The 57,671-nt window shown below is 61.0% G+C and carries 52 protein-coding genes and 1 tRNA gene (2 of these 53 cut by a window edge); 28 read left to right on the top strand and 25 right to left on the bottom strand.

Annotated features, from left to right (window positions below):
* The 4 genes from L5849_RS08125 to L5849_RS08110 form a co-directional block, all read right to left on the bottom strand.
* On the bottom strand, positions 1-122 hold the start of the coding sequence (locus L5849_RS08125; protein WP_236925172.1) for an aspartyl/asparaginyl beta-hydroxylase domain-containing protein. 694 nt of this gene lie to the left of the window's left edge; 122 of the gene's 816 nt are visible here — the first part of the coding sequence; it begins with the start codon at positions 120-122; the stop codon falls past the left edge of the window.
* A 189-nt stretch (positions 123-311) separates the two neighbouring features.
* Positions 312-1,961, bottom strand: coding sequence for a chaperonin GroEL (groL, locus tag L5849_RS08120; RefSeq protein WP_236925171.1), 1,650 nt, complete (start codon positions 1,959-1,961; stop codon positions 312-314).
* A gap of 54 nt (positions 1,962-2,015) precedes the next feature.
* Positions 2,016-2,303 (bottom strand): co-chaperone GroES, encoded by a 288-nt coding sequence (groES, locus tag L5849_RS08115; RefSeq protein ID WP_115415267.1) that lies wholly within the window; start codon positions 2,301-2,303, stop codon positions 2,016-2,018.
* 150 nt (positions 2,304-2,453) lie between these two features.
* Complete coding sequence (locus tag L5849_RS08110) at positions 2,454-3,881, bottom strand: MATE family efflux transporter (protein ID WP_236925170.1); 1,428 nt, start codon at positions 3,879-3,881, stop codon at positions 2,454-2,456.
* 305 nt (positions 3,882-4,186) lie between these two features.
* Between L5849_RS08110 and L5849_RS08105 the strand changes: the two genes are divergently transcribed.
* Positions 4,187-4,903: a hypothetical protein gene (locus L5849_RS08105; RefSeq protein ID WP_162814804.1), complete on the top strand. Its 717-nt coding sequence runs from the start codon at positions 4,187-4,189 to the stop codon at positions 4,901-4,903.
* A 131-nt stretch (positions 4,904-5,034) separates the two neighbouring features.
* On the opposite strand, the gene rplL is transcribed toward L5849_RS08105, so the two are convergent.
* From rplL to L5849_RS08075, 6 genes are all read right to left on the bottom strand, one after another.
* The gene (gene rplL / locus L5849_RS08100) at positions 5,035-5,412 is read right to left on the bottom strand and encodes a 50S ribosomal protein L7/L12 (protein WP_115415265.1); all 378 of its coding nucleotides are present in this window, start codon (positions 5,410-5,412) and stop codon (positions 5,035-5,037) included.
* An 81-nt stretch (positions 5,413-5,493) separates the two neighbouring features.
* The gene (gene rplJ / locus L5849_RS08095; RefSeq protein ID WP_236925169.1) at positions 5,494-6,009 is read right to left on the bottom strand and encodes a 50S ribosomal protein L10; all 516 of its coding nucleotides are present in this window, start codon (positions 6,007-6,009) and stop codon (positions 5,494-5,496) included.
* A gap of 305 nt (positions 6,010-6,314) precedes the next feature.
* The gene (locus L5849_RS08090; protein WP_236925168.1) at positions 6,315-6,590 is read right to left on the bottom strand and encodes a hypothetical protein; all 276 of its coding nucleotides are present in this window, start codon (positions 6,588-6,590) and stop codon (positions 6,315-6,317) included.
* 152 nt (positions 6,591-6,742) lie between these two features.
* Positions 6,743-7,513, bottom strand: a complete 771-nt coding sequence (locus L5849_RS08085; protein WP_236925167.1) for a hypothetical protein — start codon at positions 7,511-7,513, stop codon at positions 6,743-6,745.
* A gap of 5 nt (positions 7,514-7,518) precedes the next feature.
* Positions 7,519-7,740 carry a helix-turn-helix transcriptional regulator gene (locus L5849_RS08080; protein WP_236925166.1) on the bottom strand — a complete coding sequence of 74 codons (222 nt, stop codon included), beginning with the start codon at positions 7,738-7,740 and terminating at the stop codon, positions 7,519-7,521.
* Positions 7,740-8,243, bottom strand: coding sequence for a DUF2975 domain-containing protein (locus L5849_RS08075; protein ID WP_236925165.1), 504 nt, complete (start codon positions 8,241-8,243; stop codon positions 7,740-7,742). The genes L5849_RS08080 and L5849_RS08075 overlap by 1 nt, the downstream gene beginning before the upstream one ends.
* 186 nt (positions 8,244-8,429) lie before the next feature.
* Between L5849_RS08075 and L5849_RS08070 the strand changes: the two genes are divergently transcribed.
* The 6 genes from L5849_RS08070 (at position 8,430) to L5849_RS08045 (ending at position 23,230) form a co-directional block, all read left to right on the top strand.
* Positions 8,430-8,942, top strand: coding sequence for a DUF4440 domain-containing protein (locus L5849_RS08070; protein ID WP_236925164.1), 513 nt, complete (start codon positions 8,430-8,432; stop codon positions 8,940-8,942).
* A gap of 438 nt (positions 8,943-9,380) precedes the next feature.
* Positions 9,381-13,586, top strand: coding sequence for a DNA-directed RNA polymerase subunit beta (rpoB, locus tag L5849_RS08065; protein WP_236925163.1), 4,206 nt, complete (start codon positions 9,381-9,383; stop codon positions 13,584-13,586).
* 54 nt (positions 13,587-13,640) lie between these two features.
* Positions 13,641-17,969, top strand: a complete 4,329-nt coding sequence (rpoC, locus tag L5849_RS08060; RefSeq protein WP_236925162.1) for a DNA-directed RNA polymerase subunit beta' — start codon at positions 13,641-13,643, stop codon at positions 17,967-17,969.
* Between the two features lie 217 nt (positions 17,970-18,186).
* Positions 18,187-20,535: a bifunctional diguanylate cyclase/phosphodiesterase gene (locus tag L5849_RS08055; RefSeq protein WP_236925161.1), complete on the top strand. Its 2,349-nt coding sequence runs from the start codon at positions 18,187-18,189 to the stop codon at positions 20,533-20,535.
* 40 nt (positions 20,536-20,575) lie between these two features.
* Entirely contained in the window at positions 20,576-21,925 is a 1,350-nt protein-coding gene (gene gltX, locus L5849_RS08050; RefSeq protein ID WP_236925160.1) for a glutamate--tRNA ligase, read from the top strand.
* A gap of 12 nt (positions 21,926-21,937) precedes the next feature.
* Positions 21,938-23,230 carry an NADH:flavin oxidoreductase/NADH oxidase family protein gene (locus tag L5849_RS08045; protein ID WP_236925159.1) on the top strand — a complete coding sequence of 431 codons (1,293 nt, stop codon included), beginning with the start codon at positions 21,938-21,940 and terminating at the stop codon, positions 23,228-23,230.
* On the opposite strand, the gene pyk is transcribed toward L5849_RS08045, so the two are convergent.
* Complete coding sequence (gene pyk / locus L5849_RS08040; RefSeq protein ID WP_236925158.1) at positions 23,227-24,693, bottom strand: pyruvate kinase; 1,467 nt, start codon at positions 24,691-24,693, stop codon at positions 23,227-23,229. The genes L5849_RS08045 and pyk overlap by 4 nt on opposite strands.
* 49 nt (positions 24,694-24,742) lie before the next feature.
* Here pyk and L5849_RS08035 point away from each other — a divergent pair, with 49 nt between their 5' ends.
* Together L5849_RS08035 and L5849_RS08030 are read left to right on the top strand one after the other, a co-directional pair.
* Complete coding sequence (locus L5849_RS08035) at positions 24,743-25,063, top strand: DUF1244 domain-containing protein (RefSeq protein WP_236925157.1); 321 nt, start codon at positions 24,743-24,745, stop codon at positions 25,061-25,063.
* Between the two features lie 101 nt (positions 25,064-25,164).
* The gene (locus tag L5849_RS08030; RefSeq protein WP_236925156.1) at positions 25,165-25,401 is read left to right on the top strand and encodes a DUF2312 domain-containing protein; all 237 of its coding nucleotides are present in this window, start codon (positions 25,165-25,167) and stop codon (positions 25,399-25,401) included.
* A gap of 6 nt (positions 25,402-25,407) precedes the next feature.
* Here the strand turns inward: L5849_RS08030 and L5849_RS08025 are convergent, their stop codons facing one another.
* Positions 25,408-26,103, bottom strand: a complete 696-nt coding sequence (locus L5849_RS08025; protein WP_236925155.1) for a hypothetical protein — start codon at positions 26,101-26,103, stop codon at positions 25,408-25,410.
* Between the two features lie 41 nt (positions 26,104-26,144).
* On the opposite strand from L5849_RS08025, the gene L5849_RS08020 reads away from it, so the two are divergent.
* Complete coding sequence (locus tag L5849_RS08020) at positions 26,145-26,462, top strand: heavy metal-binding domain-containing protein (RefSeq protein WP_115417702.1); 318 nt, start codon at positions 26,145-26,147, stop codon at positions 26,460-26,462.
* Between the two features lies 1 nt (position 26,463).
* Here L5849_RS08020 and L5849_RS08015 read toward each other — a convergent pair whose 3' ends face one another.
* Positions 26,464-27,246 carry a type II CAAX prenyl endopeptidase Rce1 family protein gene (locus L5849_RS08015; protein ID WP_115415252.1) on the bottom strand — a complete coding sequence of 261 codons (783 nt, stop codon included), beginning with the start codon at positions 27,244-27,246 and terminating at the stop codon, positions 26,464-26,466.
* A gap of 71 nt (positions 27,247-27,317) precedes the next feature.
* Here L5849_RS08015 and L5849_RS08010 point away from each other — a divergent pair, with 71 nt between their 5' ends.
* Together L5849_RS08010 and ruvC are read left to right on the top strand one after the other, a co-directional pair.
* The gene (locus L5849_RS08010) at positions 27,318-28,064 is read left to right on the top strand and encodes a YebC/PmpR family DNA-binding transcriptional regulator (RefSeq protein WP_115415251.1); all 747 of its coding nucleotides are present in this window, start codon (positions 27,318-27,320) and stop codon (positions 28,062-28,064) included.
* Between the two features lie 123 nt (positions 28,065-28,187).
* Positions 28,188-28,661: a crossover junction endodeoxyribonuclease RuvC gene (gene ruvC, locus L5849_RS08005; RefSeq protein WP_236925154.1), complete on the top strand. Its 474-nt coding sequence runs from the start codon at positions 28,188-28,190 to the stop codon at positions 28,659-28,661.
* A gap of 57 nt (positions 28,662-28,718) precedes the next feature.
* Here ruvC and L5849_RS08000 read toward each other — a convergent pair whose 3' ends face one another.
* Together L5849_RS08000 and L5849_RS07995 are read right to left on the bottom strand one after the other, a co-directional pair.
* Positions 28,719-28,829 (bottom strand): recombination protein F, encoded by a 111-nt coding sequence (locus L5849_RS08000; protein WP_236925153.1) that lies wholly within the window; start codon positions 28,827-28,829, stop codon positions 28,719-28,721.
* A 59-nt stretch (positions 28,830-28,888) separates the two neighbouring features.
* A complete protein-coding gene (locus tag L5849_RS07995) occupies positions 28,889-28,999 on the bottom strand; it encodes an enoyl-CoA hydratase (RefSeq protein ID WP_236925152.1) in 111 nt (36 codons plus the stop codon).
* A 374-nt stretch (positions 29,000-29,373) separates the two neighbouring features.
* On the opposite strand from L5849_RS07995, the gene L5849_RS07990 reads away from it, so the two are divergent.
* A complete protein-coding gene (locus L5849_RS07990) occupies positions 29,374-29,721 on the top strand; it encodes an ArsC family reductase (protein WP_236925151.1) in 348 nt (115 codons plus the stop codon).
* Entirely contained in the window at positions 29,700-30,734 is a 1,035-nt protein-coding gene (locus L5849_RS07985; RefSeq protein ID WP_236925150.1) for a glycerophosphodiester phosphodiesterase family protein, read from the top strand. The genes L5849_RS07990 and L5849_RS07985 overlap by 22 nt, the downstream gene beginning before the upstream one ends.
* On the opposite strand, the gene ubiG is transcribed toward L5849_RS07985, so the two are convergent.
* Positions 30,715-31,485 (bottom strand): bifunctional 2-polyprenyl-6-hydroxyphenol methylase/3-demethylubiquinol 3-O-methyltransferase UbiG, encoded by a 771-nt coding sequence (ubiG, locus tag L5849_RS07980; protein WP_236925149.1) that lies wholly within the window; start codon positions 31,483-31,485, stop codon positions 30,715-30,717. The two genes, L5849_RS07985 and ubiG, sit on opposite strands and share 20 nt — an antisense overlap.
* A 53-nt stretch (positions 31,486-31,538) precedes the next feature.
* Here ubiG and L5849_RS07975 point away from each other — a divergent pair, with 53 nt between their 5' ends.
* The 4 genes from L5849_RS07975 (at position 31,539) to purU (ending at position 36,000) form a co-directional block, all read left to right on the top strand.
* The gene (locus L5849_RS07975; RefSeq protein WP_236925148.1) at positions 31,539-32,819 is read left to right on the top strand and encodes an aspartate kinase; all 1,281 of its coding nucleotides are present in this window, start codon (positions 31,539-31,541) and stop codon (positions 32,817-32,819) included.
* The gene (gene purT / locus L5849_RS07970) at positions 32,816-33,976 is read left to right on the top strand and encodes a formate-dependent phosphoribosylglycinamide formyltransferase (protein WP_236925147.1); all 1,161 of its coding nucleotides are present in this window, start codon (positions 32,816-32,818) and stop codon (positions 33,974-33,976) included. The genes L5849_RS07975 and purT overlap by 4 nt, the downstream gene beginning before the upstream one ends.
* 48 nt (positions 33,977-34,024) lie before the next feature.
* Positions 34,025-35,041: a nitronate monooxygenase family protein gene (locus L5849_RS07965; protein ID WP_236925146.1), complete on the top strand. Its 1,017-nt coding sequence runs from the start codon at positions 34,025-34,027 to the stop codon at positions 35,039-35,041.
* A gap of 104 nt (positions 35,042-35,145) precedes the next feature.
* The gene (gene purU / locus L5849_RS07960) at positions 35,146-36,000 is read left to right on the top strand and encodes a formyltetrahydrofolate deformylase (RefSeq protein ID WP_236925145.1); all 855 of its coding nucleotides are present in this window, start codon (positions 35,146-35,148) and stop codon (positions 35,998-36,000) included.
* On the opposite strand, the gene L5849_RS07955 is transcribed toward purU, so the two are convergent.
* Entirely contained in the window at positions 36,001-38,172 is a 2,172-nt protein-coding gene (locus L5849_RS07955; RefSeq protein WP_370459184.1) for a PQQ-dependent dehydrogenase, methanol/ethanol family, read from the bottom strand.
* A gap of 164 nt (positions 38,173-38,336) precedes the next feature.
* On the opposite strand from L5849_RS07955, the gene L5849_RS07950 reads away from it, so the two are divergent.
* Together L5849_RS07950 and L5849_RS07945 are read left to right on the top strand one after the other, a co-directional pair.
* On the top strand, positions 38,337-39,344 hold the full coding sequence (locus L5849_RS07950; RefSeq protein ID WP_115415241.1) for an SPFH domain-containing protein: 1,008 nt from the start codon (positions 38,337-38,339) through the stop codon (positions 39,342-39,344).
* Positions 39,345-39,355: 11 nt separating this feature from the next.
* Positions 39,356-39,823, top strand: a complete 468-nt coding sequence (locus tag L5849_RS07945; protein ID WP_255704151.1) for an NfeD family protein — start codon at positions 39,356-39,358, stop codon at positions 39,821-39,823.
* Position 39,824: 1 nt separating this feature from the next.
* On the opposite strand, the gene L5849_RS07940 is transcribed toward L5849_RS07945, so the two are convergent.
* The gene (locus L5849_RS07940) at positions 39,825-40,775 is read right to left on the bottom strand and encodes a complex I NDUFA9 subunit family protein (protein WP_236925143.1); all 951 of its coding nucleotides are present in this window, start codon (positions 40,773-40,775) and stop codon (positions 39,825-39,827) included.
* Positions 40,776-40,948: 173 nt separating this feature from the next.
* On the opposite strand from L5849_RS07940, the gene L5849_RS07935 reads away from it, so the two are divergent.
* The 7 genes from L5849_RS07935 (at position 40,949) to L5849_RS16145 (ending at position 48,400) form a co-directional block, all read left to right on the top strand.
* Positions 40,949-41,035, top strand: a tRNA-Leu gene (locus tag L5849_RS07935).
* Between the two features lie 664 nt (positions 41,036-41,699).
* On the top strand, positions 41,700-42,191 hold the full coding sequence (locus L5849_RS07930; protein ID WP_115415223.1) for an Lrp/AsnC family transcriptional regulator: 492 nt from the start codon (positions 41,700-41,702) through the stop codon (positions 42,189-42,191).
* A gap of 655 nt (positions 42,192-42,846) precedes the next feature.
* Positions 42,847-44,037 carry a PLP-dependent aspartate aminotransferase family protein gene (locus tag L5849_RS07925; protein ID WP_236925142.1) on the top strand — a complete coding sequence of 397 codons (1,191 nt, stop codon included), beginning with the start codon at positions 42,847-42,849 and terminating at the stop codon, positions 44,035-44,037.
* A gap of 134 nt (positions 44,038-44,171) precedes the next feature.
* A complete protein-coding gene (locus L5849_RS07920) occupies positions 44,172-44,594 on the top strand; it encodes an OsmC family protein (RefSeq protein WP_236925141.1) in 423 nt (140 codons plus the stop codon).
* Between the two features lie 52 nt (positions 44,595-44,646).
* Positions 44,647-47,739 (top strand): TonB-dependent receptor domain-containing protein, encoded by a 3,093-nt coding sequence (locus L5849_RS07915; protein WP_236925140.1) that lies wholly within the window; start codon positions 44,647-44,649, stop codon positions 47,737-47,739.
* A 111-nt stretch (positions 47,740-47,850) separates the two neighbouring features.
* Positions 47,851-48,165, top strand: coding sequence for a carboxymuconolactone decarboxylase family protein (locus L5849_RS07910; RefSeq protein WP_236925139.1), 315 nt, complete (start codon positions 47,851-47,853; stop codon positions 48,163-48,165).
* A gap of 127 nt (positions 48,166-48,292) precedes the next feature.
* Positions 48,293-48,400: a hypothetical protein gene (locus tag L5849_RS16145; RefSeq protein WP_368735731.1), complete on the top strand. Its 108-nt coding sequence runs from the start codon at positions 48,293-48,295 to the stop codon at positions 48,398-48,400.
* Positions 48,401-48,606: 206 nt separating this feature from the next.
* Here L5849_RS16145 and L5849_RS07905 read toward each other — a convergent pair whose 3' ends face one another.
* The 6 genes from L5849_RS07905 to L5849_RS07880 form a co-directional block, all read right to left on the bottom strand.
* Positions 48,607-49,554 (bottom strand): fumarylacetoacetate hydrolase family protein, encoded by a 948-nt coding sequence (locus tag L5849_RS07905; protein ID WP_236925138.1) that lies wholly within the window; start codon positions 49,552-49,554, stop codon positions 48,607-48,609.
* 173 nt (positions 49,555-49,727) lie between these two features.
* Positions 49,728-50,399 carry a TetR/AcrR family transcriptional regulator gene (locus L5849_RS07900; protein ID WP_236925137.1) on the bottom strand — a complete coding sequence of 224 codons (672 nt, stop codon included), beginning with the start codon at positions 50,397-50,399 and terminating at the stop codon, positions 49,728-49,730.
* Between the two features lie 77 nt (positions 50,400-50,476).
* Positions 50,477-52,300: an FAD-dependent oxidoreductase gene (locus L5849_RS07895; protein WP_236925136.1), complete on the bottom strand. Its 1,824-nt coding sequence runs from the start codon at positions 52,298-52,300 to the stop codon at positions 50,477-50,479.
* 3 nt (positions 52,301-52,303) lie between these two features.
* Positions 52,304-52,957, bottom strand: a complete 654-nt coding sequence (locus L5849_RS07890) for a VOC family protein (protein WP_236925135.1) — start codon at positions 52,955-52,957, stop codon at positions 52,304-52,306.
* 233 nt (positions 52,958-53,190) lie between these two features.
* Positions 53,191-53,586, bottom strand: a complete 396-nt coding sequence (locus tag L5849_RS07885) for a hypothetical protein (protein WP_236925134.1) — start codon at positions 53,584-53,586, stop codon at positions 53,191-53,193.
* Positions 53,587-53,610: 24 nt separating this feature from the next.
* Complete coding sequence (locus tag L5849_RS07880) at positions 53,611-54,873, bottom strand: aminotransferase class V-fold PLP-dependent enzyme (protein WP_236925133.1); 1,263 nt, start codon at positions 54,871-54,873, stop codon at positions 53,611-53,613.
* A 146-nt stretch (positions 54,874-55,019) separates the two neighbouring features.
* On the opposite strand from L5849_RS07880, the gene L5849_RS07875 reads away from it, so the two are divergent.
* Entirely contained in the window at positions 55,020-55,646 is a 627-nt protein-coding gene (locus tag L5849_RS07875) for a TetR/AcrR family transcriptional regulator (RefSeq protein WP_236925132.1), read from the top strand.
* Between the two features lie 90 nt (positions 55,647-55,736).
* Here L5849_RS07875 and L5849_RS07870 read toward each other — a convergent pair whose 3' ends face one another.
* Positions 55,737-57,671: the 3' portion of a TonB-dependent receptor gene (locus L5849_RS07870; protein WP_236925131.1), read on the bottom strand. Its footprint extends 393 nt past the window's final position; 1,935 of the gene's 2,328 nt are visible here — the last part of the coding sequence; its start codon lies beyond the right edge, outside the window; its stop codon occupies positions 55,737-55,739.

Genomic DNA, 57,671 nt, shown 5'->3' with positions numbered 1-57,671 from the left:
TTCGGCCTTGTATAGCGTTCCCGCGGCTCGGGGCGCGAGGCATCCTCGTTCGATCCATGCCGAGGCTCAAGCGTGTCCTCGCGACCATTCTGGCGGGGCAGGGTTGTCGGCCCACTCCTCATGAAACGCGGGTTTATCCGAGCCGTCGATGCAATCCTTGGAATATCGCGCCAAATCGACACGAGCCGTTTGAGAGAGGTTGAAGCGCTTGCGCGGAGCGCCGGGGCGCGGCGAGACAGGACGAATGAAAAGGCCCGGCAGGAGGACTGCTCCTGCCGGGCCAAATGCTGTCCGGTTGGTCGGGAAAAGGCTTAGAAGCCCATGCCGCCCATACCGCCCATGCCACCCATGTCGGGCATTGCCGGGGCGGCGCCCTTGTCTTCCGGCTTCTCGACGACTGCGGCCTCGGTCGTGATCAGCAGGCCGGCAACCGAAGCGGCGTCCTGCAGTGCCGTGCGCACAACCTTGGTCGGGTCGATAACACCGGCATTGACGAGGTTCTCGTATGTGTCGGTCGCAGCATTGAAGCCGAGCGAGGTGTCGTTCGCGTCGGTCAGCTTGCCTGCGACAACGGCACCATCGTGACCGGCATTGGTTGCGATCTGGCGTACAGGAGCCTGGAGCGCGCGACGGATAATGTCGATGCCGCGGGTCTGGTCATCGTTTTCGCCCTCGAGGCCTTCCAGCGCCTTGGTGGCGTAGAGCAACGCCGTGCCGCCGCCCGGAACGATACCTTCTTCGACGGCTGCGCGGGTTGCGTGCAGGGCGTCGTCGACGCGGTCCTTGCGTTCCTTCACTTCGACTTCGGTCGCACCGCCGACCTTGATTACGGCAACGCCGCCTGCGAGCTTGGCGAGACGCTCTTGGAGCTTCTCACGGTCGTAATCGGACGAGGTGTTGTCGATCTGTGTGCGGATTTCGGAAACGCGCGCCTTGATGTCGGCTTCGTCACCCGCACCGTCGACGATGGTGGTGTTGTCCTTGTCGATGGTGACGCGCTTGGCTTCGCCGAGCATGCCGAGGGTGACGTTTTCGAGCTTGATGCCGAGATCTTCGGAAATCATCTCGCCCTTGGTCAGGATCGCGATGTCCTGCAGCATGGCCTTGCGGCGATCGCCGAAGCCCGGAGCCTTGACCGCTGCAACCTTGAGGCCGCCGCGCAGCTTGTTGACCACGAGGGTCGCCAGCGCTTCGCCTTCGATGTCTTCCGCGATGATCAGCAGCGGGCGGCCCGACTGGACGGCCGCTTCGAGAACGGGAAGCATCGACTGCAGGTTCGACAGCTTCTTTTCGTGGATCAGGATGTACGGGTTTTCGAGTTCGACCGTCATCTTGTCCGGGTTGGTGATGAAGTAGGGCGACAGGTAGCCGCGATCGAACTGCATGCCTTCGACGGTTTCGAGCTCGAATTCGAGACCCTTGCTCTCGTCGACGGTGATCACGCCTTCTTTGCCAACCTTTTCCATCGCTTCGGCGATCTTCTCGCCGACTTCACGGTCGCCATTGGCCGAAATGATGCCAACCTGCGCGATTTCGTTCGATCCGGAGACGTCCTTCGAACGGCTTTTGAGGTCTTCGACGACCTTGGTGACCGCAAGGTCGATGCCGCGCTTGAGGTCCATCGGGTTCATGCCGGCCGCGACCGATTTCATACCTTCGGTCACGATCGACTGGGCGAGGACGGTCGCGGTGGTGGTGCCGTCACCGGCGGCGTCGTTCGCCTTCGATGCGACTTCCTTGATCATCTGCGCGCCCATGTTCTCGAACTTGTCCTTAAGCTCGATTTCCTTGGCGACGGTGACGCCGTCCTTGGTGATGCGGGGTGCGCCGAAGCTCTTGTCGATCACGACATTGCGGCCCTTGGGACCCAGCGTGACCTTGACTGCATTGGCGAGGGTGTCGACGCCGCGCAGAATGCCTTCGCGCGCGTCGCGGCCGAACTTAACGTCCTTGGCTGCCATTGGTTTTTCTCCTGGAAATTATGTGTCTGGTGGAAAGCGAAGAAGGCTCGGCAATCAGCCGATGATCCCCATGATATCGCTTTCCTTCATGATCAGCAGGTCTTCGCCGTCGAGCTTGACTTCGGTGCCCGACCACTTGCCGAACAGCACCCGATCACCGACCTTGACGTCGAGCGCGATACGGTCGCCGTCATCGTCGCGCGCGCCATCGCCGACAGCGACGATTTCGCCTTCGCTCGGCTTCTCCTGGGCGCTGTCGGGAATGATGATCCCGCCGGCGGTCTTCTGATCGGCTTCGATGCGACGGACCAGAACGCGGTCGTGCAGCGGACGAAATGCCATAATGATGACCTCTCTTCTAAGAGTGTGAAACAAGGATTGGCACTCCCACTCCGAGAGTGCCAGCGAGGCGCATTTGGGGACGCCTTTTCCTCGAGTCAACGGGGCGACGGCGAAAAAAGTTGCGATGCTTTCGCCGGGGTGTGCGCGTGTTCAGGCCGGGCGAGGGGGCCTGTCCGTCAGTCCGAGTTTTTCGCGCCGGTGCCAGCGCCACCCGAGCAGCGCGGCGGCAACCGTAAGGCCGGTGGCGAGCCCGATCCACACGCCCACCCCCTCCAGCGGGGTACGGAAACCGAGATAAAGCGAAAGGCCGATGCCGGGCACCCAATAGGCGAAGGCGGCGATCCACATGGGTACGCGCGTGTCCTGCAACCCGCGCAGTGCGCCCGCGGCGACCGCCTGCATCCCGTCGAACAACTGGAAGGCGGCGGCGATCACGATGTATTGTAGCGCAAAGCCGACCAGAACCGCGTTTTTCGGATCCCACGGGTCGATATAGATCGCCAGCAGTGGCTTGGGGATCACCACCATCGCAAGGGCCGTCAGCGCCATGAAACCGGTGCCCACGAAGATGGCGGTCCAGCCCGCGCGTTTCATACCGATGGAATCGCGTGCCCCGTAGAAATAGCCGACGCGGATCGTCGCGGCCTGACTGACCCCGAAGGGCACCTGAAAAGCAAGAGCGGCAATCTGCAGGGCTACCGTGTGGGCAGCCAGCTGGGTCGCGCCGATATTGCCCATCAGAAAGGCGGCGGCACCGAAAATCCCCGCTTCGGCGGTGATGGTCAGCGCGATCGGCGTGCCGATGCGCGTTATATGCACAAACCGCTGCCAGTCGGGCGACCACCACCGCCCGAAGACGCGATAGCGATGCAGTTTCGGATCGAGGCGGATTACAAGGATATAGGCGGCGAGCGTGGTCAACGTGGTGAGGATCGTCGCCACCGCAGCGCCCTTGAGGCCGAGCTCGGGCGCGCCGAGATTGCCGAAGATGAAGGCATAATTGGCGAGCGCGTTGACGAAGATGCCGGCTGCGGTGATCGCGGTGGCGAAGATCGGGCGGTCCAGCGTGGAGACGAAGCTGCGCAGCACGTTGTTGAACAGCATGGGCACCAGGCTGAGTACCAGCAGCGTGTTGTATTCGATCGCCATGGCGATAATCTGCGGTTCCTGTCCGGTGATCCGCATCAGCGGGCCAAGCAGCAGGCACACTCCGATCCCGCCAATTCCCGAGATCAGCGCAAGCCAGAGCGCCATGCGCACCGAACGGCGGACCGGCCGCAATGCGGGCGCGCGCTCGCCCAGCTCGGCTGCCGCGACCGGTGCGACCGCGCCGGTCAGGCCGGATAAGGCCCACAAGACCATGCCGAAGAGCGCCACCGCCAAAGCCGAGGCCGCCAACTGATCCTGACCCAGCCGCGCGATGAAGATCACGTCGATCGCATAGGTCAGCATTTGCAACAGATTCGCCGCCGCCAGCGGCCAGCTCAGCCGCAGCGTCGCGACCAGTTCGTCGCGCCAGCCATCGCCGCCCGGTTCCGCAATGGTGGGCGTGGGCTCCATGGCGGTCTCGTGCGTCATGCAGCCGGACCGGATAGGCGAAGGACAGGTCCCGCTCAAACCGCCCGGAGCAATCGAGAGCAATTGGCGTCCCGCATGGTGCGCGCAAGCCACACTGCGCGATGCCCTGACCGGCACTGACCGAAAATTGGTCCGCTTGGGAGGTAACGGTGTGCGGGGCCTTCAACGGACTGGTCGATCGGCTCAGCAGCGCAGCCATGGTTCTGTACCAGACGGCCGACTGTGGTCGTCATGAGGGATCGAGAATCGGTTGGAAGTGACGCTGGCGACCGGTTCGATCTGAATCGGATGCAAGGAGAATTGGCTTGCCGACCGATCGCGGTCATCGATCGTCTGCCACAATAGGGAGAAAAACCATGGAGAACTCGGAAGCGGTCGAACCCGTCGCCGCATTGCAGAACTTCGTCACTCGTTTTGGCGAACAGCGACTGTTTTCGACACAAGCAAAAATCGTGACTTACACCGATCCGTTATACAATGTGATCGGAAGCAGCGGCGATCCCAAGATTCCCGGCTATCCGAGCTGGACTTACCTACTTCAACAGTTCGGTATAGGGGTGGGCACCAACGACCATTGTTATGTCGATCCCCAGATGCCCGACCATACGCATCCCGCGTTCCTGGTGGGCGGGCATATGACCCCGAATAAAGACGGCAGCGTCCCGTCGACCAACATCTGCTACCTGATGCCGCTGTGCAAATGGCACAATGGCAAAGGCAACAATCACGTGGCTTTCCCGCATTCGCTGACACAGATCCTCGAACTGTACGGCTACATGACGAGCGAGCCTGCCGCGACATTCCTGGCGCGCCTTTCCGGGCAAGCCCCGGCCGCGCTGATTTTCGCGGAGGCGCAGGGGCTGAAGTTTCAGACGCTGTCCGATGAGGATTTTTCGCGGATCAAGTCGGATTCGGTCGTCGATGCCCTGGGTTCCGGCGTGGCCGACAGGCACATTGTCCTTCGCCGCAGAGAAGATCGCGACGGTGTCTATTACACGGTCGACCAAGCTCAGCTCGACTAGGTTGGCCGGCCCGCCCGCCGGTGCGACCGGGATAGGAAAAAGGGCGGCGCCTCGCGGCGCCGCCCTTCGTCTGATCTCGCGAAACGAGATCGAAGCGTAAGCAGATCCCCGCCCGGGCGGGGAGCAGGAGCTTACTTGAGCTCGACGGTACCGCCGGCTGCTTCGATCTTGCCCTTGATTTCTTCGGCTTCCGCCTTGTTGACGCCTTCCTTGAGCGGCTTGGGCGCGCCTTCGACAAGAGCCTTGGCTTCCGAAAGGCCCAGGCCGGTGATGGCGCGGACTTCCTTGATGACCTGGATCTTCTTGCCACCGTCGCCGGTCAGGACGACGTCGAATTCGTCCTTTTCTTCGGCTGCGGCACCTGCGTCACCGCCAGCGGCGGGGCCGGCTACGGCAACAGCAGCGGCGGCGCTAACGCCCCACTCTTCTTCGAGCGCCTTGGCAAGCTCAGCGGCTTCCATGACGGTCAGCTTCGACAGTTCTTCAACAAGCTTGGCGATATCGGCCATGATGTTTCACTCCAAATATAAGGCCGGGGTGTCCGACGGACTTTGCCCCGATGAATATGTGTTCGTACGTCGAACCGGCTCTTACGCGGCTTCCTTGGCGCCATAGGCACCGAATACGCGTGCGAGCATCGAGGTGGGTTCCTTGATCGTGCGGACAACCTTGGTTGCCGGCGCGTTGACGAGGCCCACGATCGTGCCACGAAGTTCGTCGAGGCTGGGCATCGAGGCGAGCGCCTTGACCCCTGCTTCGTCGAGCTTCTGCGCGCCCATCGAACCGCCGACGATTTCGATCTTGTCGGTGGTCTTGGCGAACTCCACCACGGCCTTGGCCGCGGCAACCGGATCCTCGGAATAACCAAGGGCGGTCGGACCGGACAGGTACTCTTCGAGACCTGCGTAGTCGGTGTCCTTCAGGGCGAGCTTGGCAAGACGGTTCTTCGCAACCTGATAGGATGCACCGGCTTCACGCATCTTCGTACGCAATTCGGTCGACTGGGCGACCGTAAGGCCCAGGTTGCGGGTCACGACGACCACGCCTGCCTGGTTGAAGACTTCGCTGAGCTGGGCAACCGCGTCGGCTTTTTGCGAACGATCCATGCCATACTCCTTCACTATGGTCGTCCGCTTGGAAGCAGACGACCGGCTACGTTTGTCCATGCCACCTGAGCGACACGGGCGAGTCCGTTGATGGGGAAGGAGTGCGCCAGATGGCGCGAAACGGTGATGCAGGCGCATCGCCGGAAATTCTCTGTTCCCCGTCTAGGCTGGAAATTAAGAAGGCCAGATTGCCTTCACCAACTGTCTCGGACGGATGCACGCCGGACGCAAAGAGGCCCGCCGGTGCGGGGCGGGCCTCTAAAGGTTTTGTGCGGCTTGTCAAGCAGACGCTGCGCTTTCGCGGCTTACATGCCGTCTGCCCGATCCTCCAGCTTCTCGGCCTTCTGTTCGAGGTCCTCGGCATGTTGTTCAAGCTTGGCTTCTTCGACGCTATCGCCTGCTGCCTCGGCGCGCTCCTCAGCAAGATCGGCATGGGCTTCCGCCATTTCGGCACGTTCGTCGATCACCTCGGCGGCTGCTTCGTTGATATCGTCCTGCTGTTCGGCAGCTTCCTCGGCCGGCCCGTCGCACGCGGCAAGTACGATGGTGAGAGGGGTGAGTACGAGTGCGAACTTTTTCATGGCGTTTCCCTGTTGCATTGTCGGGAGAAGTATCCCGGCGATGTCGCCTTAATGTCGCAGCGGGGCAGGAGGTTCCAAATCATATTCCATCTCCTAGTGCGACGCCCGAGCGGGAGCGCCGCGTTGCCGTGCCGCTTTGCAGTTCCCGATCTTCACGCCGATGCCCTCTCACCGGGTGCCTGGTCGGGTTTGCCCTCGCGGTGCAGTTCCACCCATCGTGCAACGCGCACCATCGCGGCAGGGGTGATTGCCACGATCAGACCGACAACCACCGAATCGATCGCGAGGGGCGTCCAAAGCGCCGCGCCCTGCTTGCCCATCGCCCATTCATTGAGGTGCTGGTGCAGTAGGCTGACCGGGGTCCGCGCTAGCAGAAATAGGGGCAACGCCAGGAAATAGAGCAGGCCGGTACATTTGGCCGAACCGATGGGTCCGGCGATCCGACCATCGGTTGCCGAAGCGACGATCCAGGCCATCAGCAGAGGCTCGATCAGCACTTGGCCGAGGCCGACCACGGCCCGAACGGTAAAGACATTCTCTTCGGCGACGAAGCTGCGCGTATAGAAGACGGCGGCGAACAGAACGAGCGAGTAGACGAGGTAAGGGGCAAAGCGCTTCGCGGCTATTCCCAGCGGGGCGAGTTGTCGCCCATCGCGCGTCCCGGCAAAGTGGCGGATCACAAAGAAGGCGCCGATATAGATCGAGATCATCTTCACCCAGCCGAAAGCCATGCGAGTCCCGTCTTGCGATACGGCACGGGCGGTTTCTTCATCGGCGAACATGCCGATCCGCACTTCGACCACATGCTGGGCGAATTCCCACAGGATGATTGCAGCGAAAAGCCACGGAAGGGCTCTGATCGCGCGCAGGCTATCGATATAGCTGCCTGCAAGATCGGTGAAAAAGCGACGTATCCATTGCATGGTCTTTACTCCCCGTATTTCAGCAGATCGCCCGGCTGGCATTCGAGTTCGTGACAAATCGCCTCGAGCGTGGAAAAACGGATGGCCTTGGCCTTGCCGGTTTTTAGGATGGACAGGTTCGCCAGTGTCAGTCCGATCCGTTCCGACAATTCGGTCAGTGTCATCTCGCGCTCGCGCAACAAGTCGTCGAGTTGGACGACGATATGGTGCATGTCTTCGCCCGGCATCAGACCGTGCCTTCCAGATCTTCGCGCATGGCGGCGCCTTCGCGGAACACGCGCGCAAGCAGGAAGAGCAAGGGAACGGCCAGCCAGCCGGTGAGGGACAGCGTCCAGCCGAAATACTCTCCGCTTTGCGCGCTCGCCCAGACCGAAAGCTGCCCATGCGCCAGATCGACGAGATTTATCGCCAACAGCGCCCAGGCGACGATGGTGAGCCGATGCGCGTTGCGATCACTGAAGGCGGCGCCCGCCCGCGTATCCCGGACGATTGCAATCAGCCGTGTCAGGATGGCATGAACGGCAGCCGCAACGGGCAGTACGAGTGCACAGGATACGGCGAGCCATATGAAGACCGCTTCGCCCCCTGTGGTCGAAAAGGCGTCGAGCAACTTTTCGCGGAAGTGGTTCGGGTCGATCACCAGCATCGCACCGAGAAGTGCGAACAGCGCGGCGACGATCCAGTTGAGCCAGTTGGTAATGCGCAGTCCGGTGACGATGGCGGAAAACATGCTAAAACACTCCCTTATCGAGAATCGATATGGAGTATGATCTTCATATCGTCAATCGATAATATCGAAATTCGATAATCTACATTCGCATGTCATTCGCAGGATCGCGGATGACATTGGTGGAGCAGGCTTCGACCTCGTCGATCCGATAGGTCATTTATCGCCGGTCAGATGGGAGTGGTGTCCATGTTTCGCGTCTTGGCCGCTATTGCGGCGCTGGGTCTGGTCGGCTGTTCTTCTCCCTCGACCGATCCGCCCGCGAGAAGCGAGCCCTCCGCTCGGGCGAGTCTAACCGCTGGCGACCGCGAGGCGCTGCGCGCACTCGACCAGAGCTATGGCAAGGCATGGCGGGAAAAAGGGGCCAGGGCGCAATCGGAAGCGCTGTTGGCGCTTTTCGCGCCAGATGCCGTGGTTTATCCGGGGAGTGGGGCGCCGCCGATTTCAGGAACCCAGGCGTTACACGGCTTCTGGTTCCCCGATGGCCCTCCACCGACCGAGGTCGAATATTTCGAGCGGCACGCGGACGCCATCGAAGGATCGCCCGCGCTGGCGGCGATCAGCGGCCGTAGCGAGATTGCTTTCACCTATGACGGCACTCGCTCCGTTCAGGAAGGTCACTACATCATTCATGCCCGGCCCGACGAAGCGGGCTATTGGAAGATCGAGCGGATGATGTGGAACAGTCGCCAGGTCGAGTAAGAGCCTGTCCGGTTCCCGCCGCTGCGCTCGTCATCATGGCCAATGGTCGGCCGTCCTTGTTCGTGATGGCACCCATCCATTCTTCGCTGCCATCGTCACGCCCCTTCCTAGCTTATCGCGTCGCCGTTTCCCTGCCCCGCCGCGCAGCGCCCGATTCCCCGGTTGACCCGTGCTCGCGCAAATCCTACATGCCCTCCGACCGCACGCTTCGAGCGAGTCCGATTCATGCGCGGGAATCGGGCACAGGATGGAAGCGGCGTTTCCATAATCGCGACGCTCGAGAAGCTGCAGCAGACCGCCGGGACCGGTGCGTCATCCGCTGCGGCCTTTTCGCGTCCCGGCTATGATCTCACGCGCATGAGGCACGAATTCCGAGGGGTTGTCCGCCCAAAGACGTGGACGATCTCCGGCGCACACGAGAAGAGGTAACTACCCCTTATGGCTACCAAGGCGAAGGCTCCGAAGAAGACCCGGGGCACGAACGCGCAGGGCACGGCGAAGCGTCGTATCCGCAAGATCTTCGGCGACATCCACGAAGTCGTCGACATGCCGAACCTGATCGAGGTCCAGCGCGAGAGCTACGAACAGTTCCTGCGCTCGAACAAGGAGATCGATTACGTCTCCGGCCTCGAAAAGACGCTGCGTTCCGTGTTCCCGATCCGCGACTTCGCCGGCACCGCCGAACTCGACTTCGTTCATTACGAACTCGAAGCGCCGAAATACGATATCGTCGAATGCCGCCAGCGCGGTATCACCTATGCCGCCCCGATGAAGGTCACGCTGCGCCTGATCGTCTTCGAGGTCGATCAGGAAACCGAGACCCGTTCGGTTCTCGATATCAAGGAGCAGGACGTTTACATGGGCGACATGCCGCTCATGACTTCGAACGGCACCTTCATCGTCAACGGCACCGAACGCGTCATTGTTTCGCAGATGCACCGTTCGCCGGGTGTGCTGTTCGATCACGACCGCGGCAAGACCCACAGCTCGGGCAAGCTCCTTTTCGCCGCCCGCATCATTCCGTATCGTGGGTCCTGGCTCGACTTCGAATTCGACGCCAAGGACGTGGTCAACGTGCGTATCGACCGTAAGCGCAAGCTGCCGGTCACCGCGCTGCTCTTCGCGCTCGGCCTCGACAGCGAAGACATTCTCGATCACTTCTACGACACCGTCACCTGGAAGCGTTCGACCGGCAAGAAAGGCGAAGGGTGGACCATTCCCTTCGTCCCCGAGAACTGGCGTGGCCAGAAGCCGGCCTTCCCGCTGGTCGATGCCAAGACCGGCGAGGAAGTTTTCCCCGCCGGGCAGAAGATCAGCCCGCGCGCGGCCAACAAGGCGGCCAAGGACGGGCTCGAAACGCTGCTGCTGCCGACCGAGGAAATCTTCGGCCGCTATGCTTCGCGCGACATGATCGACGAGAAGACGGGTCGCATCTATATCGAGGCAGGGGACGAGGTTTCGGCCGAGAACCTCGAAGTTCTCGACGCCGTCGGCATCGACGAAATGGTCCTGCTCGACATCGACCACGTCACCACCGGTCCGTGGATCCGCAACACGCTCAAGGTCGACAAGGCCGAGAACCGCGATGAGGGCCTCGAAGCGATCTACAAGGTGATGCGTCCGGGCGAACCGCCGACCAAGGAAACCGCCGAAGCGCTGTTCGAAGGCCTGTTCTTCGATAGCGAGCGCTACGACCTGTCGGCCGTTGGCCGGGTCAAGCTCAACATGCGCCTCGACCTCGATGCCGAAGACACCGTCACCACGTTGCGCAAGGAAGACATCCTCGCCGTTGTCAAGGAGCTGGTCGACCTCAAGGACGGCAAGGGCGACGTCGACGACATCGACAATCTCGGCAACCGCCGCGTGCGGTCGGTCGGCGAACTGCTCGAAAACCAGTACCGCGTCGGCCTGCTGCGCATGGAGCGCGCGGTCAAGGAACGCATGAGCAGCGTCGACGTGTCGACCGTGATGCCGAACGACCTCATCAACGCGAAGCCGGCTGTGGCTGCCGTGCGCGAGTTCTTCGGCTCCAGCCAGCTCTCGCAGTTCATGGACCAGACCAACCCGCTGTCGGAAGTCACCCATAAGCGCCGCGTGTCGGCGCTTGGCCCGGGCGGGCTCACCCGCGAGCGTGCGGGTTTTGAAGTCCGAGACGTTCACCCGACGCACTATGGCCGCATCTGTCCGATCGAAACGCCGGAAGGCCCGAACATCGGCCTGATCAACTCGCTGTCGACCTTCGCCCGCGTCAACAAGTACGGCTTCATCGAAACGCCGTATCGCAAGGTGGTCGACGGCAAGGTCACCGAGGAGGTGATCTACCTTTCCGCCATGGAAGAGCAGAAGCACACCGTGGCGCAGGCCTCGGCCGAGCTGACGGAAGATGGCAGCTTCGTGGAAGAGCTGGTCTCGGCCCGCCACGACGGTGACAACCTGATGGCGCCGCGCGAGAGCATTACGCTGATGGACGTCAGCCCCAAGCAGCTCGTTTCGGTCGCCGCATCGCTCATCCCGTTCCTGGAAAACGATGACGCCAACCGCGCACTCATGGGCTCGAACATGCAGCGCCAGGCAGTTCCGTTGGTCAAGGCGGAAGCGCCCTGGGTCGGCACCGGCATGGAAGAAACCGTTGCGCGCGATTCCGGCGCGGCCATCGCGGCGACCCGTGGCGGCATTGTCGACCAGGTCGACGCGACACGTATCGTCATCCGCGCGATCGGCGATGTCGAACCCGGCCAGTCGGGCGTCGATATCTACACGCTGCAGAAGTTCCAGCGTTCGAACCAGAACACCTGCATCAACCAGCGCCCGCTGGTGAAGGTGGGTGAGACGGTGGCTCCTGGCGATATCATCGCCGATGGTCCTTCGACCGATCTCGGCGAACTGGCGCTGGGCCGCAACAGCCTGGTCGCCTTCATGCCCTGGAACGGTTACAATTATGAGGATAGTATCCTCATCTCCGAGCGCATCGTTAAGGACGACGTCTTCACCTCGATCCATATCGAGGAATTCGAAGTCATGGCCCGCGATACGAAGCTCGGCCCCGAAGACATCACCCGCGACATCCCCAATGTCGGCGAGGAAGCGCTGCGCAACCTCGACGAAGCGGGCATCGTCTATATCGGCGCCGAAGTGCATCCGGGCGATATCCTGTGCGGCAAGATCACGCCCAAGGGCGAAAGCCCGATGACGCCGGAAGAAAAGCTCCTGCGCGCCATCTTCGGCGAAAAGGCCAGCGACGTGCGCGACACTTCGCTCCGCCTGCCCCCGGGCGTTGCCGGCACGGTCGTCGAAGTCCGCGTCTTCAACCGCCACGGTATCGAGATCGACGACCGTACGCGTGCGATCCAAAACGAGGAAATCGAACGCCTCCGTAAGGACTCGAACGACGAACGCGCCATCCTCAACCGTGCGACCTACAACCGCCTGCGCGACATGCTCGTCGGTCAAACCGCTTCGGCAGCGCCCAAGGGTGTGAAGAAGGGCAGCGAGATCACCGAAGAGGTGCTCGAGGGTGTCGACAAGCACGAGTGGTTCAAATTCGCCGTGGCCGACGATGGTCGCCAAGCGCAGCTCGAAGCGGTCAAGTCGCAGTACGACGAGGCGGTCAAGTTCATCGAAGAGAAGTTCGAGGACCGTAAGGAAAAGCTCGAACGCGGCGACGAACTCGCCCCGGGCGTGCTCAAGATGGTCAAGGTCTTCGTCGCGGTGAAGCGCAAGCTGCAGCCGGGCGACAAGATGGCCGGCCGCCACGGGAACAAGGGTGTGATTTCGCGCATCCTCCCGGTCGAGGACATGCCGTTCCTCGAAGACGGAACCCCGGTCGACATCGTGCTCAATCCGCTGGGCGTGCCTTCACGCATGAATGTCGGGCAGATCTTCGAAACGCATCTCGGCATGGCGGCTCGCAATCTGGGCCACCAGATCGGCGAGCAGCTCGAAGAGTGGAAGCGCGCGAACCCCAATGCTTCGGAAGATTATGCCAAGGCCAAGCCGCCCGAAGCGGTCATCGAGCGCCTCAAGACTGTCTATGGCGAGGAATATCACGATGCGATCGACAGCCGCTCGACCGCCGAAGTGGTCGAACTGGCCGGCAACCTAACCGCAGGCGTCCCGATGGGCACACCGGTGTTCGACGGTGCACGCGAAGGCGACGTGACCATTGAGCTCGAAAAGGCAGGGCTCCACAGTTCGGGCCAGTCGGTGCTGTTCGACGGACGCACGGGTGAAGCTTTCGACCGCAAGGTCACCGTGGGCATCATCTACATGCTCAAGCTGCACCACCTCGTCGACGACAAGATCCACGCCCGCTCGATCGGCCCCTACAGCCTCGTCACCCAGCAGCCGCTGGGCGGTAAGGCCCAGTTCGGCGGCCAGCGCTTCGGGGAAATGGAGGTCTGGGCGCTCCAGGCTTACGGCGCCGCCTACACGCTGCAGGAAATCCTCACCGTGAAGTCGGACGACGTGATCGGCCGGACCAAGGTCTACGAAGCGATCGTCAAAGGCGACGACACCTTCGAGGCGGGCATTCCCGAGAGCTTCAACGTGCTCGTCAAGGAGATGCGCAGCTTGGGCCTCAACGTCGAACTCAAGTCGCTGGCCGACGATGAGGATGACGACGGCTTCGCGATCGCGGCGGAATAAGGGGCTTCGGTCCCCATCTCCGCCCCAGGAATTCACCCGTTAAGGGAATAAGTCATGAACGAACTGACCAAATTCACCAACCAGCTCGCGAAGCCCGAAACCTTCGACGAGATCCAGATCGGCATCGCCAGCCCCGAGCGCATCCGCTCGTGGTCCTTCGGCGAAATCAAGAAGCCGGAAACGATCAACTACCGCACGTTCAAGCCTGAACGTGACGGCCTGTTCTGCGCGCGCATCTTCGGTCCGGTGAAGGATTACGAATGCCTGTGCGGCAAGTACAAGCGCATGAAGTATAAGGGCGTCGTCTGCGAGAAGTGCGGCGTCGAAGTGACCGTGACCAAGGTCCGCCGCGAGCGCATGGGCCATATCGAACTGGCCGCGCCGGTCGCGCATATCTGGTTCCTGAAGTCGCTGCCTTCGCGCATCGGCCTGCTGCTCGACATGCAGCTGAAGCAGCTCGAGCGCGTGCTCTACTTCGAAAGCTACATCGTCACCGAACCCGGCCTGACGCCGCTCGAGAAGTTCCAGCTCCTCACCGAAGACGAACTGCTCGAAGCACAGGACGAATATGGCGAAGACGCCTTCAGCGCCGGCATCGGCGCCGAAGCGGTCAAGATCATGCTGATGGACCTCGATCTCGAGCAGGAGAAGGAAGACCTGCTGGAAGAGCTCGCGACCACCAAGTCCAAGCTCAAGCCGGCCAAGATCATCAAGCGCCTGAAGGTCGTCGAAAGCTTCATCGAATCGGGCAATCGCCCCGAATGGATGATCCTCGAAGTCGTGCCGGTCATTCCGCCCGAGCTGCGCCCGCTGGTGCCGCTGGACGGTGGCCGTTTCGCGACTTCGGACCTCAACGACCTCTACCGCCGCGTCATCAACCGTAACAACCGTTTGAAGCGCCTAATGGAGCTGCGCGCGCCGGACATCATCGTCCGCAACGAAAAGCGCATGCTGCAGGAAGCGGTCGACGCATTGTTCGACAACGGCCGCCGTGGCCGCGTCATCACCGGCGCCAACAAGCGTCCGCTGAAGTCGCTGTCCGACATGCTCAAGGGTAAGCAGGGCCGCTTCCGTCAGAACCTGCTCGGCAAGCGCGTCGACTATTCGGGCCGTTCGGTCATCGTGACCGGTCCGGAACTCAAGCTGCACCAGTGCGGCCTGCCGAAGAAGATGGCGCTCGAACTGTTCAAGCCGTTCATCTACGCCCGCCTCGACGCCAAGGGTCTTTCGATGACCCTCAAGCAGGCGAAGAAGTGGGTCGAAAAGGAGCGCAAGGAAGTCTGGGACATCCTCGACGAAGTCATTCGCGAGCACCCGGTTCTCCTCAACCGTGCACCGACGCTTCACCGCCTCGGCATCCAGGCGTTCGAGCCGGTGCTGATCGAAGGCAAGGCGATCCAGCTTCACCCGCTGGTCTGCGCGGCCTTCAACGCCGACTTCGACGGTGACCAGATGGCCGTTCACGTGCCGCTTTCGCTGGAAGCCCAGCTCGAAGCGCGCGTGCTGATGATGTCGACCAACAACATCCTCTCGCCGGCCAACGGCAAGCCGATCATCGTACCTTCGCAGGACATGGTGCTGGGTCTCTACTACCTCTCGATGGAGCGGCAGGAAGGCAAGCCCGAGTATGTCGAGGATGCCGACGGCAATAAGGTCGAGAAGCTGCAGATGTTCAGCGACATGGCCGAAGTGCACCAGGCGCTCGAGACCAAGCAGGTCTCGCTCCACACCAAGATCCTCGCCCGCGTTCCGCAGGCGGACGAGGACGGCAACATCGTGATGAAGCGGTTCGAAACGACTGCCGGCCGCATGCTGATCGGCGAATGCCTGCCGAAGAACCACAAGGTTCCTTTCGACATCGTCAACCGCCTGCTGACGAAGAAGGACATCGCCGACGTGATCGACGAGGTCTATCGTCACACCGGCCAGAAGGACACGGTGCTGTTCGCCGACGCCATCATGGCGCTTGGCTTCCGCCACGCGTTCAAGGCCGGTATTTCCTTCGGCAAGGATGACATGATCATCCCCGAGGAAAAGGATGGCCTGGTCGATGAAACCAAGGCGCTGGTTGCCGATTACGAGCAGCAGTATCAGGACGGCCTGATCACCCAGCAGGAAAAGTACAACAAGGTCATCGACGCCTGGAGCCGCTGCGGCGACCAGGTGGCCGATGCCATGATGGAGAAGATTAAGGCCCGCCCGATCGGCAAGGACGGCGTCCAGGCCGAGATCAACTCGATCTACATGATGGCCCACTCGGGCGCGCGCGGTAGCCCTGCTCAGATGAAGCAGCTTGCCGGTATGCGCGGCCTGATGGCCAAGCCGTCGGGCGAGATCATCGAAAACCCGATCATCTCGAACTTCAAGGAAGGCCTCAACGTCCTCGAATACTTCAACTCGACCCACGGCGCCCGCAAGGGCCTGGCGGATACCGCGTTGAAGACAGCGAACTCGGGCTATCTGACACGCCGCCTGGTCGACGTGTCGCAGGACTGCACCATCGTGGTCGACGACTGTAAGACCGAAAACTCGCTCGACATGCGCGCCATCGTGCAGGGCGGTTCGGTCATCGCATCGCTCGGCGAACGTATCCTGGGCCGCACCGTGGCCGAGGACATCGTCAATGCGGCCACCGGCGAAGTCATCGCCAAGGCCGGTACGCTGCTGGACGAACCGATGATCAAGCTCATCGAGGAAGCCGAAGTCCAGGTTGCCAAGATCCGCAGCCCGCTGGTCTGCGAAGCCCGGCACGGCGTCTGCGCCACCTGCTACGGCCGTGACCTGGCGCGCGGTACGCCGGTCAATATCGGTGAAGCCGTGGGCGTCATCGCCGCGCAGTCGATCGGTGAACCCGGTACGCAGCTTACCATGCGTACCTTCCACATCGGCGGCGCCGCGCAGCTCAACGAGACCTCGCATCTCGAAGCGGTGTCTGACGGCAAGGTCGTCTATCGCGACATGCCGACCATCACCGACAAGAAGGGCCGCATCCTGTCGCTCGCGCGCAATGGCGAACTGGCGGTGATCGATGCCGAGGGCCGCGAACGCGAAATCCATAAGGTGCCTTACGGTACCGTGCTGATGCACAAGGATGGCGGCAAGGTGAAGGAAGGCGATCGTCTGGCGGAATGGGATCCGTTCAGCCTGCCGATCATCACCGAAACCTCGGGCGTGGTGAAGTTCCAGGACCTCATCGATGGCACGACCATGGAAGAGCGCGTCGACGATGCCACGGGTATCGCCCAGCGTGTGGTTACCGAAACCAAGACCACCGGCCGCAAGAAGAACGAGGATCTGCGTCCGCGCCTGACCCTGTTCAACGATGCGGGAGACGAGAGCGAGGCCGCGCGTTACATGCTGGCGCCGGGCACCGCGCTTTCGGTCGAGGACGGGGCCGAGGTCCAGGCGGGCGACATTCTGGCTCGCGCCAGCCGCGAAGCTGCCAAAACCCGCGACATCACCGGCGGTCTGCCGCGGGTTGCCGAACTGTTCGAGGCACGTCTTCCGAAGGACAATTCGGTCATCGCCAAGATTTCGGGCAAGATCGAATTCGTTCGCGAATACAAGGCGAAGCGCAAGATTGCGATCGTGCCGGAGGAAGGTGATGCAGTCGAGTACCTGATCCCCAAGACCAAGGTGATCGACGTGCAGGAAGGCGACTTCGTGAAGAAGGGTGACACCCTGATTTCCGGTTCGCCCAATCCGCACGACATCCTCGAGGTTCTGGGCGTCGAGGCGCTGGCCGAATATCTCGTCAACGAAATCCAGGAAGTCTACCGACTGCAGGGTGTGAAGATCAATGACAAGCACATTGAAGTGATTGTTCGCCAGATGCTGCAGAAGGTCGAGATCACCGACGGTGGCGACACCGTGCTGCTGCCGGGCGAACAGGTCGATCTGGAAGAGCTGAACGAAACCAACTCCAAGCTGGGCCGGAACAAGCAGCCCGCAGTCGGCACGCCGATCCTGCTGGGCATCACCAAGGCCAGCCTGCAAACGCGTTCGTTCATCTCCGCCGCATCGTTCCAGGAAACCACGCGCGTGCTTACGCAGGCCGCGGTCGAAGGGAAGAAGGACACGCTGGTCGGCCTGAAGGAAAACGTGATCGTGGGCCGTCTCATCCCGGCGGGCACCGGCGCGGGCATGAACCGCATGCGTATCACCGCCTCGAGCCGCGATGCCGCCCTGCGCGCCCAGTGGAAGAAAACACAGGAGGCGATCATCGCCGCCAACACTGCAGAGGAAGAGCATGAGGCGGAACTCGCCCAGGGCCCCGAAGCGGCAATCGGAGACGATCCGCTGGCGAGCGTCGAAGGCCAAACGCACGGCACCGATGCCGATGCTGGCGATTACCTCAACGAGGACGCCAAGGACGGCGAATAAGCCGACCGTGCCAGCATGAGGCTGAAAATTGGAAGGCCCCGGTGGAGCGATCCACCGGGGCCTTTCGCATGATACGTCAAGCGTGGGTGTTCATCCAACCTGGGATAGGGAGCCATTCGACCGAACGACGTGTACTGACGATGACTTTCCTGTAACTAGACAAAGCATTGACGAAATATGACGGGAATGCGACAAATCGCAGTGGTCCGGGGGAATTATGGGCGAACCGAACGGATTGAAATCTCCGATCGATGCCAACGAGTTGGAAAAGCTTAAGCTTTTCTGGCGAATGCGTACCTTCAAAAGCGGCGTGACAATTACGTTGCCGCCGACTTTTGCGGCTGTTTCCATTCTCCTTTACGTATTTCTCGACGACGCGTCGCCTTCCGTGTTGTTTGGCTGGGCCTTCTTCCAGTGCGCGCTGCTCGCGGCTTTCATCTGGCTTGTTCGGGGCGTGGGGACCGAAGATTTCGATCTCGTACGGGCGCGGCGTGACTGGTGGCGGATCAGCCTGCTCCAACTGGTCAGCAGCTTGGCCTGGATGGCCATGTTTCCGTATTTGGCACTTGTGGTGCGCAATACGGAACTCGCCGTACTCACCGCGGTCGCCACGGCGATCTTCTTCGCAGTCGCGCTGGTCACGCGAGCGGCGCCGCGCTTGGCGGTGTTCCACATTGTCGGAATGTCGGTATCGTTATTGTCGGCGATGTATCTGATCGCCGGATTCGAAGGGTGGCCGACCGCCCTGCTCACTGTCATTTTCGCCAGTTCCCTCCTGCTACTGACCTTCGAAGAGGAACGGGCCTTCGCGCGATCCATCGCTGGCGAGATGAAGAGGGAGGAAGCGGAATCGACCGTCCGTCTCTTGCTCAATGACTATGAAGAGCAATCGTCAGACTGGCTGTGGACGGTCGATGCGGAGGGGAAACTGCGCGACGTGAGTGCGCGGTTCGCAGCGGCTACCGGGAGCGAAGTCGACGTTCTGGAGAACAGCGTATTCATCGATCTCTTCATGCCTTCGGAGGAACGCGACAGTCTTGCGCGGCACGTGGCGGACCGCAGCCGTTTTCGCGATCTGGTTGTCAAACTGAGAGTTGATGGAGAAACCCGTTGCTGGAAACTCTCGGCGCGGCCGCGATACGATGGCTGGATGAGCGGGGTCGCGCGAGATGTGACCAGCGATCAGTTGGTCGAAGAGCGCGTCGCCTTCATGGCGCATTACGATAATCTCACCGGCCTGGCCAACCGGTATCTCTTCAATGACCGGTTGCGCAATGCTCTGTCGACGGGCGATCGCGCTCGCAATGTGGTGCTGTTCTATCTCGATCTGGACGATTTCAAGGCGATCAACGACACGCGCGGCCATCTCGTCGGCGACCGCTTGCTGCGAGAAGTCGGAACGCGGCTCGAACAGGAGGTTCGGGGCCAGGATCTTGTCGCGCGTCTGGGAGGGGACGAGTTTGCCGTTCTGCTCGAAGCGCGCGGTGGCGCCGGTATGCTGATAGAACGTGCCCATCGCTTTCTCGCGGTCATTCGCGAGCCCTTTGAAATCGATGGTCATTTCTACCGCATTTCGGGAAGTATCGGGATTGCCAAATGCACGGATGGCAATTGCGAGGCGCAGGAACTCATGCGTTGCGCGGACCTGGCATTGTTTGCTGCGAAGGAAAAGGGGCGCGATACACTCGCACTGTACGATCAAGCGCTCGACCGCGCCGCGCGCGAGCGACGGGACATCGAAGCCGATTTGCGCGAAGTGATCGCGCGCGGCCAACTCGGGCTGCACTATCAGCCGGTCATCAATCTCGATACGGGCAAGATCGCCGGCTACGAAGCGCTTTTACGCTGGTACCACCCGCAACGCGGCATCATGACGCCATCGGAATTTCTCTACGTGGCGGAAGAAACGGGCATGATCGTTCCGATCGGGGAATGGGTCATCCGGCAGGCGCTCGCCGAAACCGCCGACTGGGACGGGAGTTTCCGCATTGCGATCAACCTTTCCCCCACCCAGATGCGCAGCCCCCACCTGGCCGAGGTCGTGGCGCAGGCGATCCACGCCCATGGCACCGATCCGGAGCGGGTGGAATTCGAGATCACCGAGCATGTTCTGTTGCAGGAAAACGGGGTTTGTACCGGCAATCTCGAGAAGCTCCGCGAACTGGGCACCAAGATCGCTCTCGACGATTTCGGCATCGGCTATTCTTCGCTCAGCTACCTGCGGCGTTTCCCGTTCGACCGGATAAAGATCGATCGCGCCTTCGTGGACGGGATCGATTCCTCGGCGGATAATCAGGCAATCGTCGCCAGCATTACCCGGCTGGCCGAGGCGCTGGGCATGGCAACCACGGCCGAAGGTATCGAAACGCGCGCGCAGCTCGATCTCTTGCGCAAACTGGGATGCGAGGAGGCGCAGGGTTATCTTATCTGCGAACCGGTCCCCGGTGAACACTTCGAGACGCCCGATGCGGTCACCGCCGCCATGCGCGGCGAGGACAGTTGCCTGCTCGATTATCGTAAATCGCGCGAGGCCGTGCTGAAACGGCGCGCCAAACGCGCCAGCTGACCTCTCGCCAAGCGGCGTACCCTCCGCTATCGGCGCGGATATGACCATCGTCACCCGTTTCGCACCTTCGCCCACAGGGCGGCTCCATGTCGGCAATATCCGCACCGCGTTGCACAATTGGATGCTGGCCAAGAAAAACGGCGGCACTTTCCTGCTGCGGATCGATGATACCGATGCCGAGCGTAGCCGCGAGGATTATATCGAGGCGATCCGCGCCGATCTGGCATGGCTGGGCATCGTGCCCGACGCCGAGGAACGTCAGTCATTGCGGCTCGCGAAATATCAAGCGGCGTTCGACGCGCTGAAACAGGCGGGCCGGGTCTACCCTTGCTATGAATCGCCGCAGGAGCTCGAGCTCAAGCGCAAGATCCGGCTGGGGCGTGGCTTGCCGCCGATCTACGATCGTGGCGCGCTGGATCTGAGCGAAGAGGAACGGGCAGCGAAAGAGGCCGCAGGAAGCGTACCCCACTGGCGCTTCAAGCTCGAACATGACCAACCGATCGCTTGGAACGACGGCGTTCGCGGTGCACAGAAATTCGATCCGGCGCAATTGTCCGATCCAGTCATCCGCCGGGCCGATGGCAGTTGGCTCTATATGCTGCCGAGCGCAGTCGACGATCTCGACATGGGCGTGACCGATGTGCTGCGCGGCGAGGATCATGTTTCCAACACCGCGGTTCAAATTCAGATGTTTACCGCGCTTATTGCTGCGCAATATCCGGCGCGCCAGATGCCTGCTTTCGCGCATGAGGCGCTGCTGGTCGGCAAGGAGGGCAAGCTGTCCAAGCGCCTCGGCTCGCTCGGCTGCGATGCCTTTCGCGAGCGGGACATAGAGCCGGCGGCTATCATTGCATTGCTGGCGCGACTCGGGACTTCATTGCCCGTCGAACCGATCGCCGATCGGGCAGTGCTGCTCGACACGTTCGACCTGTCGACCTTCGGGCGTGCTCCCGCAAAGTTCGACGAGACAGAGCTGGAGCGTATCAATGCCGCGCTGGTGCATCAGCTCGCTTTCGCCGATGTGGCAGACCGGCTGACGGACGGCATCGACGAAGCCGGCTGGCATGCGATCCGGCCGAATCTCTCGCATGTATCCGAGGCCGCCGAATGGTGGCGGCTGGTGATCGGCCCGATCGAACAGCCCGAGCTTTCGGAAGACGACCGTGCCTATCTCGAAGAAGCGGCCAGACTGCTCGAATGGGGCGACGAACCCTGGCGCGCTCTCACAGGGGCGCTGAAAGAGGCCACGGGACGAAAGGGCAAGAGCCTGTTCCTGCCCCTGCGACAGGCCTTGACGGGTATGGCCCACGGCCCCGACATGGGAGAGTTGCTGCCGCTGATCGGCGAAGAGCAGGCACGCAAGCGGCTGGAGGCAGCCGCACGGGGATAGGAAGGACTACAAATGGCCGTCACGCTCGCTTCGGAACTGCAATTGCCGTGCGGGGCGGCGCTCCCCAACCGGATAGCCAAGGCGGCGATGACCGAAGGCCTGGCGACGCCCGACGGCAAGCCCACGCCCGAACTCGAGCGGTTGTACGGGATTTGGTCCGATGGCGGCGCGGGCATGCTCTTGTCGGGCAATATTATCGTCGACAAGGACCATCTCGAGCGTCCCGGAAATGTCGTTATCGAGGCGGAACCCGATGCCGACATGAAGGCCCGGCTGGCCAGCTGGGCGGAGGCGGCCACGCGCAACGGCAATCATTTCTGGGCGCAGATCAGCCATGGTGGAAGGCAGACCCAGAAGCTGGTCAATCCGCACCCCAAATCGTCCTCCGACGTCCAGCTCGCGCTTCCCGGCGGACAGTTCGCCAAGCCAACGCCGCTGACGAAAGACGAGATCGCCGATCTCGTCCGGCGCTGGGCGATTGCCGCGAAGGCCTGTCAGGAGGCGGGTTTTACCGGCGTCCAGATCCACGGCGCGCACGGCTACCTGATTTCGCAATTCCTCTCGCCGCGCGTGAACCTGCGCACTGATAAGTACGGCGGCAGCCTGGAAAATCGTGCGCGCTTTCTGCTTGAGATCGTTGCGGCAGTGCGCACCGCCGTGGGGCCGGACTTCCCGATTTCGGTCAAGCTCAACAGCGCCGATTTCCAGCAGGGCGGCTTCGATTTCGGGGACAGCCTGCAAGTTGTTCAATGGCTCGAGACGGCCTCGGTCGATCTGATCGAGATATCGGGGGGCACTTACGAACAGCCCAAGCTGATGGGCGTCGAGGGCATGGAAGAGGAAGAAGTGCAGAATGTCGCCCCGTCGACCGCTGCGCGCGAGGCCTATTTCGTCGATTTCGCCAAGGCCATGCAGGCCGAGGTTGCAGTCCCGCTGATGGTCACCGGTGGCTTCCGCACCCGCGCCGCGATGGAGCAGGCGCTGGCCAGCGGCGCGGCGGATGTGATCGGTCTCGGCCGCCCGCTATGCGTCGATACCGATGCACCAAACGCGCTGTTTGGCGGTGCGGAGGAACTTGTCCGCTACGAAGATGATCTCGACCTGCTGCCGCCTTGGCTCCGCTTTCTGAAACGCTTCCAAATGGTGAAGGCAATCAATGGCTTTGCCGGAATCTACTGGTTCTATCAGCAGCTCTGGATGCTCGGCCATGAGAGCCGCGTTGACCGGGGATTTCCGGTGATGAAGGCCTTCCGCCTCGTCGATGCGCGCAACAAGCGCATCATGAAGGAGCGTGTCGCGCTTTAGCCCCCGTGCTTGTCCAGTTCGTCGCCGCTCACGGTGACGACGTGAAGCAGGTTGGTCGAGCCGGGCGTGCCGAAGGGGACGCCGGCCAGCGCGATAAGCTTGCTGCCCGCTTCGCTGAAGCCATGGCGCAGGGCCATGCGCTTACCCTTGGCGATCATCTCTTCGAAGCTGCCGATGTCCTTGGTCGCTACTGCATGCGCGCCCCATAACAGGCCAAGGCGGCGGGCGGTCTTCATGCTGGGGGTGAGGACCAGCATCGGCACGCTGGGCCGCTCGCGCGCGACGCGGCGGGCGGTCGAACCCGATCCCGTAAAGACGGTAATCGCGCTCACGGGAACCGTGTCGGCCACGGTCATGCAGGCATGGGCCAGCGCATCCGCCGTGGTGGAATCGGGCGGAGTATCGAGCAGGCGCACGCGTTCGAGATAGGCTTCGTCGCGTTCCACCTGATGCGTTATGCGATGCATGATGGTTACGGCCTCTTCGGGCCAGTCGCCCGCCGCCGTCTCGGCGCTCAACATTACGCAATCGGCGCCGTCATAGACCGCATTGGCGACGTCCGACACTTCGGCCCGGGTCGGCGCGGGGCTTTCGATCATGCTTTCCAGCATCTGCGTCGCAACGATCACCGGCTTGCCCTTGAGGCGCGCTTTGTTGACGATCTTTTTCTGCAGCGGGGGGACTTCCTGCGGTTCCAGCTCGACGCCGAGATCGCCGCGCGCAACCATGATACCGTCGCTCATATCGATGATCTCGTCGAGCCGGTGCACTGCCATCGGCTTTTCTATCTTGGCGCACAGCGCGCCATAGCCGCCCATCAGCTTGCGCGCTTCGGCAAGGTCTTCAGGGCGTTGGACGAAAGACAGGCCAATCCAGTCCACGCCTTGCTGAATGGCGAAGGCGAGGTCCTTGCGGTCCTTGTCGGTCAAGGCCGGGATCGGCACTTCGGCATCGGGCACGTTGACGCCCTTGCGATCGGAAATGACCCCGCCGACCTCTGCCGAGCACAGGATCTTGTCAGTGTCGGCGCTGATCACCCTAAGGCGGATCTTGCCATCGTTGATTAGCAGCCGCTGCCCTTTCTCGAGCAATCCGAACAGCTCGGGATGGGGCAGTTCGACGCGCGTGTCGTCGCCTGGTTCTGGATTGCGGTCCAGCGTGAAGTGGCCCGAATGGCGGATCACCGCTTGTCCGTCCTTGAACTTGCCTACGCGCAGCTTGGGACCCTGCAAATCGGCGAGGATCGCGATCGGGCGCATGAATTTTTTCTCGAGCGCACGGATAGCGGCGATGGTCTGACCGTGATCGGCATGTTCGCCGTGGCTCATGTTCACACGGAAGGCATCCACCCCTGCCTTGAACAGGCGGGCGAGCATTTCAGGCGAGCGGCTGGCGGGGCCGACAGTGGCGAGGATCTTGACCTTGCGGCCGCGCGGGTCGAGCTTTGGTGCGGGTTCTGCCATGGAAATCGGCTATGGCAGCGGTGTGCGACAAAGCAAGGACGATGAAACGATGACTACGAATGCAAACGACCCGCTCGACGAACTCGACGATGCCGTAGCGGCGGCGGCGTTCCGGCGCCTGGTGCGCCATCTGCGCCACCGCCACGATGCGCAGAATATCGAGCTGATGGGGCTGGCGGGTTTCTGTCGCAATTGCCTTGCCGACTGGATCCGCGAGGCAGGCTATGCGGGCGACAAAGATGCGGCGCGCGAGCTCATCCATGGAATGCCGATGGATGAATGGAAGGCAACCCGCCAGAGCCCCGCTACGGAAGAGCAGATCGCGGCGATGGAAGCCAGTCTCACGCGGAATAAGGCTGACTTGCGCTAGGGGAAATTATCGAAAAGGGCGGTTTCGCCTGCAGTCGGGCGGCGCTATCGCACTTGCCTCTCGCCTACGGGCGATTCTCACATCACCGGAGTTTGCATTTCATGGCCGAAGCCACCGACGACCGCCTGCGCCTGCTGATCGAGCGCATCGAACGCCTCGAGGAAGAGAAGAAGGGCATCGCCGACGACATCCGCGACGTCTATGCCGAGGGCAAGGCGGTCGGTTACGATACAAAACTGATGCGGCAAATTTACCGATTGAGGAAGATGGAGCCGAATGATCGTCGCGAAATGGAGACGCTTCTGGACACTTACAAAGCCGCACTCGGAATGGAATGAACTCAATTAGTCGTCTTGCAGTTTTCGACTGATCTCATCATATAATTTCAGCGTTGCTGCATCTCCAGCTCTCAGCTCCGCAAGGACTTCCTCCAATTGCCCGAGGTAGTCTTTGCGGACGCCTATAAGAGCTTCCATCGCATCGCTTGCCTGTCCAAGAAACCAATACAGCCCCTCAAGGACCGTTTCCACATCATCTTCGGACAGGATCAAATCCGCTGCTGTTTTCGGATGTGTGACCCGATTCCGGATAAGTGCCGCTTGCTGCAGAGTCTGCCAGCCCGTACCCGAGAAATTCACCAATTCCCTGGACGCCAGTCGTTGAGCGATGCGTGCAATAAAGCGGATCGAGCTAAGTACTGGAAGGAAACGACTCTGCGTCGTAATCCTTCCTTGCGCCGACACGTGAAAGAATTCCTCTTCCAGAATTGCTTTCTCTTTCGGTTCTAGGCCATAGGTCGCATTCGCCGCCTCGACGACATGCTCCCTGAATATCCAGACTTCTCCTTCGACGGCTGCAAAAGATGTGCGGACCAGGTCCCGCATGTTGGATTGTGTTTTATGCATTCTGAATCGCGCCAGAGCGGTTGCAACATCAGTAACGAGTATTTTCGTAAAGCTTTGTCCTGACATATGATTGAACTTCCCCTCTATCGCTGGTGCCGATGCCTGCGATAGAATCGTGCCGTTAGCAACTGACAAGGAACTGCCCCATGCCCAGCCCCTGGAAAGACGCCCGCGGGATCATTGTGACGACCACACCGACGATCGAGGGGCGGCCGATTCAGGATTATCTCGGCATCGTCACCGGCGAGGTGATCGTCGGGGCGAACCTGTTCCGTGATCTGTTCGCCAATATCCGCGACATCGTCGGCGGGCGTTCGGGCAGTTACGAACGCATTCTCGCCGATGCGCGCGAGCAGGCGATCCAGGAACTGCAGGCCGAATGCGGCGCGCGCGGCGGGAATGCCGTAGTCGGTATCGACCTCGATTACGAGGTGATCGGCGATACGGGCTCGATGCTGATGGTTTCCGCCAGCGGGACGGCGGTCAAGATCTGATCTAGGCTCCGCTGCTCGCGAGCAAAACCAGCGAGATGAAAGCGCCATTGTGGAGGGCATGCAGCATAATGCTTGCCCACAAGCCATAATGCACGCGCAGATAGCCGAGCATGGTGCCGGTCACGAGCTGCGGCAGTACGAGTGGCAGCGCCGTGGCCATCTGATCGGCTGGAAAGTTGAACAGATGGACAAGCGAGAAAGCCAGCGTGCTGGCCCAGAAAAACAGCGGAAAACACCGCTGGAACCATCTCATGGCCTCGCGTCGGCGTAGCAGATAAAGCGCCACCAGTGCCAGCAGCGCGCCACCCAATGTGCCTAGTGCCATGGCGGCGAGGCCGGTTTCCAGCGCATCCGCGCCGTAAGAAAAGCCAGCCGCGCTCAGCAGTAGCGTAGCGGATAGGCCGCCGCCCACGAGCGCGACCAAGGCGAGCAGATGCCCCGGTCGCCCCGATAGCCAGCCACGAAATGCGATTTCTTCTGCCAGGGGCGCCACAACCACCACCGCGAAAACGATACCTGGTCCGATGTCCATTCCGGCCAGCGCCGTTTCGGGCATGTCGACACCCGTCGCGATGACGATCCCGGCGATTGCCAGCAATCCGCTCATCACGAGCAGGTCGAGAGCGAACAGGCGCAGCACCGCGATCAGGCCTGCCACCTGTGGCAGGGGCGCACGTGTCGGCAGGACCGGACGCCGGAGGAAGCCGAGGAACCGGCTCCATTCGCCCCGCATGGTCATGGCAGGCGTCACCGCGCTCTCGCCACTTGTCGTGATTGCATCCATGCGGCTAAGGCGACCCCCAAGATTCTCTCGCGAGAATACGTCCAACCATCTCAGCTACGCAAAGCGAAACCATGGCCGGCCATTCCAAGTTCAAGAACATCATGCATCGCAAGGGCGCGCAGGACAAGAAGCGCTCGAACCTGTTTTCCAAGCTCAGCCGCGAAATCACCGTGGCCGCGAAAATGGGCATGCCCGACCCGGATATGAACCCGCGCCTGCGCCTGGCCGTCAACAACGCCAAGGCGCAGTCGATGCCGAAGGACAACATCCAGCGCGCGATCGACAAGGCGACCAGCGGCGATGACGAGAATTACGAAGAGGTCCGCTACGAAGGCTACGGCCCGGGCGGCAGCGCCATTATCGTCGAGGCGCTGACCGACAACCGCAACCGAACCGCCACTGCCGTGCGCACTGCCTTTTCGAAGAATGGCGGCAATCTCGGCACCGAAGGCTCGGTCGCGCACGGATTCGAACGCCTCGGCTTCATTTTCTACCCCGCCGATGCGGGCGACGAGGAAAAGGTCCTCGAAGCCGCGATGGAAGCGGGCGCGGACGATATCTCGTCCTCCGAAGACGGCCATGAGATCTGGACTGCTGCGGAAGATCTGCACCAGGTCGCCGGCGATCTTGAGAAGACGCTTGGCGAAGCCGAGACGGTCAAGCTCGCATGGAAGCCCAACCTCACCGTCGAAATGGACGAGAAGGGCGCCGGAACCCTGCTCAAGCTGATCGACGCGCTCGAGGATGACGACGATGTTCAGACCGTCTGGGGCAATTACGACATCTCCGACGAGGTGATGGACAAGGTCGGCGGATAGGACCTTTCGCTATGCGCTTGCGGGATTGGCTCTTGGCCTCGGTTTTGGGCGGAGCTTTCCTGCTGGCACTTGCCTGGCGGCTCGGCTTCATGATCGGCCTGCCCGAGTGGTAGGGGAACGCCCATGATCATTCTTGGCCTTGATCCCTCGCTGAGTTGCACCGGCTGGGGCGTGGTCCGGGCCGAGGGCTCGCGCATCGCGCATGTCGCCAACGGGCAGGTTCCGACCGATCCGAAGGCGCCGATGGCCGAACGGCTGGCCATGCTGCATGAGGCCTTGGCGGAGGTCATCGCCACGCATCGGCCCGATCGGGCGGCTGCCGAAGAGATCTTCGTCAACAAGAACCCGCAATCGACGCTCAAGCTCGCGCAGGCGCGGGGCGCCGTACTGGCGACATGCGGTGGAGCGGGGCTGGTGGTGAATGAACACGCCGCGCGGCTGGTCAAGAAATCGGTCGTCGGCACGGGCGGGGCGAACAAAACGCAGGTCCAGGCCATGCTCAAGATTCTGTTGCCCGGCGCAATGATTGCCGGGGCCGATGCCGCCGATGCGCTGGCGGTGGCGATTGCCGATGCGCATCTGGCGCCGAAGCGCTAGCGCAAAACACAGGGCGCGAATGGTTGAGCCATGCCCGTACGCGACTTCTGGCCTCGATCAGGCAAAAGCGGCCGGGCTCGCCGGGATGATCGCCGTCGCGAACAGCGCGGTGGAGATCGCGATCGAGAAGGCTGCGGCGTAAAGGCTGCTATTGGCGAAGGTGAACATGGCTGAGGTCCTTTCGTGCCGGGAGATGCCGAGGTGGATTCCGGCCGTTCGCGATCGAATTAAGCGAAGACTGCCGGGCTGGCGGGAACGATGGCGGTTGCGAACAGCACTGCCGAAACCGTGATGGCGAAAGCGGCGGCGAAGAGGTTCTGGTTGGTCGAGGCGAACATGGTGCATTTCCTTCCGTCTTATGTGCCGGCGAGATTGTCTTGCCGGATGCCAGAAGGATAGCAGGAGCCGTGCCAAATCCGGGAAACCGCAGAAAACGGGGAATTCCTTGCCAATGGGGCAGCTTGCCATGGAGGTGAAATCCCCAAGGTTGGGAGAAAATCCCAACTGGTGGGATCGATGTTTGCCGGGGGCGTCAATTGTCCGTCCCGTTTCGTGTCATTCCGCCCTGTCCCGCCGCGATCCAACAAGTTAATGACACGCGCATGCGGCGGCGATTCCTTGCTTCAGAGCCTTGGACTTGCGGCCCTTTCGACCCCGGCGCTTTTTCCGCCCGGGTCGCCTGCCCGGTGTTTCAAACTTCAGGACAAGCAACTTGACCATCCATATCTTCGGCATCCCCAATTGCGATACCGTCAAGAAGGCGCGCAGATGGCTCGACGCGCGCGAGCTCGACTATGTCTTTCACGACTACAAGAAGGAAGGTGCCGATTCCGCGAGGCTCGCCGAATGGATCGAGGCCGAGGGTGTCGATACCGTGCTCAACCGCCGCGGCACAACCTGGCGCGGGCTGCCGGAGGAGGAGAAGGCCGATGTCGATGCGGCCAAGGCCGTCAAATTGCTGAAAGATAACCCTTCCATGATCAAACGACCCGTCGTCGAACATGACGGCACCCTGCTGGTCGGTTTCAAGGAAGACGAATGGTCCGCGCACTTCTCCTGATCCTCGCGGCGCTGGCCGCACCATCGGCGGCAGCGGCGACGGCGCAGGACTTCATAGTCATCGCACATCGCGGTGCCAGCGGCGAACGGCCCGAGCATACGCTGGCGGCCTATGAGCGCGCGATCGATCAGGGGGCGGATTACATCGAGCCCGATCTGGTGGCCACGAAGGACATGCAGCTCGTCGCCCGGCACGAAACCGAGATTGGCGAAACGACCGATGTTGCGAGCCGCGAGGAGTTTGCCGATCGCAAGCGCTCGAAGACGATAGAGGGGCGGCTGGTCACTGGATGGTTCGCCGAGGACTTCACGCTCGCCGAATTGCGCAGCCTGCGCGTGCGCGAGCGGCTGCCGGGCCTGCGCCCCGCCAATGCGCGTTTCGATGGTCTCTACCAGATACCTACTTTTGAGGAGATCGTCGCACTGGTACGGGCAAAAGAGGCCGAGACCGGCAGGCGGATCGGCATTTACCCGGAATTGAAGCACCCGACCTGGCTGTTGCAAGAGGCAGGAATCGATACGGTCGATCTGCTCGCCACCGCCCTGCGCAAGGCCGATCTCGACGAAGCGGACGATCTGGTCTTCGTGCAAGTCTTCGAGGTCGGGCCGCTCAAGCGGTTGAATGCGCTTGTCGAAACCCCGCTTGTGCTGCTGATTTCATCCCAAGGCGGCCCCTATGACGAACCCGCGACGAGCTGGGCTGATATACTGACCCCTTCGGGTCTTGCCCAGGTGGCGGGCTATGCCGATGGAATTGGTCCGCATCTCGGCCATGTTCTGTCAGCCGATGGCACTCCGACCGGCCTTGTCGGTGACGCGCATGGGGTGGGTCTAAAGGTTCATCCCTGGACGCTGCGCAAGGAGAACGCCTTCCTGCCGCCCGCCCTACGCCGTGGGGCTGGGCAGGGCGCGGCCGGCGATCTGGGCACGCTCGCGCGCATGGTGCGCGCCTCGGGCGCAGATGGCGTATTTACCGACGATCCCGCGCTGGTGCTCAGCGCGCTCGGGCGGTGACGATATAGTTCAGCGATAGATCGCCGGACAGGTGCAGGCCCTTGGTAGGCGAAAAGCCGATGCCTTTCGGATCACCCATTTCGAGCCCGGTTTCGTCGAGCAGTTCGCCCAGTTCTTCGGGCGTGATGAAATCGTCCCAGTGATGCGTGCCCTTGGGAATCAGTCCGATGCCTTCGGCGGCGCCGATCATCAGCAGACGCGACTGCGGCGTGCGGTTGGGAGTGGAAAGGACCATAAGCCCGCCGGGCGCCAGCTTTTCCGCGAGCGCAGCGACGAAGGCCCGTTTGTCGGCGACATGCTCGATCACTTCCATCGCGGTGACGAGATCGAAGGTGCCGATGTCGAGGCCGCCGATCTCGCCCGCGATATAGCGGATATCGAGCCCCGCGCCTTCCGCATGAAGCGCGGCGGCCGCGACATTCTCCGGTGCGGCATCGACCCCTGTCATCTCAGCCCCCAGCCGTGTGAGTGGTTCGCATAGCAGGCCCGCACCGCAGCCGACATCGAGCGCGCTCTTTCCGGCAAGCGGGTTGCGCGCCTCGATATCGCCCGCCCAATGCAGGTCGATCGCTTCGCGCAGGAACTTGAGACGCACCGGGTTGAGCCGGTGGAGCATGGCGGACGAGCCCTTCGGGTCCCACCAGTCCTTGGCCAGCCTGCCGAAATGCGCGGCCTCGTCGGGCCGGATCGTTGGGCCGGAATTTGTGCTGGCCGAAGTATTGCTACTCGGCTGCGTGGTTGCATCGCTCATGCGCTCTGGCTAGCAGCCGTATCCCGGTAATTCCAGCACGGAGACCCCAGCGCTTGGCCCGTATCGTGATGAAATTCGGCGGCACCTCCATGGCGGGGACCGAGCGCATTCGGCGCGTGGCGAATATCGTGCGCAAACAGGCGGCGCGCGGACACGAGGTCGCCGTGGTGGTTTCCGCAATGGCGGGCGAAACCGATCGGCTGGTCAATTTCTGCCGCGAGGCCAATGCACTCTACGATCCGGCGGAATACGACGTGGTTGTCGCCAGCGGCGAGCAGGTGACCAGCGGCCTGCTGGCACTCACCCTGCAATCATTGGGCTGCAAGGCGCGGAGCTGGCTCGGCTGGCAACTGCCCGTGCGCACAGTCGAAAGCCATTCCAAAGCGCGTGTCGAGACGATCGATTCCCCGGCGCTGATCGAAGCGCTTGAAGCAGGCGAGATCGCCGTCATTCCCGGATTTCAGGGCGTTTCCGAAATGAACCGCATCACCACCATGGGGCGTGGTGGGTCGGACACATCGGCAGTGGCCGTTGCGGCGGCGATCAAGGCCGATCGCTGCGACATCTACACCGACGTCGACGGCGTCTACACCACCGACCCCCGCATCGTCGCCAAGGCGAAGAAGCAGAAGGCGGTAACCTATGAAGAAATGCTCGAGCTCGCGAGCGTGGGGGCCAAGGTGCTCCAGACGCGCTCGGTCGGGCTTGCGATGAAAGAGGGCGTGCGCGTGCAGGTTCTCTCCAGCTTCGTCGGCGAGGATGCCATCCCTGCCGACGAATACCCCGGCACGATGATCGTGTCGGAGGAAGAAATGAACGAACTGGTGGAGAAGGGCGATATGGAACGCCAGCACGTGACCGGCATCGCGCATGACAAGAACGAGGCCAAGGTGATCCTCACCCGTGTGCCCGACAAGCCCGGCGCGGTGGCCCATATCTTCGAGCCGCTGGCAGCGGCCAGCATCAATGTCGATATGATCATCCAGAACGTCGGCCGCGACAAGGGTGAGACCGACGTGACCTTTACCGTTCCGCAGGCCGACCTCGCGCGTGCGCAGGCGCTGCTTGAGGATAAGCGCGAGGATATCGGTTACAACCGCCTGATTACCGACAGCAAGATCGCCAAGATCAGCGTCGTCGGCGTGGGGATGAAAAGCCATGCGGGCGTCGCCAGCACGATGTTCTCTGCCCTGGCCGATCGCGGGATTAACATCCAGGCGATCACCACCAGCGAAATCAAGGTCAGCGTACTGATCGACGAGGACGAAACCGAACTGGCGGTTCGCGTGCTGCACACGGCATATGGCTTGGATGCCGCGGACGAGGCGGCGTGAGCCACACTGTGAGAATCCTTCTGCTCGGTTCGGGCGAGCTGGGGCGCGAATTCGTGATCTCGGCCAAGCGGCTCGGGGCCTATGTGATCGCCTGCGATTCCTATGACCACGCGCCTGCGATGCAGCTTGCCGATGCGCGCGAAGTGTTCTCCATGCTCGATGGCGAGAAGCTGCGCGAGGCGGCCGAGAAGCACCGGCCCGACTATATCGTGCCCGAAATCGAGGCGATCCGAACCTCGGTGCTGGCCGAATTGGAGGAGGAGGGCTTTACCGTCGTCCCCTCGGCGCGGGCGGCGCAGCTGACGATGAACCGCGATGCCATCCGCGACCTCGCGGCGAACGAGCTGGGCCTCGTCACCTCGAAATACCGCTACGCCAAGAACCTGGAAGAGGTGAGGGCCGCTGCGAAGCACACCGGGTTTCCCTGTGTGATCAAGCCGGTCATGTCGTCGAGCGGCAAGGGCCAGTCGACCGTGCGCCGCGAAGAGGATCTTGAGGCGGCCTGGGACTATGCTCACGCCAATATGCGGGGCGACCGGCAGCGGGTTATCGTCGAGCAATTTGTCGATTTCGACTACGAAATCACTCTGTTGACCGTGCGGCACCGAGGCGGCGTCACCTTCTGCCCGCCCATCGGCCACCGGCAGGAGCGCGGCGATTATCAGGAAAGCTGGCAGCCGACGCCCATGTCCGATGCCGCGATCGCCAAGGCGCAGGACATGGCGAAAACGGTGGTCGACGATCTGGGCGGCTATGGCCTGTTCGGGGTCGAGTTCTTCGTGAAGGGCGAGGAGGTGATCTTCTCCGAGCTTTCGCCGCGTCCGCACGATACCGGCATGGTGACGCTGGTCAGCCAGAATCTGACCGAATTCGATCTCCACGCCCGCGCGGTGATGGGCCTGCCGATCCCTGCCGAGTTGCGCGCGCGCCCCGCCGCCAGCGCCGTCATCCTTGCCGAGCGCGACAGCGCCAGCCTGTCCTATGAATGCCTCGCCGAAGCCATGGCCGATGGCGCCGATTTGCGCATCTTCGCCAAGCCGACCAGCCGCCCCTACCGCCGCATGGGTGTGGCACTGGCGAGCGCAGGCGATACCGACGAGGCCCGTCGCAAGGCGCGCGATGCGGCGCACCGGGTGCGGATCGTCTATGGCGATTGATGCATCCCGGCTTGCCGTAACGGCGAGCCGGGCTTAAGCGCCCTGCGGATGAACGACTATCCCAAGACCGCCCGCCTGATGCAGCGCGGCGCAGATTTTCTCGGCAGCGAAACCGCTATCCTGTGCGGCGCGATGAGCTGGGTGTCCGAACGCAATCTGGTTTCGGCCATTTCCAATGCGGGCGGCTTCGGCGTGATTGCCTGCGGAGCGATGACGCCCGAGCTGCTCGAGACAGAAATTACCGAGACGCAAAAGCTGACCGACAAACCTTTCGGCGTGAACCTCATCACCATGCATCCTCAGCTTTTCGACCTTATCGAGGTCTGCGATAAGGCTGGTGTGAGCCATGTCGTGCTGGCCGGGGGCATCCCGCCCAAGGGTAGTGTCGAGGCGATCAAGGGCGGCGACCATCCGGCCAAGGTCATCTGTTTCGCACCAACCCTGGCGCTGGCGAAGAAGCTGCTGCGCTCGGGCGCCGACGCGCTGGTGATCGAGGGCATGGAAGCAGGCGGCCATATCGGCCCGGTTTCGACCAGCGTGCTGGCGCAGGAAATGCTCCCCGAACTGGCCGAGGATCACCTGATCTTCGTCGCTGGCGGTATCGGTCGCGGACAAGCCATTGCGGGCTACCTCGAAATGGGCGCGGCGGGCGTCCAGCTCGGCACGCGCTTCGCCTGCGCGTGCGAGAGCATCGCCCATCCGGACTTCAAGAAAGCCTTCTTTCGCGCCAGTGCCCGCGATGCGATTGCCAGCGTCCAGGTCGACCCGCGCCTGCCGGTAATCCCGGTGCGCGCGCTCAAGAACAAGGGCACCGAAGAGTTTACCGCCAAGCAGCGCGAAGTCGCCGCGATCCTCGACCGCGAGGACATCGCGATGGCCGAGGCCCAATTGCAGATCGAGCATTACTGGGCTGGCGCGCTCCGCCGCGCGGTTATCGATGGCGATGTCGAAAATGGCAGCCTGATGGCAGGTCAGTCTGTCGGCATGCTCAAGGAAGAAGAGCCGGTCGCGGTCATCATCGGCAAGCTGATGGCGCAAAGCGAGGAAGCGCTTACCCGGCGCTGAGGGGCCACTCGGCTGGTCCGGGATAGCTGTCCAAGTCCCTATTGCTCCGGGCCAAGCCGGATTGCGCTTGCCTTGGCAGCGGCAGTCGAGTGAGGAGGGCCACCATGACACAACCGCTGGTCCTCACACTGTCCTGCACCGACCGTCCGGGAATCACCGCGCGCGTCACAACCTTCCTGTTCGAGCGAGGCGGCAATATCCTCGAGGCGCAACAGTTCAATGACCGCGCCAGCGATGCCTTCTTCATGCGCGTCGAATTCGATCCTGGCGACACCTCGCGCGAGACGATCCGCGCCGAGTTCGCGTCGCTTGCCGGCGAGTATTCGATGGACTGGAAGCTCGCGCTGCGCGACCGCCCGCGCCGTGTGCTGATCATGGTCAGCAAGTTCGACCACTGCCTCGCCGACCTGCTCTACCGCTGGCGTATCGGCGAACTGCCGATGGAGCCGGTGGCGATTGTTTCCAATCATCCGCGCGAGGCGATCGAACACACGCATCTCGGCGACATCCCTTTCCTCCACCTGCCGATCACGCGCGAGACCAAGGCCCAACAGGAAGCGCAGGTGAGAACCATCGCCGAGGACACCGACGCGGAACTGATCGTCCTGGCGCGCTACATGCAGATCCTCTCGGATGAACAGGCGGCCCATTTCGCCGGGCGCTGCATCAACATCCACCACAGTTTCCTGCCGGGGTTCAAAGGCGCCAAGCCCTATCACCAGGCCTATGAGCGCGGGGTCAAGATGATTGGGGCGAGCGCGCATTACGTCACAGCCGACCTCGACGAGGGGCCGATCATTCACCAGGACGCGGAAAGCATCGGCCATGCCGACACGCCCGACGAACTTGTTCGCAAGGGCCGCGATATCGAGAGCCGCGTGCTGGCCGAGGCCGTGCGGCTTCACCTGGAGGAGCGTGTGCTCCTCAACGGTCAGCGCACGGTGGTCTTCAGCGGCTGATCAGCGCCGCGCGACGCGATTGGCCGCACGGGCGTTCTCCATTTCCTTGTCCTCATTGGCGCGCTTTATCACATAGGCGCGGATCGCCTCGATTTCTTCAGGCGTCAGCGAGCCCTCGAAACTGGCCATGCCGTTGCCCTGCAGCGCCCCTTCGTGGACGATCTGCTGCCAGGCCTGCCGGTTGTCGAGCGCACCCGAGCGACGTAGGTCGGGTAGCACGGTCGAACCCACCGCGCCCGGCGCATGACAGACCGAGCAATAGCGCGCGTATTTCTCGCGCCCCAACTCGATCGTGGCGGCGCTCGCACGGCTCGGCGGAGGATCGAGCGGGGCTGCCGCAAGCGCGGGTTCGGCCGGAAGTTCGGCCGTGCCGCCGATCTTGAACACGAGCAGGCGGCTGATGTTTCGCACCGGATGCATCTGGTCGATCAGTGTGCCGTCGGCGGTGAGAGCGAAAGCACCGCCCCAGCCTGCCAGCACGGCGACATATTGCTCGCCGTTCACGGTGTAGGTGATCGGCGGAGCGACCACGCCGGTCTGCGCGGCGAAGCTCCACAATTTGTTGCCGGTGGAGCTGTCATAGGCGGAAAATTCGCTGCCCGAATTGCCCTGGAAGACAAGGCCCCCGCCGGTCGCCAGCACGCCGCCGTTCCACGGGCCGGGATGCTCGACCGTCCACTTGGCCTTCTGGTTGACCGGGTCCCAGGCCAGCAGCTTGCCCTTGATGGTGCCCTGCACTTCGCGGCGGAAGCCCATATCGGGCGGCAGATCGCCGGCACCCATGTCGAAGCCGATATTGAAGCCGCGTTTGCGATCGGGCTTCCAGTCCGGTTGCGGAGCATAGAGCATCGCCGCTTCGAAGGCCGGGATGTAGACGAGGTTTTCGCCCGGATGGTAGGCCATCGGGTGCCAATTGTGCCCGCCCAGCGGGCCGGGCATGACCAGCGCGGGCTGGCCGGTCACGTCCACGCGCGTTTCGGGGTTTTCGATCGGGCGACCGTTTTCGTCCATGCCTGTCGCCCAGTTGAGCGGAATATAGGGCTCGGCGCTGACAAACTCACCGGTCGCGCGGTCGAGCACGTAGAAGAACCCGTTCTTGGGCGCCTGCATCAACACCTGCCGTGTCCGCCCGTCGATCTCCATGTCGGCGAGCACGATGTGCTGCGTTGCGGTGTAGTCCCAGGTCTCGCCCGGTGTGGTCTGGTAGTGCCAGACATATTCGCCGGTGTCGGGACGGATCGCCACAATGCTGGAAAGGTAGAGATTGTCGCCGTCGCCCGCGCCGTCTGCGCCGGGGCTGCGATAGGCGCGGTTCCACGGGCTACCGTTGCCGACGCCGAAATAGAGCAGGTCGAGTTCGGGATCGTAGGCCATCGAATCCCACACCGTGCCGCCCCCGCCGATGCCGCTCTCGCTGCCCAGCACATCGCCGCTCCAGGTTTTGGCGGCGGCTTTCAGATATTCGGGTGCGTCCTCGCCCTCGTCGCCCGGCACAGTGTAGAACCGCCACAGCTCGTCGCCATCCTCGGCGTCATAGGCAGCGATATAGCCGCGCACGCCGAATTCGGCGCCGCCATTGCCGATCAGCACCTTGCCGTCGATCACGCGCGGTGCGCCGGTGATCGAATAGCTTTGCGATTGGTCGACGGTGACCTTCTCCCAAATCACGTCGCCCGTCTCGCGGTCGAGCGCGACCAGTCGCCCGTCGAGCGTGCCGAGGAAAAGATGCTCGCCCCACGCCGCCAGTCCGCGGTTTACGACATCGCAGCAGACCTTCACGCCGGTCTCGCCGGGAACTTGTGGATCGTAGCTCCACAGCGGCGCGCCGGTGGCCGCGTCGAAGGCAAAAACCTTGCTCCACGCACTGGTGACGTAGAGCTTGCCGTCCATCACCAGCGGCGTCGCTTCCTGTCCGCGCGCGGTGTCCATATCGGCGGACCAGGCGAGCCCCAGTTCGCCGACAGTCTCGCGGTTGATCTGGTCGAGTGGGGAATAGCGCTGTTCGGAATAGGTCTTGCCGTGCGTGATCCAGTTGGCTGGATCGTCGCCCGCATTGACCAGACGGACATTATCGATCCCGCCTTCGGTATTTTCGTTCGTCGCCATGTTGCATCCGGCCAGCGCCCCGGAAAACCCAAGCGCGGCCAGTGCCGCCCAACCGATCCCTCGCATCATCCTCTCCCCGGCGACATTTGCGTCGCTCTTCGCAACCTATCCTGACGCGCCCGCGCGGGCTTGTCCATATGGCGGCAACTTGAGGCGCAGCGCCGTGATCCGCTTTCGCTTGCCGTCAGCCCTGTGCACGCTACCATGGGTAAGATCATAGGAGGGTCGAGATGCTGGGTGGTTCGCTAGTTCTGATATTGCTGGTGCTGCTGGTCGTGCTGTTCCTGATAATGGGCGTGCGCGTGGTGAAGCAGGGCTTCGTTTATACGATCGAGCGGCTGGGCAAGTTCACCATGGCGGCCGAACCGGGGCTGCACCTGATCATCCCGTTCATCGATCGCGTCGGGCACAAGATCAACATGATGGAACAGGTGCTCGATATTCCGGGTCAGGAAATCATCACGAAGGACAATGCCATGGTCGGCGTCGATGCGGTGGTGTTCTTTCAGGTGCTCGATGCGGGCAAGGCGGCCTATGAGGTGTCGGGCCTGCACAATGCGATCCTCGCGCTGACGACCACGAACCTGCGTACCGTCATGGGCTCGATGGATCTCGACGAGACGCTGTCGAAGCGCGACGAGATCAATGCCCGGCTGCTGAGCGTGGTCGATCATGCCACCTCGCCCTGGGGCATCAAGATCACCCGCGTCGAGATCAAGGACATCCGCCCGCCGGTCGATATCTCCGAGGCCATGGCGCGTCAGATGAAGGCCGAACGCCTGAAGCGCGCCGAAATCCTTGAGGCCGAAGGTGACAAGACCAGCTCGATCCTGCGCGCCGAAGGACGCAAGCAGTCCGCCATTCTCGAGGCGGAGGGCAAGCGCGAGGCCCAGTTCCGCGACGCCGAGGCGCGTGAGCGCGCGGCCGAAGCGGAAGCCAGGGCGACCGAGATGGTCTCCAATGCCATCGCTTCGTCGGGCAATCAGGCGATCAATTATTTCGTCGCGCAGGAATACACCAAGGCGGTAGGGAAATTCGCGGACAGTCCCAATGCCAAGACCATTCTGTTCCCGGTCGAAGCCACACAACTGATCGGTTCGCTCGGCGGGATCGGCGAGCTGATCAAGGGCACGTTCGACGATGTCGAGGGCACGGTCGATACCGGCAGCCCGATCCCTCCGAGCCGCGATCCGGCGCCCGTGCGGCGGCCCAGCGTGCCGCGCTCGCGCGATAGCTAGGCGTTCGGGTGATGGATGGCGTCGAAACCTATTGGATCTGGCTGATCGTCGGCCTGACGCTGGCCATGTTGGAAATGGTGGTGCCCGGCGTTTACCTCATCTGGCTGGCGATGGCGGCGCTGGGGATCGCGGTGCTGGCCTTTATTTCCGCGCCGCCGCTGGCCTTGCAGATCGTCGCCTGGGTCTCGCTGTCGCTGATCTTTGCCTTTTCGGCCAAGCGCTGGCTGCGCGATCGCCCGATCGTCTCCTCCGATCCGCTGCTCAACAACCGCGCCGGGCGGCTGGTGGGCGAGACCGCGCTGGTGACGCAGGCGATCGCCGATGGCGAGGGGCGAGTGAAGGTGGGTGACAGCGAATGGATCGCGCGCGGCGCCGACGCCGAGGCTGGCACGCGCGTCCGCATTACCGGCAGCAGGGGTGCGGAACTGCTGGTCGAGCCCGTGGCGCTGCTCGCGGACGACAGCACCACCGAAGATTAGCTCAAGCGCGCAGCCGTTCGTTGAAGCGACCGTGCTTGCGATAGCGGACCATCCACTTGTCGAGGAACAGGCCAAGCGGCTTGGGCTCGATCCCTAGCTTGGCAAAGCCAAGGAAATCGCCCGAGACCACGTTGCCCTGCTTGAGCAGTTGCCATTGGTCGCTGCCCATCGGTGTGCCGGGCAGCGCTGCGAAGGTTGCCGACAGGGCATCGGGCATGGGCAGGAAGCTGCGATTACGGTTCTGCGCTGTGGCAATCGCCTGATTGATTTCCATCATGGAGAGCTGTTCGGGCCCGCCCAGCTCGTAAGTCTTGCCGCCATGCGTGCCCGGGTCCTCGAGCGCGCGTACCGCTGCTTCGGCGACATCGTCGACATACACCACCTGCAGCTTCGAATCGGGGGCGAAGACCGGCAGGATGGGCAGCGCCGAGATGAGCCCGGCGAACATGTTGATGAAATTGTCGTCCTTGCCGAACAGGATGCTCGGACGCAGGATCGTCGCCTTGGGGAAAGCGGCCAGTACGCGCTCTTCGCCGCGCTTTTTGGCGCCTGCATAGGCGATCTCGGTATCTTCGTCGGGCTCGGCGGCGATCGCGCTGACATGCACGAAAGCGGTGGCACCTTCCTTCGCGGCCGCCTCGGCCATCCAGCCCGGTGCTTCGCCCATCAGACGGTAGAGATCGCCGTCGAAGGCCCCGACCAGATTGACCACCGCATCTGCGCCGACAATGCAACGCTCGACCGACTGGCGATCGCTCGCATCGCAGCGCGCAAACTGCATCTGGCCGAGATTGGCGAGCGGCTTCAATTTAAATGCTTTTTCGGGGTTTCGGCTGGCGATGCGTACCCGCGCGCCGCGCGACAGCAGCGCTTGCGCCACGTAATTGCCGATGAAGCCGCTGCCACCCATCAGCACCACCAGCTTGCCGTCCAAAGCGCCGCTCTTAGCCATCGTAATCGCCTGTATCCTAGTCGCTGAATTTGTCGCTGCGCCCCTTGCCTCAACCCTTGGCCACCCGCAAGCGTTCCGGCGGTCGCGAAAGACGTTGACAGGACTCGCCCCCCTTCGCTAGTGGCGCGCCCCTACCCGCAGCCGTGCTTTGATGACCGGCCAGCGACAAGTGTGCCCAGATGGCGGAATTGGTAGACGCACCGTCTTCAGGTGGCGGCGCTCGCAAGGGCGTGGAGGTTCGAGTCCTCTTCTGGGCACCATTTGCTTTTATTCCTTGAATTATCGAGGTAATTTGGCCTCTGTGCGAGTCCCTCTTGAGGACCCTGAGTGCCGCCTCTCCTTGCCTTTCTCGTTGTAATTCAGGTTCTTGGCGCTCCAGGTCGCTGAGTCTCGGATCATCCCAAGGCGTCCGAGCCAAGTATTTTCGTGGGCCATCCTGCGAGTCGCCAGTTTCATAGTTTCCAAAAAGCCTCCAAGGCCTGTCCAATGCCCCTCCTGGGAGCAATTCGAGATGGCTTTTCTAAGCGAGATCAGGGCCGACGATAGCAAGCGGTTCACCGCCGCCATCGTGATGATGGCCGAAATGTTCGCGAGGGGGCATATCCGTGAATAGGCATAACCCTTCTGTGTTCGTGCACACACTCCCATTCCCGCTGCGATGGGCGGGAGCGCGAAGGCCGAGAAAAATGGATCGGTGGTGGATTGCACCGTCTTCACCCTCGGGATCGTATCCGGCGTGGATCGCGCGCGTTTCAAGATCGCTGCGCGCAGCCCCGCCTCTATTAGCCATTGCAGCAAGCCCTGAACGGCCAGTTAGGTCCCGAATACCCATCTTTGCACAAGATACACGCTCGCTTCTGGGTTGATGCCGGCAAGAATTGCCGCGATATGGTCGCTATAAGACAGAATCTGCGGTGAGGGACAATGGACGGTTACGATAGAAAAATCCTGCAAGAGCTGCGCCGCAACGGTCGTATAACGAACCAAGAGCTGTCGGAGCGGATCAACCTCTCCCCGTCACCGTGCCTTCGGCGCGTCAGGGCGATGGAAGAGTCAGGGGTGATTGCAGGTTACACGACCATCATCGACCAAAGTAAGCTTGGCAAATCGGTGACACTGTTCGTTCGCGTCAAGCTGGAACGCCACAACCGCACAGGCGTGGCGGAGTTCGAGCGCGGAGTGCAGAACTCGGAGAATGTGCTCGCATGCTATCTCATCAGTGGGGAGTATGATTATCTGCTGCACATAATCATGGACAATCTCGAATCCTACGAGGAGTTCGTCCGCACCGAACTGCACAATCTGGCCGGTGTCTCGGGCATCGACAGCGGATTTGCCTATGGCTGCGTCAAACAGCCAACCGGCGTTTACGTAAGCGGCGACTTGCAACCGCGAACGATGCGGAAGGCCCTTTAGACGAACCGGTATTTTTCTTGCCTGCTTTAACCATGCGAGAATTCTCTACCCGACCATGATCAAGATGTAATTCCTTTGCTCCTCCGTCGAGATATCCGGCTGTGCGGACGTCCAACGACCGCATCCCGCCCGAGATGGCGACGAGCCTGCCGGGACCGGTCGCATCCAGTTTTTGCGTTCGTAGAGACCAGCACGTTATCTTTCGGGACTGCGGCGGCCTCGATACGCACCCCATCCGGCTGACAAGCATCGAGACATTCAACGCCAGGCCTCCGCTATCTTTCGGCGAACGTTTCAGGTGCGCCAGAAAATTGCGCAACAAACGGGATACGATAAGAAATCTACCAGAATCCGACGCTGCATTTCCGAAAACGCAAACCCATTGCGTGTAACGCCGAATACATCTCGGAGAATGATCTCAGCCCTCAAATCTTCCGGCCTCATGGCTCGACAGCTTCGCTCATTACTCTCTGCTCGAAGCGCTGCGGGAAGGCTCTGATCGATGGGTCGTGCCACCTCCGATACGCGTCAAGTAGTGCCCATCCGCGGCGATAAGAATGCTGAGGGCATACGGCCCGAGCACCAAACGTGGCTGAACTCGCTGACCAGATCCCGGAAATCGGGGCCGTATCTGAGCGATCATCAACTCGTCGGCATGGCTGACCAGACGCTCGCGGTACATGCGGGCAGCGGCAACGAAGCGGTCACTGGCTGTGTCGGCACGCCGATCTACCAATCCACCACCTTTCTCTTGAATGAGGATCAGTATCAATCGGTTGGTCAAGGCTATGCCCGGGATAGGTTCATCTACACCCGCTATGGCAATCCTAGCCAGTGGTCTGTTCAAGAGAAATTGGCCGCACTGGAAGGCGCGGAATCTTCGGTCGTCTTTTCCTCCGGGATGGCGGCGATCTCGACTACATTGCTTACGCTGCTCGATCCCGGCGGACACGTCGTCGCGTCGAACGAGCTCTACGGCGGGACCTACAATTTTCTGAACATGGAGCTGCCGAATCTCGGCATGACCGCGACGCTAGTCGATCCGCGTGATTATGACGCGATCGAGGCGGCAATACGTCCCAATACGCAGGTTCTCTATTTCGAAACGATCACTAATCCGCTCCTCAAGATCGTCGATCTGAAGCGCCTCGGAGATATCGCCGAGAGGCGCGGTGTTCGTCTCGTGGTCGATGCGACTTTCTCCACTCCCATCGTTACCAAGCCGCTTGAGTACGGCGTCGATATCGTCGTGCATTCGGCGACCAAATATCTCAACGGACACAGCGATCTGGTCGCCGGCGTCGCGGCGGGCGATCGCAAGCTTATCGACCAGGTTTGGGCTCGCATGCTCAATTTCGGTGGCTGCCTCGATCCGCATGCCTGCTTTCTTCTCGAACGCGGCCTGAAGACGCTTGCGGTGCGGATGAAGGCACATGCGGAAACCGCGCTTGCAGTCGCAACTCATCTGGAGGCGCATCCTCAGGTCCGGCGTGTCTTCCATCCAATGCTCGAAACACATCCCGATCACGCCCTGGCGAAAGAACTGATGCGTTGTGGGACGGGTAACGTCACTTTCGAGGTGAAAGGCGGCGATGTGGCCGCGCTCGATCTTGTCGACAACATGACCTTGGCGCGCAGTGCCACCAGTCTCGGTGGTGTCGAAAGCCTGGTCAGTCTCCCGTTCAATTCATCCCACTCCAGCTTCACCGCAAGGCAACGCGCGGAGATGGGCATCATGCCGGGATGTGTTCGCCTGTCCGTCGGAATTGAAGATCCGGACGACCTCATCGCCGATCTCGACCAGGCATTCGATCAAATCCGTCCAACCAGAGAGGCGAGCGCTTGAACAATAACATCTCCGTCTGCGCGTTGAGCGAGTTCGTAAACGAAGTGAAGACGTCGCCTGAGGAAGCGGAGGCCTCCTACGGCGTAAGACTTGCATGGCAAAGCGGAGCGCGAAGCTCTGCGGAAGCCTCTCCGATGAAAATCGGGCCGCATACTGTAAGCCGCAATTTCTCGTGGTCGATTGACGAGCCCCGTCAGCTTCTTGGCTCGAACCATGCGCCCAATCCGCAGGAATATCTGCTGTCGGGCTTCGGCGCCTGCATGATGATGGCTTTCGTGTCTGGAGCGACCGCGAAGGGCATTCAGCTCGAGCATCTGTCGATCAATGTCGAGGGCGATCTCGACCTTCACGGCTTTCTCGGAATGGAGAGCAGCGCCCCGGTCGGCTTCTCGGCCATTCGCTATCGGATCGATGTGCGCGGCGACGCCTCGCCCGAGACTTTCGAAGCGCTCCGGCAGCAGGCGGAGAGCCACAGCCCCAACGCCATGACCCTGGCCAATCCGGTCGAGCTATTGGGCGAGATAAATGCGGAGGAGGTTCGCGACAGCGACACGTAAACACCGCTCGCGATGAAGAGCGGGAAGAACAATTATGTAGGGGAGGGGAATAATGTCATCGAATACCAGAAATGTGAAGCGCCCGGTTCGCGCCGGCTTGCTGGCCGGTGCCGCGACGCTGGCCGTGATCGGGCAGAGTGCGGCTGCGCAGACGCAGAAGCCAGACACGGAGCCTGAGGAGGAAGAGATCGATGTCCTGCCGACTACTGAGCAGGATGAGAATGCGGGTGCCACGATCGTCGTCACCGGCTCGCGCATCGCCCGCGACGAGTTTGACCAAACCGCGCCGGTTTCGGTCATAGATTCAACGATGATCGAAAGCTCGGGCCAGAATGCCCTGAGTGACATCCTGCAGCGCAATCCGGCGATCGCGGTGGGTACGGGCCTGCAGAACACGGGTGATAGCGTCGATGTCGGCGCCGGGTTCATCAGTATGCGCGGTCTCGGTGTCGATCGATCGCTGACGCTGGTGAACGGCAAGCGCCGCGTACCTGGGGACGTCACTTCGAGCACGGCCGATGTCAACGCCATTCCCAATGCGCTGGTCGAACGGGTGGAAATTCTCACGGGCGGAACTTCGGCAATTTATGGTGCCGATGCGGTCGTGGGCGTCACTAACATCATTCTGAAAGAGGATTTCGACGGGCTGCAGCTATCCGGTCGGATGCGCATTCCCGAACAGCTCGGCGGTGGTGGCGGATACGACTTCGACATCGTCGGTGGCGGCAATTTCGGCGGCGGTCGTGGTAATGCCGTGTTTGCTCTTACCTATACCAAAACGGATCGTCTCGATGGTCAGGACCGCGATTTCTCGCGTGGCTTGCGGGTGTCGCAATTCCGGACGAACCGCTTGGACACCGGCCTTAACGATGGCATTCCCGACCGGATTGTCGTGCGGGATGTGGTTACTGCGACATATCCGGCGACCGGTGGGTTCTACTTCTTCAACCCCAATGTTCCTTTCGACAGGACCATTGTGAATAGCGACCAGTCCCGGCTTTTCAACTCCGGGGATCCACTCCGCTTCAACAGGTTCACTGCCGATGAGAACGGCTTGAGGCCGATCCAGAACGACAGCGCGCAATGTTATGCCGTGGGTTGTTTTGCGGATGTTCGCGCACAGGGCGGTGACGGGTTCCGTTTTGAAAATTTCACCACCCTGATCAGCGATTTCGAACGCTTCACGAGTTTCGGGCGCGTAACTTACGACATTACTCCGGCGGTTCAGTTCTATGGCCAGTTCGATGCTTCGAAGATCAAGGCCCATGGCGGTGCTCAGGCACCCTTCTTGCCGTTCCGTGACTTCGCCATCAGGCTAACTCGCGATAATCCGCTTCTGCATCCCAGCGTCACTGCGTTCATGGACGACCCGAACAGCGTCATTCCCCTAACTCAGGCGCAGATTGACGATCCGGCGAACAACCCTCGTCTCGCTCCGATCACGTCGATCGGGGTCAATCGCACGCTAGAAGATTTGGGGCGTCGGACAAGCTATGCCACAAGGCAGGTGGTGTCGGCGATTGGCGGGTTCGAAGGAACCTTGTTCGATGGCTGGGACTTCGACGCCTTTTATCAATACGGACAAACCAAGGTGAGCGCGCGGGTCACCAATACCGTCTACGCGGAACGTCTGCTGCAGGCTTTCGATGTGATATCCGACCCGGTTACCGGCGCACCGGTCTGCCGCGACTTGAATGCACGTGCCGCCGGTTGCCAGCCGTTGCGCGCATTGGGTCCGGAAAACCAGATAACCGATCCCACATTCCGGCAGTGGCTGTTTGCCGAGCCCGTCGAAACTTCGAAAATCGAACAGCAGCTGGCCGGCGCGACGGTTACCGGTTCGCTGTTCGACCTTCCTGCCGGCCCGGTGGGACTGGCCGCTGGTGTCGAATATCGCAAGGAGAAGGTCCAGTTCCGCGACGATATCAGGCGCCAATCGCTGCTGCTGCAAACCTTCTCTCCGCCTGAAGATGGGGATTTCGCGGTCGCTGAGGTCTTTGCCGAGACGGTCGTGCCGATCCTCGAAGGTAAGCCGTTTTTCGAAAAGCTGCAGATCGAAGGCGCGGTACGCTATTCCGACTATAACCTTCCCCTCGGCAGCACCTGGACCTGGAAGGCGGGCGGCGTCTGGTCGCCGATCTCCGATATCCGTTTCCGTGTGTCACGCTCAAGAAGCGTCCGCGCGCCGACACTGACCGACCTGTTTTCGCCCGGAGATATCGGTGCGGTCAGTCCCGTCGATCCGTGTAATGCATCGCGCATCGGGGATACGCCGCAGCGCGCAGCCAATTGCGCCGCGTTGGGAATTCCGGTGGGATATGAGGATCCGCAGATCATCACCAAGCGCCAGCGCACCGGTGGTAATCCGAACCTCGCACCGGAAACGGCGAATTCTCTGACGATCGGGGCGGTGCTGGAGCCGCGTTTCATCCCTAATCTGTCGATCGCCGTGGACTATTGGCAAATCGATCTGGAAGGGGCGATCTCGACCCTGCCTCTGCAGGATCTGGTCAATGCTTGTGTCGATGCGGAGACGATTGATAACCCATTCTGCCGCCTGACCGAACGCTTTCCGGCTGGGCATCCGAACGAGTTCCAGATCTCGCTGGTCGAAAATACCTTCGTCAATTTCGGTAAGCGCGAAGCCTCGGGCGTCGATTTCAATGTGCGTTACTTCAACGATCTCGATAATATCATCGGCGGTCTGCCGGGTGATTTCGTAATCAATGTGAATGGTACCTACCTCCACAAGAACAACAGTCAGCCCGATCCGGACGATCCCGATACGGTCTTTATTTTCGCCGGAGAGAGTGCCCTCCCGCATTGGCGCTTCAATGCCAGCTTCAGCTACAATCTCGACAAGTTGCATGTGAACTGGTTCACCAACTTCAGGTCGGCGAGCAGGACGGATAACCAGCAGGCCGGACCGGAATCCTATCCCGAAGGCTTCGACAGCATACCGTCTCGGATCTACAATGATCTGTACGTGTCGCTGGACGTCACTGAGGTGTTCCAGATATCGGCAGGCATCAATAACGTCTTTGATGTCTCTCCGCCCGATCACCCCTTCGTTTGGGGTGGCGGCGGCGGTCGCTTCGACAGCAATGGCCGCACTTTTCTGATCGGAGCTCGGATGAGGTTCTGATCTGGCCGAGTGGTCGAGCCTCTCCACTGCGCCGCCGCTTTTATGAAGCGGCGGCACTTTTTCCGAATCGAAACACATTCCGCACCGTCGTTCGGTATAAGGGACAACACAATGTATGATATGAAGCGTCTTGGAAATCTGCAGACTATGGGCAAACTCGCGCCAGAGGCTTGGGAGGCATTTCAGAGATTTGACCGGGAAGCGCTGAAAGACGGTGCGATACCGGCCAAATACAAGGAACTTATCGCAGTCTCGGTCGCCTTGACTACACAATGCCCCTATTGCCTGGAACTTCATCGCGGGCGAGCAATCGAAGCCGGGGCGAACGAACGGGAAATCGCGGAGGCCGTTTTCGTTGCCGGTGCATTGCGTGCGGGCGCCGCTATCACGCACGGCGTCCATGTGTGTGGTGATGGCGAGGCGTGAGCCACCACTCATGCAATCCAGCTAGAGGCATCGAGGTTCCATGATACAATTCCCTCGGAACTTGACGGCGCTCGGCATTCGTCTTGCAGCTGCCATCCATCACGAACATACGAGATAGCGGAACCAGATCGAGCTCATCGCCTCTGAGAATATCGCAAACAAGGCCATCCTTACCGCCCAAGGTTCAGCGCTGACGTATAGATATGCCGAGAGTTATCCCGGTCACAGATATTAGGGCGGCTGCGAACACGATGACGTCGGCGTGCAACTGGCAATGGACTACGCGAAAGATCTCTTCGGCTTGCAGTTCGCCAGTCTTCGGCGGGGGGGGGGGGGGGGGGGGGGGGGGGGGCTCCAGCTTTCGCTGGAGCGCCGCCGCTGCCACGACTGACATACCGCCCCAACAAGCTGATCGCCGATATCGGCTGGCGGAGTAGGCCGTCAGCCAGGTACAACGCGGTTGGTCATCTGCCCGATCCCATCGATCTCCAGTTGGACTTCGTCGCCATCGTTCAGGAACTTCCAGTCCTCGATGCCGCAGCAATAGGGCATTGCACCGGTGGCAATCATCTCGCCGGGATAGAGAGTCTCACCCGTTGACGTATAGGCGATGATCTCGGCTATCGAATGCGACATCATACTGGTCGAGGATTCGCCGCGCACTTCACCATTGACCCGAACGCGGGCTTTCAGATTCATCGGGTCCAGAACCTCGTCACGGGTTACCAGCCACGGGCCGATGATATTGCTGTTGTCGAAGTCCTTCCCCTTGGCGGGACCGGCGGACATGGGGCCGACCTCGTCGAACAACTGTTCGCGGGCACTGACGTCGTTGTATACCAGATAGCCGAAAACATGCTCTTCCGCGTCGGCAGGAGCTATCGCTTTTCCCTTCTTGCCGATTATCACCGCCAGTTCGAGTTCGTAGTCCAGCTTCTCCCCATAGGGAGGGCGAATAATATCGTCGTGTGGGCCAGCGATATTGGTCACTGTGCCCTTGTAATAGACGGGCCGCTCGAAAAACTGTTTCGGCGGGATTTTGATCGCCACTTTGAAAAGCAGGGATTTGAGCTTGTTCCAATGGTGTTTGGCAACAGCCCGAAACGATCGCTCGAGATGTAGGGCATAGACGCTGAAGGACCGCAGCTGAACGGGGCGCAGCGGCGCTTCCAGCCGGAGCCCGTCGAGAGCGACGATATGCTCCGCACCCGGATTCGCTGCCAGGTCGCGCACCTTGTCGAGCATTGCCGGACCGCCTTCGACCACTTGCAGTACCGTGGTGATTTGTCCGCCGCTTGCGGCAAGCAGATCGAGAACGGCACTATTCCCGTCAACTACGACACCGGGCGTCGGCCTCCCCTTGGGATCACGAAAGGTTACGAACTTCATTGCTACCCCCTGATGCATGGTTCGACCGAACAGGCAGCACCCACCCGTCCTTAGGCGTGGTGCATACCCTCCCATTATTTGTTGATTTAATCAACAAAATTTATGCTTTCATAAAACCGGTGATGCCCGCATGTGCTCGTGCCTGATCGGGTGCCTGGGAAACCAGCTGAGAATCACCGTCCCAATGTCGCGTGCAGCACCTGATCCACGATGAAATCGATGTAAGCGCGCCTCGTGTCGGCGTCGGCCACGTCCAACCCGTGCAGTCTGGTCAGCAGATCGGACGTTCCGAAAAAGAAGTGTATCGCACCTACGACGCCAGCCAGAATGAAGGCCGGATTGGCGCCGCTCTTCCTGGCCAGCGCGTGGATTTCCCCCTCCAGCGAAGCATGGATGGGCTTGAGGTAAGTGTCGACAATGTAGTCGAGGCGAGCGCTGGGGGTGGCGCTTTCCTGAAGGTATATCTTCATCATCGCGATATTGTCGATGGAAGCGTGGATGATCCGCCTCAGCCGGACCCCGAAACGATCGTGGTCGTTCAGATCCTTGAGATCGTCCTCCACCTCTATCTGTTGCAGCACTGCCTCGAACGGTGGCGAGATAGCGGCTTTCCAGAGCGAAGCCTTGTCCTTGAAATAGTAGTAAGGATGCGGCTGCGCCACCTGGGCATGCTTGGCTATCGCGCTGAGGGAGACGCCGTCGAAGCCGTGGCGGGAAAACAAATCGAGGGCCGAATCCAGGATTCGCTCCCTGATTGCCTGCCCCTTTCCTTCGTTACCGTCCTGTTCGGCGGCGCTGCCGCGGCGGCCCCGCCTGTTGGTCTCACCTTGTCCTGACTTCGTCATTATGACGCTATACGGCCCATTGCCACATCCGCCAACGCGGCAAAGCGCATGCAGCTCATGGCGCGATATGTGTGGGCTCAGCCATCGACCGTTTCGGCTCTTCTGGCTTGCGAAACTTCCCCATGCTGCAAAAGCCGCTCCCATTGTTCGGCGGCATCGCTCCCACGCGTCCGCCAGAGAACATGGCCGTCGGGCCGAACGATGACCGCTCCACCCGCCTCGAGATCGAAGATCGTTCTCCACTGTGCACTATCGCTCAGGTGGCAGCTCATCACCTCTATCGGCAGATCGAACAGCTTCGCGCCCGCGACCAGTTCTTTCCAGTGCGCAGCATGGTCGGGGGTTGTGAGCAGAGAAAGCGAACGGCTCGCCAGAATGTCCAGCGTGGTCGTTTCGGTGGCATCGCCTTCCAGCTTTGCGAGAGGCAGGCGGCCACCCGGCCAGGTGGAAGGCTCGTATTCGCGAATGCCGTCACCCCTTATGGGCTTCGGACTCTGTTCCGGCAGGACGATCCCGTCGCTGTACGTGAATCCCAGCTCGACCCCGCGTGCCATGAAATGCGCGGCCTGACTGTCGAAATCCTTCTCCATCTCCTTAACCAGCCTGGCGTGGTTCGGGGCGGAAGGATCGAGCTTCCGGGCGGCATGCCTCACTTTGGAAGCCATCGCACTCTTGGCAATTCTCTTGCAAAGCCAATGGGGCAGCAATGCCAGCGGCGCCTTGTTCAGCGCCCTCTCCAGCCTCGTCGGGCCATCGGCGTCGATACCGATATGGCGCGTTACGAGATCCATTTTGTAGAAATTGTCCACGCTCTGCTGCGCGGCCATCCGGGCAACGGGCTGGCGTTCAACCTCATAGCTTTCCAGAAGCTCGGGGGATGCGCCGTCCAACAGTACCGTGGCCAGTTTCCAGGCGAGGTTATGAGCATCGCCGACACCCGTATTCAGTCCGTATCCCCCGGTGGGTGGGAAGCGGTGGGCGGCATCTCCGATCAGGAAAACGCGGCCATGGCGATAGCGTTGTGCGACCTGCGAGGTCATGGTCCACACACCTCGCGACTTGATCGTCACCTCGGCGGGCGCGCCGATCGCGGCCTGGATACGCGGTTTCCACCAGTCGTTATCCATCTCTCCTATAGGCTGAAAACTAGGCAGATAGTTGGTCATCAGCACGTAATCGCCATTGCCATGATGGATGACCGGACCGATGATATCCTCGTTGATGATCCATGTCAGGACCGCCGAGTGTTCGGCACCGCTATCCGGCAGGGGGCAATTGAAGAATACGCTGGACATCTCCGCAAGGATCGGGCCGTCCATTTCTATCCCCAGGGCTTCGCGGATGCTCGATGCTGCACCCTCGGCCGAGACGAGATAATCGCTTTCGATGGTGGTGGTTGCCCCGCCCTGTTCGACGGTGGCTGTAACCCCGTTATCAGTCTGCGACACACCCGCGCACAGGGCATGGGTGCGAAAATCGATGCGCGGTTCCGCCGCCACCATCTCCCACAGCATCGGCTCGAGCATGTGTTGCCCCAGATGCACGGTTTCCCATTTGCTTTGGGTTTTCGCGCGTTCCTCCATATCCCGATTGTCGAATATCCGGACCGCACCGATGGTCTTGCCAAGCAGCGAGTATTGCCACTTCACGCTTGGGACCGCACTGATCGTGCGGCCGGCCCGCGCAATCTTGCTTGGAAGGTTCGCGTCGATGGTCTCCCAGATCTCCATCGCCCTGGCGTTCAGGATATGGGCGGCCGGGTGCATTGTCGGCGCGCCCTTGCGCTCGATCAGGGTGACATCGATTCCCTGGCGGGCAAGAAGCAGGGCCTGCGTCGCGCCGACCGGGCCCGAGCCGACCACCGTCACAGCGGGCGGCGGGGATTTCTGTTTCGCGATCATCTGCTAAACCTTCGCGCCAAGAGCCTTCGCTGTGCGGACGGCAAGGCTTGCAAACCGCCCAAGATAGGCCTTCGGGATGCTGCTGGCGCTGCGTTCGCCAATTCGCGGGCGAGCCGTCAGCACCTTGATGTCTTCACCTGAATCGAGACGACGCTTGAGTTCGACTGGATCGAAATCGACACCTATCGGGTTCTCGTTGAAGTCACCGCCCTCCATCCACTCGGCGATTTCCTCCAGCGAGGAAAAATTGTCGACCTGGAGTTCCAGCACGTTCCTGTCCGGATCTTCGTAATAGAGCGACGTGGTCGGGCCATGGTTGATGGACCAGATCGGTTCGATGCCCATGCTCCGCAGATGCGCAAAATGGGTGAGCAGATCCGGCAGGTTGGCATAGGTGAAAGCGACATGATCAACGCCCGCCCGGTGTTTTGCGCGCCTGCCGAGGATCGGCACGTGGGCGATCGCTATACGATGATGCTCATCGTCGTAGGTCAGGAAGGTTACCTGATCGTTCGCATGTACGATCGAGGCATTGAGGACCGACTTGTACCAGTCGATCATCGCCTTCGGCTGGCCGGTACGCAGCACGATATGCGCGAGGAAGGCGGGTCGGATGCCGTCGGCACCATCCCGGCTGTCGTGGGTTTCTTGAAGCATGATCCGTTGCCTATCCTGGTTCGTTACGACACCAATATAGCGCGTTAATTTTATGAATCCATAAAAAACTGCTGAATCCGTTCCCCCTGAGCACAAATACGCACCGGCCAGGTCGGGATTGCCCAACCTGGCCGGTGAATTTTCGTCGATTGCACGCGCGAAACCGGATGTGTCTCCTTGCCGCGCAAGGGTTCGAGTCCGGTCGTTTCGTCGGGTCGGAGTTCGACGGATGCCTAAAGCTGGTCTGCCAGCCATCCAAACCATATGAAAAGCGTGAAGTCGCCTTTCACGATCAATGTCTTTTCGCGCATTGCGGCAAGCATTACACCGCTGTCCTTCGATCCCTTGATCAGCAGTGCCAGACCTGTCCATGCCGACGCGAAGGAGAATGTGGCAACCCGCTTGCCCTTGTAGCTGACGACATTGCCCTGGCAGGCCGCTTCATGCCAACCACCAGCGGTTCGATAAACGCCCCTCTCGAAATCCAGATAGCGAACGGCCTCACCATTTTGCAGGGCGAATTGAAGTACGAGATTCTTGTCGCGTACGGCGTAGCGAAAATCCCTGTCGCTGCGCATCAGCTTTCCGATCCGGCGGCTGAGCAGCCAGATGACCAGTTTAAACAACATGGGCTTGCCTCCCTCGTCAGGCCTTCACGTGTATCGTGCCAGAGCAGTCGAGGTGATGGTGCCGTCCTTGACCCCGGTAACGACCTCGGCGAGCGTTCTCAGGTAATCGTCGATCACCTCATCCGAGGTGGGCTCCGGGACCAGTTGCAGCATCGGCGGGTTGAAAACCCCGAACGGGAAGTATCCGCGTTCGGACAGACCGCCCATGATTGTCATCATGTCGAGCGTCTCCGACCGGAAGTAGATCATTGTAGAATCGTTCTTGAGACATTTGAGGTCTTCGATTTTCTCGATGCCTTCAACCAGTCGCTCTTTCACCGCCATGCACTGCCGGGCCATCTCGATGTAGCCCTCCTCACCCAGGACGTTCATCACAGCCCAGGCGGTGGCGATCGAGCCGGCGGGGCGGCTGCCCACCATTCCAGCCGTTCTGTACTCGCCGATCGGCCAGTTATCGACCGGGACATAGTGGTAGGTTTCCGCGTCCTTGGAACTGTAGAGGACCGTGGAGCAGGGTTTCGCCGCATAACCGTGTTTGTGAAGATCGGCCGACATCGAGCGGACACCGGGGACGCGAAAGTCGAATGTTGGAATGTCGTAGCCCAGCCGTTCCAGCCACGGGTTGATGTAGCCACCGACGCAGGCATCGACATGCATCCACAGGTTGTGGCGCATCGCGACCGCCGCGATTTCCGTGATCGGATCGATCAGGCCATATGGCCAGCACGGTGCGGATCCCATGATCGCGATCGTATTTTCGGTAACGGCCGCTTCCATCGCGGCAACATCGGCATAGAGATCATCGCCCAGCGCCACGCGTACGATGTTCATGCCCAGAAAGTGACACGCCTTGTCGAAGGCGGCATGCGCCGAATAGGGCGTGATGATTTCCGGTTTGCCAGGCACGGGCCGATTGACCAGAGCCCATTCGCGCGCAGCATGCATTGCGCAAAAAATGCTTTCCGTGCCGCCGGTGGTGATAAAGCCAACGCCGTTTTCCGCACCATTGAGGATTTCCAGCGCCATGCGGAGAACCTCTGCCTCCATCGTACCGCTGCCTTCCATGAAGCCACCCAGCATCGCGTTGCCGTGAGAGAACATGGTGTAGGCTTCATCGCGGATGGTCTGCAGTTCCGGCGTACCCTGATGGCAATAGACGTTCAGGCGCCCTTGGTTCTGGCCGATGTCCCGGTCCTTGAACGCCGCAAGCTGCTGCTTGACCTCGCTCCACTGCGTGCCCCTGGTGGGAAAATAGGCGCGGCTGGTATCTTCGATATGTTGCTTCACAGGAGCCCTCTCTCGTAACTGCAGCGTGGCACGACCGATCATGGTGCAACCTGCTGATCACCATAATATAATATTTAATTACATTAAAGGTCAATGCACTATTTTTTCGGGCTTGGGGATGCCATGCTCGAAACGAAGGAAAAGCGATGACATTGATTGATGCAGATGATTGGGATGAGGAGATCCTGGGGCGCACGCCCTTACAGGACCGCAGCCGACGCCGGGTCGAAAGGATCATGGAATTCAGCCGTAAGGCCATCGAGCGAGACGGTGTTTATGCCCTCAACCTCAATAGCGTTGCCAAGGAGGCGGAGGTCAATGTCGCGACGGTCTATCAGTTCTTTCCCTCGAAGGGTGCGGTCATTGCGCGGCTGGCATTGCGCGAGTTCGACGAGAATTACGATCGCGTCGAGAAAGCGGCTGCGAAATGCGAAAGCGCAGAAGACGTCAGGACCATGTTCGCCGAGGCCTTCGTGACCGCCCACCGCAACAGCGGGGATGCGACTTTCTTACGCGAGTTATGGGCTATGATGGAGGCTGATCGCGATCTGCAAAGGCTGAACCAGAAGGACGATGATCGCCTGGCTCGGCTTTTGACCGAAACCTACATCCGTTTTTCGCCCGACGCCGATGCCGATCAGGTTCGAAACCGGATTCTCTTGCTGCTTGGGATGAGTGCGTTCGCCATCCGCACCGCGCTTACGTTGAGCGAGAACGAGGGCGAAAGGCTCATCGAGGAAGCCAAGCAGCTTATCTACGGGATCCCGCTATAAGAACGGGGCTGCCCCCATACGCCGTCAGCCTGCCCGTTTTCGGCAAGGCATCGGGCGCCGATGGGGCGCAACTGGATTGCCCGATAGCTCCTAGAAATCCATGCGGGCGCGCACACCGAAGGTGCGCGGCGCACCCACGATGATTTGATAGAAACCCAAGTCCGACAGATCGTTGATGTTCGCATTGTATTCGACATCGAACAGGTTCTTCACGAATCCGACGAGCTGCCATCCATGATCCGAACCGATGGCCATCTCGCCATTGACTAGCCAGTAGGAGTCTTGGGCCGCAAGGGGCTGATTCTCCGTCAAGAAAAAATGGTGGTCGGTGTAAGTGAAATTGATGCTCGGTTTCAGGAAAAGCTGTTCTGAAAGATCGGCTTTGTAGGACACAGCACCGCTGAAAGTGATCTCCGGTGTCCGCGGCAGCCTGTTCCCCGCCTGACTGACGCCAGCACTGACGAAATCGACCAGTTCACTTTCGAGGTACCCGAAAGAAAATGTGGCATTTAGATTGTCGAATGGGTTCAGGAACAGCTCGGCCTCTGCCCCGTAGATCTCGGCATTCGCCGCATTGTCGAGAACAGTCGCAGGCACGCCGCCTGTATTAGCCAGAGTAAAGACCTGAAGGTCTGAATAGTCGTAATAGAACGACGTCAGGTTGACGTAGCCGATGTATCCCGGAAGGGACCATTTAGCACCCGCTTCACAAGCGTGGAGCTGCTCCGATCCGAACGGCCCCAATTCTTCGGGCCGTAAGAGGAATCCGCCATTGAAGCCGCCACTCTTAAAGCCTTTCGAATAACTGGCATAAAGGAGCAAATCGGGGTCCGGCCGGTAATTGATCGCGATATTTCCAGAAATATCATCGTCTGAATAGTCGAGATCGACATCATAAAGCGGCAGGGTGAATGCAGTTTCTTCGAAAAGCGCTTCGGAACGTAGTTCCTTTTCCTCTTTCGTATAACGTAGCCCCCCGATTACCGTCAGCTGATCGGTCAGGGCGAATTCCACGCGCCCAAAGATGGCAAGCGATTGCGAATTCTGCAGGTTCTTGTGACGTGAAAAGGATATCGGTGCACCAAGAACCGTACCAAGAGGATCGAAGCCTCCGGGATTGGTCATTGGAGCCAGTGCCGCCACTGTCGAACGCAATTCTCGGAACAGATCGGCCGTCTGGTTCTGACGGATGCGTTCGTCGAGATAATATCCTCCGACAATCCAGTTCAATCGATCGCTTTCGCCTGATAACCGCAATTCCTGTGTGAATGTCTCGGTCTTCGCGCCCACGTTGATGGCCAGAAGCTGCAATGGGCTGCCGTCAGAGTCTTCTGGAAGGAAATTCTGCCCCTCTTCGTAAGAAGTGATCGAAGTCAGGTCGACGTTACCAAGCGCGAACTCGCCCTTGACCGAGAGGCCGTAGACCTCGCGGTCGATTCTTTCTTCGCGGTCGAAATTCCCGCGATATCGTCCGGTCGTGTCGCGATAGCCGAGCGCATCCACACATTGGCCGGCCAATGACTGATCCGTGGAACACGCCACGCCGGTCGCCGGATCGATCGTTTCGTAACGTTCATACTGCGAAAAGGGCGTGTCGTTGATGTCCGCGCGGAACCGCACGAGCAACCGTGCATCGGGCGAGGGCTCCATTTCGAGAAAAGCTCTGAGCGCCCAGAGATCGGTCCCATTGCTGCGCTTACCCGTCAACTCGTTGACGAAGAAACCATCGGCGAAGTGCCTTGCAACGGCGATACGGGCATTCACGCCCTCGGTGATCGGTCCGCCTACGGCACCTTCGATTTCGTAGCCGCCGAATTCCACGATGGAGCCCTGAACATAGCCGTCGAAATAGTCGGCTGGCGGATTGGAAATATAATTGATGGCACCGCCGGTCGTGTTCTTTCCATACAGCGTCCCTTGCGGTCCTCGTAATACCTCGACCCTCTGAAGATCGAAGAGGAGGAAGTTCTGCGAGCTGAATGAACTGAGATAGATGTCGTCGAAATAGAGCCCCACCGGACCGCT

It is taken from the genome of Erythrobacter sp. SN021 (assembly GCF_021864455.1).
The sequence above is the reverse complement of the archived record's forward strand: the minus strand, read 5'-3'. Positions and strand labels throughout refer to the sequence as shown.

Excerpts from the sequence above, each read along its gene's own strand:
- L5849_RS07965 (WP_236925146.1), top strand. The coding sequence starts at position 34,025 with ATGAACGACTATCCCAAGACCGCCCGCCTGATGCAGCGCGGCGCAGAT.
- ubiG (WP_236925149.1), bottom strand. The coding sequence starts at position 31,485 with ATGAGCGATGCAACCACGCAGCCGAGTAGCAATACTTCGGCCAGCACA.
- L5849_RS08085 (WP_236925167.1), bottom strand. The coding sequence starts at position 7,513 with ATGCAATGGATACGTCGCTTTTTCACCGATCTTGCAGGCAGCTATATC.
- L5849_RS08010 (WP_115415251.1), top strand. The coding sequence starts at position 27,318 with ATGGCCGGCCATTCCAAGTTCAAGAACATCATGCATCGCAAGGGCGCG.
- L5849_RS07930 (WP_115415223.1), top strand. The coding sequence starts at position 41,700 with ATGGACGGTTACGATAGAAAAATCCTGCAAGAGCTGCGCCGCAACGGT.
- pyk (WP_236925158.1), bottom strand. The coding sequence starts at position 24,693 with ATGGCAGAACCCGCACCAAAGCTCGACCCGCGCGGCCGCAAGGTCAAG.
- L5849_RS07920 (WP_236925141.1), top strand. The coding sequence starts at position 44,172 with ATGAAAATCGGGCCGCATACTGTAAGCCGCAATTTCTCGTGGTCGATT.
- L5849_RS08030 (WP_236925156.1), top strand. The coding sequence starts at position 25,165 with ATGGCCGAAGCCACCGACGACCGCCTGCGCCTGCTGATCGAGCGCATC.
- L5849_RS08000 (WP_236925153.1), bottom strand. The coding sequence starts at position 28,829 with ATGTTCACCTTCGCCAATAGCAGCCTTTACGCCGCAGCCTTCTCGATC.
- L5849_RS07940 (WP_236925143.1), bottom strand. The coding sequence starts at position 40,775 with ATGGCTAAGAGCGGCGCTTTGGACGGCAAGCTGGTGGTGCTGATGGGT.
- purU (WP_236925145.1), top strand. The coding sequence starts at position 35,146 with ATGACACAACCGCTGGTCCTCACACTGTCCTGCACCGACCGTCCGGGA.
- L5849_RS08015 (WP_115415252.1), bottom strand. The coding sequence starts at position 27,246 with ATGGATGCAATCACGACAAGTGGCGAGAGCGCGGTGACGCCTGCCATG.
- groES (WP_115415267.1), bottom strand. The coding sequence starts at position 2,303 with ATGGCATTTCGTCCGCTGCACGACCGCGTTCTGGTCCGTCGCATCGAA.
- L5849_RS08070 (WP_236925164.1), top strand. The coding sequence starts at position 8,430 with ATGTTTCGCGTCTTGGCCGCTATTGCGGCGCTGGGTCTGGTCGGCTGT.
- L5849_RS07885 (WP_236925134.1), bottom strand. The coding sequence starts at position 53,586 with ATGTTGTTTAAACTGGTCATCTGGCTGCTCAGCCGCCGGATCGGAAAG.
- L5849_RS07905 (WP_236925138.1), bottom strand. The coding sequence starts at position 49,554 with ATGAAGTTCGTAACCTTTCGTGATCCCAAGGGGAGGCCGACGCCCGGT.
- L5849_RS08090 (WP_236925168.1), bottom strand. The coding sequence starts at position 6,590 with ATGAAAAAGTTCGCACTCGTACTCACCCCTCTCACCATCGTACTTGCC.
- L5849_RS08055 (WP_236925161.1), top strand. The coding sequence starts at position 18,187 with ATGGGCGAACCGAACGGATTGAAATCTCCGATCGATGCCAACGAGTTG.
- ruvC (WP_236925154.1), top strand. The coding sequence starts at position 28,188 with ATGATCATTCTTGGCCTTGATCCCTCGCTGAGTTGCACCGGCTGGGGC.
- L5849_RS08080 (WP_236925166.1), bottom strand. The coding sequence starts at position 7,740 with ATGCCGGGCGAAGACATGCACCATATCGTCGTCCAACTCGACGACTTG.
- L5849_RS07875 (WP_236925132.1), top strand. The coding sequence starts at position 55,020 with ATGACATTGATTGATGCAGATGATTGGGATGAGGAGATCCTGGGGCGC.
- L5849_RS08045 (WP_236925159.1), top strand. The coding sequence starts at position 21,938 with ATGGCCGTCACGCTCGCTTCGGAACTGCAATTGCCGTGCGGGGCGGCG.
- rpoB (WP_236925163.1), top strand. The coding sequence starts at position 9,381 with ATGGCTACCAAGGCGAAGGCTCCGAAGAAGACCCGGGGCACGAACGCG.
- L5849_RS08110 (WP_236925170.1), bottom strand. The coding sequence starts at position 3,881 with ATGACGCACGAGACCGCCATGGAGCCCACGCCCACCATTGCGGAACCG.
- rplL (WP_115415265.1), bottom strand. The coding sequence starts at position 5,412 with ATGGCCGATATCGCCAAGCTTGTTGAAGAACTGTCGAAGCTGACCGTC.
- L5849_RS07895 (WP_236925136.1), bottom strand. The coding sequence starts at position 52,300 with ATGATCGCGAAACAGAAATCCCCGCCGCCCGCTGTGACGGTGGTCGGC.
- L5849_RS07945 (WP_255704151.1), top strand. The coding sequence starts at position 39,356 with ATGGATGGCGTCGAAACCTATTGGATCTGGCTGATCGTCGGCCTGACG.
- L5849_RS07925 (WP_236925142.1), top strand. The coding sequence starts at position 42,847 with ATGGCTGACCAGACGCTCGCGGTACATGCGGGCAGCGGCAACGAAGCG.
- L5849_RS07955 (WP_370459184.1), bottom strand. The coding sequence starts at position 38,172 with ATGCGAGGGATCGGTTGGGCGGCACTGGCCGCGCTTGGGTTTTCCGGG.
- L5849_RS07910 (WP_236925139.1), top strand. The coding sequence starts at position 47,851 with ATGTATGATATGAAGCGTCTTGGAAATCTGCAGACTATGGGCAAACTC.
- L5849_RS07890 (WP_236925135.1), bottom strand. The coding sequence starts at position 52,957 with ATGCTTCAAGAAACCCACGACAGCCGGGATGGTGCCGACGGCATCCGA.
- groL (WP_236925171.1), bottom strand. The coding sequence starts at position 1,961 with ATGGCAGCCAAGGACGTTAAGTTCGGCCGCGACGCGCGCGAAGGCATT.
- L5849_RS07995 (WP_236925152.1), bottom strand. The coding sequence starts at position 28,999 with ATGTTCGCCTCGACCAACCAGAACCTCTTCGCCGCCGCTTTCGCCATC.
- rplJ (WP_236925169.1), bottom strand. The coding sequence starts at position 6,009 with ATGGATCGTTCGCAAAAAGCCGACGCGGTTGCCCAGCTCAGCGAAGTC.
- rpoC (WP_236925162.1), top strand. The coding sequence starts at position 13,641 with ATGAACGAACTGACCAAATTCACCAACCAGCTCGCGAAGCCCGAAACC.
- L5849_RS08035 (WP_236925157.1), top strand. The coding sequence starts at position 24,743 with ATGACTACGAATGCAAACGACCCGCTCGACGAACTCGACGATGCCGTA.
- L5849_RS07985 (WP_236925150.1), top strand. The coding sequence starts at position 29,700 with ATGGTCCGCGCACTTCTCCTGATCCTCGCGGCGCTGGCCGCACCATCG.
- gltX (WP_236925160.1), top strand. The coding sequence starts at position 20,576 with ATGACCATCGTCACCCGTTTCGCACCTTCGCCCACAGGGCGGCTCCAT.
- L5849_RS07915 (WP_236925140.1), top strand. The coding sequence starts at position 44,647 with ATGTCATCGAATACCAGAAATGTGAAGCGCCCGGTTCGCGCCGGCTTG.
- L5849_RS07950 (WP_115415241.1), top strand. The coding sequence starts at position 38,337 with ATGCTGGGTGGTTCGCTAGTTCTGATATTGCTGGTGCTGCTGGTCGTG.
- L5849_RS08075 (WP_236925165.1), bottom strand. The coding sequence starts at position 8,243 with ATGTTTTCCGCCATCGTCACCGGACTGCGCATTACCAACTGGCTCAAC.
- L5849_RS07900 (WP_236925137.1), bottom strand. The coding sequence starts at position 50,399 with ATGACGAAGTCAGGACAAGGTGAGACCAACAGGCGGGGCCGCCGCGGC.